This window comes from Mesorhizobium sp. P3_B5 (assembly GCF_056402815.1).
In genome coordinates this window covers 1-57098 of sequence record NZ_JBFUGR010000019.1, presented here as the reverse complement: position 1 = coordinate 57098, position 57098 = coordinate 1, and the positions used below count along the sequence as shown (strand labels likewise).

Here is a 57098-nt window from a genome sequence, read left to right as displayed (position 1 = left end):
CCGCCCACCTCTTCATCATCAATCCCCTTTCCGGCGAGCGCATGGACAGTCTGTTTTCCACCCACCCGAACACCGACAACCGCATCGCTGCCCTGCAGGCGATGGCGCGCGAAATGGCCGGCGCGCCGCAGGCAGCGCCACGCCAGGCACCGACGCCCCGCCAGGCGGACGAGCAGCAATCGGCGGGACCGTGGGGCAAGCCAGCCGAGCCGGAGCCGCCGGCTGAGCCCGCGCAGCCGAAATCCAACCCGTGGGGCCGCAATCCGACCGGACCCAAGGGTCCGTGGTCGTGAGCGGGGCCAGGCCCCGGCCCGCAATTTCAGCCGATCGTGAAACAGGCGACGCCGATGGACCGGTGGCCGGCCTCGCCGCCCGTAAGGCGGCCGCCCGGCTGCTCGCCGCCGTCATCGACGCCCGGACGCCGCTGGACGGACTGACCGACCACGAGAACGGCCACCCGCAATACAAGGCGCTCGACCTGCGCGACCGTGGCCTGGTGCGCGCCATATTGGTCACCGCGCTGCGCTACCGCATGACCATTTCAGGGCTGCTGGCGCGGCGTCTGGAAAAGTCGCTGCCGCCCAACGCCACGGCACTGTCGCACATACTGCATGTGGCGGCGGCGCAGATCCTGTTCCTCGACATTCCCGACAGCGCCGCCGTCGACCTTGCCGTGACCCACGCCAAGTCCGACCCACGCACGCAGCGTTTCTCCGGCCTCGTCAACGGTGTGCTGCGCACGCTGGCGCGAGCGAAGGAAGCCGAGCTGACGGCCGCGCTGGCCGCCACCGACGAAGCACCAAAGTGGTTTTCCGACCGGCTGATATCAGCCTATGGCGTCGACAAGACCAGGCAAATTCTCGCTGCTCACCGCGTCGAGGCGCCGGTTGACTTCTCGGTCAAATCCGATGCGGCTCTCTGGGCGGAGAAGCTCGGCGGCATCGTGCTGCCGACCGGCACCGTGCGGGTGGAAAAGCTCAGCGCGTCGGTCACCGAACTGCCCGGCTTCGCGGACGGCGCCTGGTGGGTTCAGGATGCGGCAGCCAGCTTTCCGGCCAGGCTGTTCGGCGATGTGCAGGGACTCCGAATTGCCGATCTCTGCGCCGCGCCCGGCGGCAAGACCGCGCAGCTGATTCTTGCCGGAGCCAAGGTCACGGCCGTCGACACCTCGAAGAACCGGCTGGTGCGGCTTACGCAAAACCTCGAACGCCTCGGCCTGTCGGCTGAGATCATCCAGGCCGACCTCACCAAATACGAGCCGGAGGAACTGTTCGACGCAGTCCTGCTCGACGCCCCCTGCTCCTCCACCGGTACGGTGCGGCGACACCCCGACGTGCCCTGGACCAAGACGGCGGCCGATGTCGAGAAACTCGCCGACCTGCAGCGAAAATTGCTGGCGCGCGCCGTCACCTTGGTCAAACCGGGCGGACGCATCGTCTTTTCCAATTGCTCGCTCGACCCGCATGAGGGGGAAGACCTCTATCGCAGCTTCCTCGCCCAGACGGCCGGGATCGTCGACGATCCGCTAAAACCGGGTGAGATCGCCGGCATGGATACCTTCCTGACGCCAGAGGGCACGCTGCGCACCACGCCCGCCGATCTCGACCTTGGTTCGCCTGGAGTTTCCGGTCTCGACGGCTTCTTCGCCGCCCGCATGCGACGGGTAGCCTAAGGTGCAACGCGTCGCCTAGGATGTGTCGAGATTCAGGTCAGGCCGCGCCGAGAGCGGCGGTTTTCGAGAACCTGAGCGGAGCGTACTTGAAGTACGTGAGCACTGAAGCGGAGGAAACCGGCACTCGCAGGCCGGCCTCACCTGAATATCGATACATCCTAAAGCATGTCGTCCAGGGACCAGTGGTTCCCCCACCGCGCATCGATTTCGTCATCGACGTTTTGAAAGCGGATATCGGTGGAAAGCCGGATGCGCCCGTCCAGGCTCTGGTTGGTCGTCGAGGCATGGATCATGTAGGGCGAGTGAAGAACGACATCGCCGGCCTCGAAATCCGCGATCAGCCAGCGCGCATCGAACCGCTCCGCCATTTCGGGCAGATCTTTCGACACCCAGCCGCCCTCGGCCATGTTGCGGTTGTAGGCGCTGATGCGCTCCTGGGCGTCCATGCCGGCATTGTCCCTGTTGAACCGGGCTTCCATGTCAGCGCCGATCGCATGCGACCCCTCGAGGTAAACCAGGCCGCCCATATCGACTGAAATGTCGCCCAGCGGAATCCAGGCCGTGACGATCCGGCTGGTGCCACCGCGCAGATAGACAAGATCGTAATGCGCCGGCGTCGCGACGGACGTTCCAGGCTGGGTGAAGCGCATGATCTTCCGTTTGTGCAGGTAGGACAGCCCACCCAAGAATTTGTCCATGAAGCGGGACAGAGGCGGCTGTGCGCAGAAGCCTTCATAGGCGGCCGAGCGAACCAGCGACATGAGCCGGCGGTCGGTGAGCTGGCGGTCAAAGGTGCCGGCTGCCGCTATGCCGTGCGACGGATCGAGCCCGGGTTTGAGCAGCCCGGTATCCGCCATATGTGAAAACACAAAGCCGCGAAAATCGACCACGTCGCGGCGCGGCAGCAGACCCTTCAGCCAGACATAACCCTGCGCCGCAAACAGCTTGCGGATCGTCTCGACCCCGACCGAGGGGTCGGTCGGGGTGAGATATCCCAAGCGGTTTTTCGCTGTCGACAACAACTTGCCGTTGGCGATCAGATCGACAGGAAGAACAGCGGCTTCGCGTTGTGCCCCGGCGACAAGGCTTGACATCTCGATCACCTATGGCGTGTCGTTTCGACGAAATGGTGCCATAGAACTTAACACTCTGCCCATGGACAGAAAGTAAAGCTGGACTTTTCGCTCATGCCAGAACGGGACTTCGCGCTGTACAGATCGCCGCCGGCCGCTGCCGGTGGCCTGTCGGCAACGGGCGTTGGCCGGCATCGTGTCACCCAGGCAAATCGCAGGCTGCCGGATTTCGCCGTCGTGCTCGTCGAGCAGGGGCAAGGCTGGCTTGAAACCAGGGCTGGCGGCACGCAGGCGATCGCGGCGCCGGCCTTGTTCTGGCTATTTCCCGGCAAGATACATTCCTATGGACCGGACGCGTCGGGATGGACCGAACGCTGGGCGCTCTTCGAGGGCGCCATGACGCGCGATTTCACGCGGCTGCGGCTCATCGCCGAAGAAGAACCCGTCATTGCCTTGCACGACCTTGGCGACATGCAGCGCCTGTTCGACAGGCTGCACGCCGAACTGTCGCTGGATACCGTGCTCAGCCAGGCGGAGGCCGCTGCCACCATGCACGCAATCGTTGTGCAGGCCGCCCGGCAGGCGACCCAATGGAACAACCGCAAACGAGATCCCGATTTTCGGCGCGCCCCCGATTTTCAGCATGTCGTGGACGAACTGCGCAGTTGCGCGCAGGGTCCGCTCGACCTCAACGCGTTCGCCGCGAAATTCGGCATCTCGCCGGCGACGCTGCGCCGCAAGTTTGCGCTGGCCACCGGCATGTCGCCCAAGGCATTTCAGCTGCGCATACGGCTCGACCTGGCCAAGCAATTGCTGGTCGCTTCCGATTCCCGGGTGGAATCTGTCGCGGCTGCGGTCGGTATCCACGATGCGTTTTATTTTTCCCGGCTCTTTCGCGATCGCGAGAAGTGTTCGCCCAGCGCGTTCCGTAGCCGCCACAGGCGGACGTGAGCGCGATCAGGGACTTGACCTCCGAAATGTGCTGACTTTTTTAGGGCTGGTCCGACGGCAACAGCGTGAACTCCTTCACGCCAGTGGAATTCGCCTTCGCATAAGTTCTTGAATCATATAAACTTGTGTCGGGGTATGTGACGATCAGGAGGGGTTTTGGCACTCGCTGCCGGCAGCACGACGCGTCTTTGGACGCTTGTCGCGAAGGAGTTCTGGCGCAAGGCGCGCCGGCGCCTGCGTGCCGGGCCTGTCTATCGCTGGCGTTATTCCGGCCGCACGCCGGAGCGCGTCCTCATCGCGCCGCCGGATCTGCGCCTCGCCGACCCGCAAATTGCGCTCGAGATTTATTATGGCCGCTATCCGCTGTCGGGACATCTGGTGGAGACCGGCGGCAAGTCGCCGTTCCAGATCGGGGTCTCCAATCGCGGCTGGCTGAAGACGCTGCACGGCTTTCGCTGGCTGCGCCACATGCGTGCCGCCGGCACCGAGCTCGCCGCTGCCAACGCTCGGGCGCTGGTTTCCGACTGGATCGCCATCCATGGCAGCAATATTTCCGGCGTCGCCTGGGAGCCAGGCACCACGGCCAAGCGCGTCATTGCCTGGTTGCAGCATTCCTCGGTTGTGCTGCAGGGCGCCGAGTTCCCGTTCTACCGCTCCTTCCTGAAATCGCTTGCCGTCCAGATCCGCTATCTCAGGTCGATGGCGCGCGAAATGCCGGACGGCAAGGACAGGCTGCGCGCCCGCATTGCACTGGCCTTTGCCGCTCTGTCGCTGCCGGCGCCGGCATCGGCGCTGCGCGGCGCCACCCGCAATCTCGCCGAGGAGCTAGACCGCCAGATCCTTGCCGATGGCGGCCATATCTCACGCAATCCGATGACGGTTCTCGAACTGCTCGCCGACCTTCTGCCGCTGCGCCAGACCTATGCCAACCAGGCGGAGACACCGCCGGCCGCGCTGATGGGCGCCATCGACCGCATGCTGCCGGCACTGCGCTTCTTTCGCCATCAGGATGGCAGCCTCGCCCGCTTCAACGGCATGGGCGCCACCATCCATGACCGTATCGCCACCATTCTGCGTCACGACGACACCGCCGGCGCGCCACTGCTGCACGCGCCGCATTCGGGTTATGAGCGGCTGTCCATGGGCGGCGTGACGGTGATCGCCGATACCGGCCTGCCGCCGCCGGTCGACGTGTCGAACGCAGCGCATGCCGGCTGCCTCGCCTTCGAACTATCCTCGGGCCGCCAGCACTATGTCGTGAATGCCGGCATCGACACTTATGGCGCCGCTGAATTCCGGCCGCTGGCGCGTGCCACCGCGGCGCATTCGACCGCCACCATCAACGACACCTCGTCGGGGCGCTTCAGCCATTCGCTGCGCGTCAATGACCTGCTCGGCACACCCTTGATCGGCGGCCCGCAGCATGTGCCGTGCAAACGCATCGACCAGAAGGGTATGCAGGGCTTCATCGCCCGCCACGACGGCTATGTGGCACGCTTCGGCTTCCTGCATGAACGCGAACTGAAACTGTCGTCGGACGGCAATGTGCTTGCCGGTAGGGACCGCATCCAGCGGCCCGGCAATGCTGCGATCCGCAACAACGGCCGCGATTTCGTCACCCTGCGCTTCCACATCCATCCCGACATCAACGTGCTGCAGGACGAGCATGACCGGCTGGTGCTGGCCGCCGACGGCGCCGACACCTGGGTGTTCACCTGCGCCGAAGTGGTGCCGGAGGTCGATGAGTCGATCTACTTCGCCGGTCTTGGCGGCCCACGCCGCAGCCGCCAGATCGTGCTTGCCTTCAAGGCCTCGGAGATATCAGAGGTTCACTGGCAGCTGACGCGCACGACCATCGCCGGTTACCCGGAAAACAACTGACCGCTGCTCTGCAGGCAATCAATCGGTCAGCTCAGGCCTGTTGCGGAACACCGAAGGCGTCGTAGGTGCTCAGCGAAGGTGGACCGGCAAAGGCGAAGCGGATCTTGTCCACCATCGCCGCCGCCTGGCCGCTTCGGTCATAGCGCTCGGCGTCCTCCACAGTGCTCCACACGGTGATCGCCATGAATGTGTCGCGTGCCTGATGCTGCTGCAGCAGCACGGCGCTGATGTTGCCGTCTGCGGCGCGGATGGCGGGGATCGCCTCGGTTTCGTAGATCGCCCGCAACTGCTCTGTCGTGTCCGGCAATGCCTTGAACTGGCCAATACGCACAAATGCCATGATTTTGCTCCTCCGGGATGGTCAAGCCTATATCCGAGACCAGCAAATACGAAACCTTGGAATGGCGTGCGGCGCTTGATTTCCTGATCTCATGTGCTACGGCCCGCGGACGCTTCAAATCAAGCCTCGAAAGGCCGCCAGCCCATGGCCGTCGCCGCCAAGAACATTCCCGCGCCCGATCTCGTTCCCGTCCGCCGCGCGCTACTTTCCGTTTTCGACAAGACCGGCCTGATCGACTTCGCCAGGGGATTGGCCGCGGCCGGCGTCGAACTGGTCTCGACCGGCGGCACGGCCAAGGCGATCGCCGAAGCCGGCCTGGCGGTGCGCGACGTCTCCGAGCTCACCGGCTTTCCCGAAATCATGGATGGCCGCGTCAAGACGCTGCACCCGTCAGTGCATGGCGCGCTGCTTGGCGTGCGCGACGATCCCGAGCACGCCAAAGCGATGCGCGACCACAAGATCGAGCCGATCGATCTGCTGGTTTCCAACCTCTATCCGTTCGAGGAGGTGCGCCGCTCCGGCGCCGACTATGCCTCGATCGTCGAGAACATCGACATTGGCGGTCCGGCGATGATCCGCGCCTCGGCCAAGAACCACGCCTATGTCGCCATCGTCATCGACCCCGGCGACTATGCCTCGGTGCTCAATGCACTGGAGATGAATATCGGTTCCCTCTCGCTGGATTTCCGCAAGAAGCTGGCGGCCAAGGCCTTTGCCCGCACCGCCACCTATGACGCGGCGATCTCCGGCTGGTTCGCCGAAGCGCTGGAGATCGAGCATCCGACCTGGCGCGCTTTCGGCGGCAGGCTGGACAGCGTCATGCGCTACGGCGAGAACCCGCACCAGAGCGCCGGCTTCTACATCAACGGTGACAAGCGGCCGGGTGTCGCCACAGTGCGCCAGCTGCAGGGCAAGCAGCTTTCCTACAACAACATCAACGACACCGACGCCGCCTTCGAACTGGTCGGCGAGTTCGATCCGGCGCGCTCCGCAGCCGTCGCCATCATCAAGCACGCCAACCCGTGCGGCGTCGCCGAAGGCGCGTCGCTGACGGCGGCCTATGCCAAGGCGCTGGCCTGCGACCCGGTCTCGGCCTTTGGCGGCATCGTCGCCATGAACCGCATCCTCGATGCCGAAGCGGCGGAGGAAATCGTCAAGACCTTCACCGAAGTGATCATCGCGCCGGACGCCTCCGAAGAAGCAATCCGCATCGTCGCCGCCCGGAAGAATCTGCGGCTGCTGGTCACCGGCGGACTGCCCGATCCGCGCACCGCCGGCATCACCGTGAAATCCGTCGCTGGCGGACTGCTCGTCCAGGGCCGCGACAATGCGGTGGTCGACGACCTTGAGCTAAAAGTGATGACCAGGCGCGCGCCGACGCCGGCAGAGATGGCCGATCTCAAATTTGCTTTCCGCATCGCCAAGCACGTCAAGTCGAACGCCATCGTCTACGCCAAAGATGGCGCCACCGTCGGCATCGGCGCCGGCCAGATGAGCCGCGTCGATTCCTCGCGCATCGCCGCCCGCAAGGCGCTCGACGCCGCCGAGGCCGCTGGTCTGGCCGAGCCACTGACCCAGGGCTCGGTGGTCGCCTCCGATGCTTTCTTCCCCTTCGCCGATGGACTTCTATCGGCCATTGAGGCCGGCGCCACCGCCGTCATCCAGCCGGGCGGCTCAATGCGCGACGACGACGTCATCGCCGCCGCCGACGCACACGGCATAGCGATGGTGTTTACGGGTGTGAGGCATTTCAGGCATTAGCGCTTTTTACCTCCCCCTCGTGGGGGTGAGAAGCGGTTCGCGCAGCGAACGAGAAGCCAATTGCTTGGCTTTTCGAGCTTCGAACGCCCTGAGCCTGCGAAGGGCTTGGGGCTGAACGCTGAATGACCAATCGCCTGGCCGGGTCCCCGCTGCTGCGCAGCGTCCCGGCGTTCGCCAGCCTTTCATCGTGCCACTGGCACGATGAATTCGCTTACGCGAACCGGCCACTCACCCCCACAAGGGGGAGGGTAAAACTACTCCACCGGCTGATCCGCCGGATATGGCGTCTTGATCAATATCGCAATGCCGATGCCGAGGAACAGGATGATCACCGCCATGCCGAGCCGCGCTGAGTCGGTGGCCCAGCTGATCGTTGCCAACAGGAACGGCGCCAGGAAACTGGTCGCCCGTCCGGACAGGGCATAGATGCCGAAATAGCGGCCTGATTCGGCAGCGGTCACGCTGCGCGCCATGTACGAGCGCGACGACGCCTGTACCGGTCCGAAAGCCAGCCCGATCAAAAGCCCGTAGAGGATGTAGGCCTTCTCCGCCGCTGTGCCGAACAGACCGCCCGAATCGGTGGTCGAGAGCTGTATGAGGCCAAGCAGCGTGAAACCTGGTCCGGTCGAGACGATGCCGGCAGTGGCCACCGTCAGCATCACAAGCGCGATCATCACAACCACTTTGGAGCCGAAGGCCGTGTCGACGCGGGCGGCAATCCAGCAGCCGAAAATGGCGACGACATTGAGGATGATGCCGAAAATGCCGATCTCGGTGATCGACCAGCCGAACATCGCCGCGGCAAACACGCCGCCCTGCGTCAGCAGCGCGTTGACGCCGTCCTGATAGATCATGCGGGCGACAAGGAAGCGAAAGATGCCGCCGCGCTTGCGCGCTTCGGCCAGTGTCGACTTCAGTTCAGACAGGCCCTGGCGTACGGCCGGCCGGATGGGGATGCCTTTGACGGCATCCGGGGTGAAAAAGAACATCGGCAGGATGAACAGGAAATACCAGCCGGCCGACAGTGGTCCGGTGGCGCGTGCATCTTCGCCGAGCTTCGGGTCGAGCCCGAAAATAGGATTGAGGCCTAAGATCGTCTTGCCGGTTTCCGCCGAGCCGGCCATGCAGGCAATGACAAAGATCAGCGCGACCATGCCGCCGAGATAGCCGAGGCCCCAGGCGATGTTGGAGATGCGGCCGATCTCGCTCTTCGGCACCAGGCGCGGCATCATCGAATCGTTGAACACGGTTGAGAACTCCGCCGCGACGGAGGCCAGCGAGAACAACGCCACGATCAGGAATGCATTCGAGCCAGGCGCCGCCAACCACAACAGGCAAAGACTGGTGATCTTGATCGACGCGAAAAATGCGATCCACGGCTTGCGCGGCCCGGTCTGGTCGGCGATCGAGCCAAGAATGGGCGACAAAACGGCAATGACCAGCCCGGCGGCAGCGATACCCCAGGCCCAGATTGCCTGACCCATCACCGGATCGCTGACCATGCGCGAAGCAAAATAGGGGCCGAAAATGAAGGTGGTGACGACGGTGAAGAACGGCTGTGCCGCCCAGTCGAAGAACATCCATCCCCAAATGCCGCGTCCCGACGCCCGCTGCACTGTCTCTACCGCCGCCATCCTGATTCCCCCGGCACCGCCCGTGTCGGGCGCCATGTCTGCATGTTTTTGACGACCATGCAAACCGACGAAGTTTGCTGCTGCCCCTCACCTGCCTGCCGGCATCCTCTCCCCGTATAGGGACGGGGAGAGGGTCGCCCTCATTGATGATTTCGCCAATCGCCGGCGTTGCAATGAGGGCGCCAAGGCTGGGTCTGCCCTTTCTCCCCGTCCCTATACGGGGAGAAGTGCCCGGCAGGGCAATGAGGGGCGGCGCCAGCCTTGCGAAGATGATCACATCCCCGTCAGATCGCTCATCAGCCCCGAGGCCACCGATAGCCGCGACACGGTAATGTCGCCGCCTTCGGTCAGCGCCTGCAGCCGCTCGCGGATGCGCGCCACCCTTTCGCCGCCGGCCTCCAGCCATGCCGCCACCGGATCCGTCGCCTTGGCGTGGCCGGTGAGTGCCGCCACCGCGATGCCGCGGCGAGCGGCGCCGATCGTGTCGGTGGCGCGGGAGAGCGCCAACTGGTCGTAATAGTCCGACGGCGTGATCGAGCGCGCCGCATCTTCGACGCGCGGAATGCGGAAGGCATCGCTGACCGCAAAGAAAGCCTTCGCCGCGGCAACGATATCGGCATTCGCCATCCGCGCCGTCAGCGCGATGTCGGGGATCAGTTCCGCCATATCGGCCAGCGCCAATTGCTCGGCCAGTTTTTCCGGCGCACCGCCCTTGAACAGGCCATGCCGCTTTTCTTCGATCCGCTCGCGCGAGAAGGCCGGAAGCAGCGAGCCGAGTTTCGGTTCCAGCGCCTTGCGCGCCTCCTGCAGTTCGGCGATGCGCTGGCCGAGCGGCGCGGTGCCGGCATCGTTCTTCAGATACCAGCCGCTGGTCATGAAGATAAGCCGGCTAACCGACTGGTAGAGGTCGAGCTGCACCTGGCCGTCGATCTGGTTGTCGAGCGCATCGATCTCGCGATAGAGCGCCGGCAGCGCGAAGCCGTCGCGCACCACGGCGAAGGTGCGCACCACGTCGGCGGCACTGCGGCCGGTGGCTTCCTGCAGCCGGTTGACGAAGGACGGGCCGCCGCGGTTGACCAGATCATTGGCGACGACACGCGCGATGATTTCACGGCGCAGCCGATGGCTGCGGATTTCATCGCCATACTTCTTGGCCATGCGATCGGGGAAATAGCCCATCAGGTCGCGGTCGAAATGCGGATCGTCCGGCACGTCACTGGCGACGATGTCGGAAAACAGCACGATCTTGGCATAGGCGAGCAGCACGCCGAGTTCAGCCCGGGTCAGCGGCTCGCCGCGCGCCTCGCGCTCGGCCAGGGCTGCCGGCGACGGCAGCGTCTCGACGGCACGGTCGAGCAGGCCACGTGCCTCCAGTGCCGCCATGAAGCGGCTCTGATGGGCAATGTCGGCAAGGCCCCGCCTGCGTGCGATGGAAAGCGCCAGCGTCTGTTCGTAGTTGTTGGACAGCACCAGGCCGCCGACCTCGCCGGTCATCTCAGCCAGCAATTTGTTGCGCGACGGCCGGGTCAGCGATCCTTTGCGCATGGCGGAAGCCAGCGCGATCTTGATGTTGACCTCGACGTCGGAGCAATTGACGCCGCCCGAATTGTCGATGGCGTCGGAATTGCAACGGCCGCCATTCAGCCCGAACTCGATGCGGGCGCGCTGCGTCACGCCGAGATTGGCGCCCTCGCCGATCGCCTTGGCACGCACGTCGAGCGCGGTGATACGGATCGCGTCATTGGCACGGTCGCCGACATCGCCGTTGGTTTCGGTCGATGCCCTCAGATACGTGCCGATACCGCCGAACCACAGAAGGTCGACCGGCGCCTTGAGAATGGCCTTCATGATCTCGACCGGTGTCGCGGTCGTCTTGTCAAGCCCGATGGCTGCTGCTGCCGCCGCCGGCAGCGTGATCGACTTCTGGCTGCGCGAGACGATGACGCCGCCCTCGGACAGCTTGGTCTTGTCGTAGTCCTGCCAGCTTGAGCGCGGCAGGGCGAACATGCGCTCGCGTTCGGCCATCGACGCCGCCATATCCGGGTCGGGATCGATGAAGATGTCGCGATGGTCGAAGGCGGCGATCAGCCGTGTCTGCGGCGATAGCAGCATGCCGTTGCCGAACACGTCGCCCGACATGTCGCCGACGCCGACGACGGTGAACGGCGTGGTCTGGATGTCGCGATTGATCTCGCGGAAATGCCGCTTCACCGCTTCCCAGGCGCCCTTGGCGGTGATGCCCATCTTCTTGTGGTCGTAGCCGGCCGACCCGCCGCTGGCAAAGGCATCGTCTAGCCAGAAGCCATGCTTCTCCGAGATCGCATTGGCGGTGTCGGAGAAGGTCGCCGTGCCCTTGTCGGCGGCGACGACGAAATAGGGATCGTCAGGGTCGCGGCGCACCACGCCGGCCGGCGGGATGATGCCGTCGAGGCCGATATTGTCGGTGATCGACAACAGGCTGGAGACGTAGTTCTTGTAGGCCGACGTGCCGGCTTCGAAGATCGCGTCGCGGCTGCCACCGACCGGCAGACGCTTGGGAAAGAAACCGCCCTTGGCGCCGACCGGCACGATGACGGCGTTCTTGACCTGCTGCGCCTTGACCAGGCCGAGCACCTCGGTGCGGTAATCCTGGGCACGGTCCGACCAGCGCAGGCCACCGCGCGCAACCGGGCCGAAGCGCAGATGCACGCCCTCGACCTCGGACCCGTAGACGAAGATCTCGCGCCAGGGCCGTGGCGCCGGCAAACCGTCGACTGCATGCGAATCGAGCTTGATCGCCAGCGACTGGCCCTTTTCTTTCGTTTCGGCAACGAAATGATTGGTTCGCAGCGACGCTTCGATCAGATTGAGGTAGCGGCGGATGATGGTGTCGTCGTCGATGTTGGGGACGTCCTCCAGCGCGTCCTTGATCTTGGCCTTGAGATGCTTGGCCGCCACCACGCCTTCCCCTTCGGCGGTCGGCCCCAGACGGGCAACGAACAGCGCATGTAGGCCGCGCGCGATCTCCGGGTAGCGGTTGAGCGCGGCGGCGATGAAGTCCTGGCTCTGCGGGATGCCGGCTTGCTGCAGATAGCGGCCATAGGCGCGCAGGATGGTGACCTCGCCCGACCACAGGCCGGCGGTCTGGGCAAGGCCGTTATAGCCGTCATTGTCGACATCGCCGCGCCAGACCGACAGGAACGCATCCTCGAACAGCGCGCCGCCGTCAGTGAGATCGATCGGCTTGCCGTAGCTGTTCTCCAGCTCCATGTCGTGCACGAAGACCATGCCGGAGGCTTCGTCACCGACCTCGAACGTGCGTTCGCTGATAACCCGGAAGCCGATGTTTTCCAGCACCGGCACCCGCCGCGACAGCGCTACCGGGCTGGCATGATGAAAGATCTTCAGCGCCGCCTGATGCGGCTTCTGGTCGGCATGCCGGTAATAGTCGATGGCGATCGGATTGGACGCATCGATTTTGGCGATGCGTCCGGCGTCCGCCAGCGCCACTGCCGGCGGGAAACTGTCGCGGTAGCTTTCCGAAAAGCGCGAGGCGATGGCCGTAAGCGCCGCATCGGCGCCGGTTTCGGCCGCGGTTTCGCGCAGCGCGTCTTCCCAGGTCCGCACGATGCCGCGGATCGCCGCTTCGATCGTCGCCTGTTCGATCTTCGGCGTCTTGCCGCCGGACCGGCCGATGATGAAATGCACGCGCGCCAGCCCGCCTTCCGGGAAGGCCGGGTAATAGGCCGACAACCGGCCTTCGAACACCGTCTTCAGATAGGCGCCGATCTTTTCGCGCACGACGCTGTCGTAACGGTCGCGCGGCACGAAGACGAGGATCGAGACGAAGCGGTCGAACTGGTCGGCGCGTACCAGCGCCCTGACGCGCGGCCGCTCGACCAGCCCCAGGATGGCTTCGGCGTGCTTGCGCAGGATCGGCACCGGGACCTGGAACAGCTCATCGCGCGGATAGCTCTCCAGCACATTGATCAGCGCCTTGCCGGAGTGATCGCCCGGATTGAAGCCGGACTTGGCGATGATGGTTTCGGCTTTCGACCTGAGATAGGGGATCTTCATCACCGAGCGCGTGTAGGCGGTCGAGGTGAACAGGCCGACCATGCGCAGTTCGCCCGACAGCACGCCCTTGGCGGTGTAGGTCTTGACGCCGATGTAGTCGAGATAGATGCGGCGGTGCACCGCCGACTTGGCATTGGCCTTGGTGACGATCAGCGGTTCGGGCCCATGCAGAAAGGCGCGGATTTCCGGTGTCGTCGTCACCGCTTCGGTGCCGCGTCTGAGCACCAGCACGTCGGGATCAGACAGGATGCCGAGGCCGGGCTTGTCGGCGCGCTCCAGAGTGCCGCTCTTCTCGCCGCCGGTGTATTTGAACTCGCGCATGCCGAGGAAGGTGAAATTGTCATCGCGCAGCCATTCGAGGAAGGCGATCGCCTCGGTGACGCTGGCCTTGTCGAGGGGCATCGGCGCGTAGCGGAATTCGTGGATAGCCTGGTCGAGGCGGGCCAGCATCGGCTTCCAGTCGGTGACCGCAGCGCGCACCTGGGTGAGTATCTTCTTCAACCGCTCGGCCAAAGCCTCGGCCTGGTCGGCTGAAAGGCGGCCGATATGGACGTGGATGACGCTCAGCCGGTCTTGGCTGTCGTCGCCCTTGGCGTAGCCGCCATCGCCCAGGATTTCATCGACGCCGCCCTTGCCGTGCCTGACGGTGATGACCGGGTGGGTGACCAGCAGCGGTTCGCCGGCGCTTTCGGTGATCTCGCCAAGGACGGAATCGAACAGGAACGGCATGTTGTCGTTGACGACAGTGATGACCGTCGTCGGCCGGCCCTCGCGCACGACACCGGAATCGACATCTATGGCAACGACGCAACCGCCCTTTTTGTGCCTGGCAACGGCACGGCCGGCGAGATCGGCAGCGCGTACCAGATCGGCGACGTCATAGGCGGCGATGTCTTCAGCCGGCGCCCGAGCAAGCAAGTAGTCGGCAAGCCTGCCGGGCTTTTCGCCCGCCTTTGCCGCACCTCCCTTTATCGGTTTGCTCTTTTTTGGGCTGTCTGCGGATTTCAGGCTGGCCATGACGCTAATTCCCTCCCGTCACATGCTTTTGCGACTATGGTAGCAGATGACCGGTATTTGGCGACAAAGGTTTGACGGCTTGCGAAGAAATATCGGCATTCCGCGACAGATCCGCGCCCAAAGAGGAGAAATGCCCCATGTCCGGCAGGATTTCCGCGCTTGACCTTGCACAAACGGAGCTGAGCGACGCAACAAAAGCCTATTTTGCGAAATGCGAGGAAAAGCTCGGTCTCGTCCCCAATGTGCTCAGGGCCTACGCCTTCGACGAGAAGAAGCTGCGCGCCTTCACCGACATGTACAACGACCTGATGCTGGGCAGCTCCGGCCTGTCGAAGCTGGAGCGCGAGATGATCGCGGTCGTCGTCTCCTCCATCAATCACTGCTACTACTGCCTGACCGCGCATGGCGCGGCAGTGCGCCAGCTGTCCGGCGATCCGTCGCTGGGCGAGATGATGGTGATGAATTGTCGCGCCGCCAACCTGTCCGCCAGACAGACGGCGATGCTCGAATTTGCGGTGAAGCTGACTGAAGAGCCGGCAAAGATCGTCGAGGCCGACCGGGCAGCTTTGCGCCAGGCCGGCTTTTCCGACCGCGACATCTGGGACATCGCCTCGACCGCCGCCTTCTTCAACATGTCGAACCGGGTGGCAGCGGCCATCGACATGCGGCCGAACGATGAATATCACGCCATGGCCCGATAGCGGATCGCCTCTGTCACAGCCGCGCCGTATATTAGCTGTCTCGCATCCCCGTTGCTTGTTTGCCGGTTTGGTCCGATGATCGGCACGCGGCGTGACCGCATGCCGGTTCGATGCCGCTGATCAGGGAGGAGAACATGGCGAAGTTTCTCTACATCTATCACGGCTCGGGCAAGATGCCGGCGACCGAGGCCGATCTAAAGGCGTTAACCGATACCTGGACAGGCTGGTTCGGAAAACTTGGCTCTGCCGTGGTCGACCGCGGCAATCCGGTCGGCATGTCGAAGACCGTCATGCCCGGCGGCAAGGTCGAGAACAATGGCGGCAGCAACCCGACCGGCGGCTATTCGATCATCGAAGCGAAAGACATCGACGCCGCCGCCAGCAAGGCCAAAGATTGTCCGATCCTGATGGAGCCGAACTGCAACGTCGAGATCGCGCCGATCCTCAATATGATGGGTTGACGCGCCGGTTCAGGACCGCGCCGCTATCGCCGCAGCAGCGCCGGCCATAGTGCCGGCGCTGATGCGGTTGGCAATCTTCATCGCCCGCTTGCTCTTCAACAGTTTGCGCGCCTGCGATGCGGCGAGCACCCAGGCGAGATCGATGGCGACCAGGACCACGGCCATGGTCGCCGTCAGCTCGACCCAACCGATGAGGCTGACCGAAGCGAGGTCGATGATCGTCGGCAGCAGCGCCAGATAGAACATCATGATCTTGGGGTTGCCGAGCGTAACCGCCATGCCGGCAAAGAACAGCTTTGCCGGCGAATCTTCGCGTGGCATCTCGCCTTCGCGCGCCTCGACCGGTGCCGTCCACATCTTCCAGGCGAGGTAAGCGAGATAGGCGACGCCGACCCATTTCACCACGACGAAAGCGAAATGGAAGGTCTGCGCCACCACCGCCAGCCCGAACACCGCCAGCGACAGCCAGATGCCCTCGCCGATCCACATGGCGAGCAGGAAAGGGAACACATCGCGAAAGCCCTTGGCGATCACCCGCGCTACGAGCGCAGCAATCGACGGGCCGGGCGAACCGGCGGCGACGAAAAGAGCGGCGGCGAAGATCAGGAGCGAGGTGAGGTGCATGGTGTGAGTCTCTGCGTCAGGGCTCGATCAACCACAAATACTCGACAGCTGCGGCTCTGGCAAAGGCAACTCGATACGGACCATTTGCACTGACCTACCAAGGCTTGGGTTCCTCGCCCCCGCAAAGCGGGGGAGAGAGGTGGCCGCGAAGCGGTCGGAGAGGGGGCCTGCGGCGCCGGTGAGTTTGCTCCGCATTCTTGTGAACGTCGAGCCTTCCCCCTCTCCGTCTCGGCTTCGCCGAGCCACCTCTCCCCCACTTCCGTGGGGGCGAGGAACCCAAGGCGGCAGAGTCCCTTGCCGGCCCGGCTTCACGCCGCTAGAAATGCCGCCGCGAAACAATTTTGAGCTTCACTTTGCCCCAGTAGCCGCCGGTCTCGCCAACTCCCCTGATCATACTTTGCAGGGCGCCGCATCAGCGGTGTCTGCTTTATTTTCATGTGTTCCTCAGGCGGCGGTTCGAGACCGGTTTGGCACTGCTGAACCGCTGTCGCGTGGCTCCGCCCGTGACGCCTGACTTCCGATCATAGCTAGCTCTCGCCACGCCTTGCCCGCATGGGCATCTCGACATTGCCGGTCTGAAGAACTTCCACACTGGAAGGCTTTTCGGCTTGTCTCAACATCTCGCTATCCGCTGGACAATCGCGCCCAAAACAGCACCTCAACCTCTCATCAACTGCAATCGCTGCGGCACTGTGAAGGCCTATCGCTGCAGCTGGAAATTTCGCGTCAATGCCAACGGCAAACGCATCGACGTGTGGCTGATCTACCGCTGCGTCGATTGCGACAATTCCTGGAATTTCGGCATTCTCGAACGTTGCAACCCCCGCGACATCGAGCCGGCACTGCTGCAGGCGCTGGAAAGCAACGATCCGGTGCTGGTGCGTCGCCATGCCTTCGACATTGTGGCGTTGCGAAACCGGGTTGGCCGTGTTGTGGAGTTTGCCGAAATCGCCGTGCAAAAGCAGATGCTCGGCGATGTCAGCGAAAACACAATCGCTCTCGAACTCCATCTCGGGTTGGAAATGCCGATCTCGCTGCGGCTCGACCGCCTGCTCGCCGGCGAACTCGGCCTCTCGCGTTCGAGGCTTCAGGCACTGGAGGAGACGCGGCGGCTGGTCGTAAATCCGGATGGGACCAAAGCCATGCGCAAGCCTGCCCGCGAGGGAACTATGATCCGCATCGATCTCGCTGGCGAAGTCGACCGCGAAGCCATCATCTCGGCTGCGGGTGGATGAAACGAAAAGGGAGGGAGCACATGTGCTCCCTCCCGGCAATCCTTCACGAAGAAGAAAAACTTACGCCGCGCCGGCCACTTTCGCCGACTTCTCGAAGCGCTTGCGCTCGTTCGGGTCGAGATAGAGCTTGCGCAGGCGGATGGTCTTCGGCGTCACCTCGACCAGCTCGTCGTCCTGGATCCAGGCCAAAGCCTTCTCCAGCGTCATGCGGATCGGCGGCGTCAGCTTCACCGCCTCGTCCTTGCCGGCGGCGCGGATGTTGGTCAGCTTCTTGCCCTTGAGCACGTTCACTTCGAGGTCGTTGTCGCGGCTATGGATGCCGATGATCATGCCTTGATAGACCTTGACGCCCGGATCGATGACCATCGGACCGCGGTCTTCCAGGTTCCACATGGCATAGGCCACCGCTTCGCCCTGCTCGTTGGAGATCAGCACGCCATTGGTGCGGCCGGGCAATTCGCCCTTGTAGGGCTCGTAGGCATGGAACAGCCGGTTCATGACGGCGGTGCCGCGCGTGTCGGTCAACAGTTCCGACTGGTAGCCGATCAGGCCGCGCGTCGGCGCATGGAAGACGATGCGCTGCCGGTTGCCGCCCGACGGGCGCAGCTCGACCATCTCGGCCTTGCGCTCCGACATTTTCTGCACGACGACGCCGGCATGCTCTTCGTCGACGTCGATGACGACTTCCTCGACCGGTTCCAGCATTTCGCCGTTCTCGCCAGTCTGCATCACGACACGCGGCCGCGACACGGCGATTTCAAAGCCTTCGCGGCGCATCGTCTCGATCAGCACGGCCAGCTGCAATTCGCCGCGGCCTGAGACGAAAAACGAATCCTTGTCAGGCGATTCCTCGATCTTCAGCGCGACATTGCCTTCGGCTTCGCGCAACAGGCGGTCGCGGATGACACGGCTGGTCACCTTGTCGCCCTCGGTGCCGGCGAGCGGCGAGTCGTTGACCAGGAAGGACATGGTCACGGTCGGCGGATCGATCGGCTGCGCATGCAGCGGCTCGGTCACCGCCGGGTCGCAGAACGTGTCGGCGACGGTGCCCTTCGACAGGCCGGCAATGGCGACGATGTCACCCGCCTGCGCTTCTTCGATCGGCTGGCGCTCGAGGCCGCGGAAGGCCAGGATCTTGGAGATGCGGCCGGTTTCGACCAGCGTGCCGTCATGGTGCAGCACCTTGACCGGCTGGTTGGACTTCAGCGTGCCGGATTCGATGCGGCCGGTGATGATGCGGCCAAGGAAGGGGTTGGCTTCCAGGATGGTGCCGATCATGCGGAACGGACCGGGATGCACGGTCGGCGCCGGAACATGCTTGATGACGAGGTCGAACAACGGTGCCAGGCCCTGGTCCTTGGGGCCTTCAGGGTTTTCCGAGACCCAGCCATCGCGGCCTGAACCGTAGAGAATCGGGAAATCGAGCTGGTCGTCGGTGGCGTCGAGCGCGGCAAACAGGTCGAACACTTCATTGACGACCTCGACATGGCGGGCGTCCGGACGGTCGATCTTGTTGATGACCACGATCGGCTTCAGGCCGACCTTGAGCGCCTTGCCGACGACGAACTTGGTCTGCGGCATCGGGCCTTCGGCGGCGTCGACCAGCACGATGGCCGAATCGACCATCGACAGGATGCGCTCGACCTCGCCACCGAAATCGGCGTGGCCGGGGGTGTCGACGATGTTGATGCGGGTATCCTTCCAGTCGACCGAGGTCGCCTTGGCCAGGATGGTGATGCCGCGTTCCTTTTCGAGGTCGTTGGAATCCATGGCGCGCTCGGCGACGCGCTGATTGTCGCGGAAGGAGCCGGATTGCCGGAGCAATTGATCAACCAGGGTGGTTTTTCCATGGTCGACGTGCGCGATGATCGCGATATTACGAATTTTCATTTTGTGGTCTCGGGAGCGTTGCAGGCAGCAGGCCAAAAGGCGCTGCCTCTTTCGGTTGGGCGGCTCATACAGGGTTTTTCGCAATTGCGAAAGAGGCGGCTCGTCACCAAATACTCATCAAATCTTAAACATCCGCGTGTGAAATGATTTCATTAACCAAGGCGGGAACCTTTCGCGGCCCGGGCAGTTCGACCTCTATGACCGATCCAGTCATCAAATTCCGGCAGATCCTGGCATGGGCCGCCCTCGCGGTCGTCCTTGCCGCAGGCGCCGCACAGTCGGCCGCGACGCTGAAACAGGCGCAGCCGCCGCTGGCGTCCGATACGCCGACGGCAGAGCAACTTTTTGCCGACGCCCCCGATGGCGTCGACCCGATGGTGACCGGGCCGGTCACCGCTGCCTTCAAGCAGCGGCAGGAGGCTGCCAACTGCGACAGCGCGGTCTGGCCCAACATTCCGACGGTTTGCTACCCGAACTAGCGGTTTGGCCGCTCACGCCGACCGAACTGGATCGAGCGTCACCTTGTAGAGCTCATTGTCGTCGCGATCCATCAGCCGCACCGTCAATTGCTCGCTGGCGCCGTTGATGTCGACCAGGCCGAAGAACTGCAGGCCGGCTGACGGCGGCAGGTTCTGGCCCTGCTCGGCGGTCGGCGCCTTGATGAATTTCAGCTCCGGACCAAACGTCATGTCGAAACCGTTCGGACCGAACGTGCCGGCATGGATCGGACCCGAGACGAATTCCCAGAACGGATTGAAATCCTGGAACTGCGCCTTGTCGGGGTTGTAGTAGTGCGCCGCCGTGTAGTGTACGTCGGCGGTCAGCCAGACGGTGTTGCTGATGCCGGCATTCTTGATGTAGCGCAGCAGATCGGCAATCTCGAGCTCGCGGCCCTTTGGCAGGCCGTTGTCGCCATTGCTGACCGCCTCGGCCCCAACCTTCTTGGCGCCATCGTTCCAGACGACGAGGCCGAGCGGCATGTCGGCGGCGATGATCTTCCAGGTCGCGTTGGAGTTTGCCAGTTCGCGCTTCAGCCATTTCGTCTGCTGTTCGCCCAGCATGCGCGATTCCGGCGTCATCGTATCCTGCGTGTCCGGGCCGTTGGGGCCGCGATAGGACCGCATGTCGAGGAAGAACACGTCGAGCAGCGGCCCATAGGCGATCTTGCGGTAGACGCGGCCGGGCTCGGACGGCTCGTAGCGGATCGTCGTCATCTCGTGGAAGGCGCGCGCCGCGCGCGCGGCCAGCACATGGATGGATTTTTCCGAGTAGCGGTCGTCGGCGGTCAGGTCCTTCGAATCCGACCAGTTGTTGACCACCTCATGGTCGTCCCACTGGTAGAAGGTCGGGCAGATGGCGCTCAAGCCCAGCACGTTCTTGTCCATCATGTTGTATTTCCACTGGTCGCGGTATTCGTCCAGCGTCTGCGCAACCTTGCGCTTGCCGTCGATGAGCACGACGTTCTTCCACTTGCCGCCGCCGGGCAGGTCGACCTCGTCCTTCATGACGCCGTCGGCATAGATGGTGTCGCCGGAATGCAGGAAGAAGTCGGGCGTGTGCTTGCCGATCGTGGCGTAGGTCTTCATGCCGGTCTCGTCGATGCCCCAGCCCTGTCCCGCGGTATCGCCCGACCAGGCGAACTTGATGTCGCGCTTGGAAGCCGGCGCCGTGCGGAAGCGCCCGACGATCGGCTCGGACACGACATTGATGTCGGCGAGATCGGCAGCGACCATGCGGTAAAAGATGTCCTGGTCGGAGGCGAGGTCGGTGAGCAGCCGCTTCACCGTGTAATCGCTGGCCGGCGAGGTATCGAGCGGCGCCAGGCGGGTGGCGTTGGCGAAATTCTCGGTCGACGACACTTCGAACATGACCCGCGATGGGCGATCGGTGCGCGTCCACACCATGCCGGAGGTGGCGTCGACATCGCCCGACTGGATGCCATGGGTGAAGGCCGGCCGCTGGCTGGCGCGCGAATAGTAGGGCAAAGCGAGGCCCGATGCGCCGAGCAGACCGGCCGCACTCGCTGATGTGACGAAAGCGCGGCGGGTCAACGAGATCTTGTTCATGGCTGTCTCCTGATGGCTTGAACGTCCGCCACCAGCGTCCAGCCTCAATGTTTCAGCCGCATCTCGGAAAGATGAAGTTTTGATAACAACCAACAGACAGCAACGCCCGCGAAGGCGTTTCGAGATTCAGGTCAGGCCGAGCCGAAAATGGTTGATCCCGAGAACCGGAGCGGAGCGTACTTTTCGTACGTGAGCACCGGAAGCGCAGGGATCAGCCATTTGCAGGCCGGCCTCACCTGAATATCGATACGCCTTAGGCCGCTTGCGGTTCCGGGTCGAAAGCCGGCCGGCTCGTGTTGATCAGCAGCGACAGACACGCCGCCACAATCGCGGTCATGCCGGCGATCAGGAAGGCCAGTTCGTAATTGCCCTGCAGCTCACGCATGGTGCCGCCGAAGAAGGCCGCGGAGGCCGCCCCGATCTGGTGGCCGGCGACGATCCAGCCGAACACGATCGGCCCGCTGCGGTCGCCGAACGCCTCATTGGCGAGCCTCAGCGTCGGCGGCACGGTGGCGATCCAGTCAAGACCGTAGAGCACGGCAAAGATGATCAGGCTGGTTGCCGAGAAGCCGGAATAGGGCAGATAGATCAGCGACAGGCCACGAATGCCATAGTAGACGCCGAGCAGCTTGCGTGGATCGAAACGGTCGGTGAGCCAACCCGACAGCGTCGTGCCGATCAGGTCGAAAATGCCCATCATCGACAACAGGCCGGCGGCCTGCACCTCGCCGATGCCCATATCGCCGCAGAACGCGATCAGATGCGTGCCGACCAGCCCGTTGGTGGTGAAGCCGCAGACGAAGAAGGTGGCAAACAGGTACCAGAAGACGCGGGTGCTCGCAGCACGGCGCAGCGTGTTGAGCGTATGGGCGAGGAAATTGCCTTGCGATGCCGGTGGAACCGGCGGCACGTCGTCGAGCTCGGCGCCGTAGCGCACCATGCCGATCGAGGCCGGCCGCTCCGGCACCAGCAGCCAGACCAGCGGCAGCAGGCAGGCAGTGGCGACGGAAATCGCGATGGCGACCGGCTTCCAGCCGCCCGACTGGGCAAGTGCGGCCAGCAGCGGCAGGAACACCAGCAGGCCGGTGGCGCTGGAGGCCGACATCAGCCCCATCACCAAGCCGCGATTGGTCTTGAACCAGCGGTTGACGATGGTGGCGCCAAGCACCGTGGCGACCGCGCCGGAACCGATGCCGGAAAATACGCCCCAGGTGATGAGCAGATGCCATGGCTTGGTCATCAGCAGGCTGAGCGCCGTCGATGCCGACATCACCATGAGCGAGGCAAGCAGCGTGCGGCGCAAGCCGATCCGCTCCATCAGTGCCGCGGCGAACGGCCCGGTCATACCGTAGAGGAAGATGCCGACTGCAGCGGCCAGCGAAACCACATCGCGACGCCAGCCAAAACTCTCTTCCAGCGGCAGCATCATGACGGCAGGCGCCGAACGAAGCCCCGCCGCGATCAGCAGGCAGAGGAAGATGACGCCGACCACGACGAAAGCGTAGCGCTGGCCAAAGGGACGGGATTGAGCTATCATGTTACTGACCGGTACGTTGCAGTTAAGACAAAGGTATACGTACCGATCGGTAACACGTCAATCGAGTCATGCCATGCCAACGGACAAAAATATTGAACTGACCATCAGCGACGATCATGCATCGTCTCCGCCGAAGGCTGCCAAGAAGATCCTCGACGTGGCGTACGACCTGTTTTACCGGCGCGGCATCAGGGCGATCGGCGTCGACGAAATCGTCAAGCGCGCCGGCGTCACCAAGCCCAGCCTTTACCGCAGCTTTCCGTCCAAGGATGAGCTGGCCGCTTCTTATCTCAGGCAATACGACCTCGAATTCTGGGGCCGCTTCGACGAGGCGGTGGACGCCCATCCCGGCGACCCGCGCGCGCAGATCAAGGCTTTCCTGACCCGTGTCGGCAAGCGCACGCAAAGACCCGACTATCGTGGCTGCGGCATGACCAACGCGGCGGTGGAGTATCCCGAGCACGGCCACCCGGCACGCGTGGTGAGCGAGGCCAACAAGCAGGAATTGCGCCGCCGCTTGCGCGCCATGGCGACCGCGATGGGCGCCGACGATGCCGACACGCTCGGCGACGGGCTGCTGCTTCTGATCGAAGGCGCCTATATCAGCGGCCAGCTGTTCGGGCTCGGCGGCCCGGCGCAATCGGTGGCGCGAAATGCCGACCTGCTGATTGAGGCAAGCTTGAAGAAATAGCGTTTGACGATACGCTGTGGCGAAAAGGGGTTGTCCGCCATGCGTGCTCTTCTGATTCCATTTGCCCTCGCCGGCCTCTGCCAGGCGGCACATGCCGATGGCATTTCCAGCGCCTACACTGATCTCGACTGGAAGAAGGACTGCGTCACCTATGCGCAGGCCGAGGAAGGCGACGGCGACTGGGCCGAGCTCGCCTGTGCGGGCTATCGCGGCTATCCCGTGCTGGTCGCCTATGACGATGCCCGTGAATCGCTTTTTTATGGTTTCCCGCCCGGCGGCGACATGACGACGGTCTGGGAGAGTTTTTCCGGCTTCAACTCATCCCAAGGTCGAGTGGCGCATCGAGACCAAGGGCGATGTTGCCGTGCCCTTCGCCACCATCCACCGTCGCTCGATCAGCAATCCCGAGGACGAGAACAAGCCGACCGAAGTGCTGCTCGTCGCCAAGGTCGCCCAGATCGACGCGCGCGACGGCTGTACGGTCGGCCTGGTGCTGGCCACCGGCAATCCCGCCGCCAACGACCAGGCGCGCAAGCTGGCCGACGAAAAGGCAAAGACCTTCGCCTGCGGCAAGGACAAGCACACCGTCATCGGCAACGTGCCGGCCTTTGGTAGGGTGGATAATTAGGAACGCTGAAGATTAGCGGAGGCACCCAGAACTTCGTCATCCTCGGGCTTGACCCGAGGATCCATGGCGCGACCTCAACGTCACCGCAACGGTGCAGAATTCTGTTCCGCCGTGCCCTTCGGCAAGTGTCACGGCATGGATACCAGGGTCTCCGCGACGACGCTTCGCGGCTGCTGCGCCCTAGTATGACGAAGCTAAGGGGCTTCGCCATACCCACCTAGGCAGTGCAAGGCGAAGGGTCAGCAGAGGCCAGCGTCGCCTACTTAGCCGCCTTGGCCCGCGCGATCGCGTCGACGATCATCTTCTTGGCATATTTGGAATCGTGCCAGCCTTCGATCTTGACCCATTTGCCGGGCTCGAGATCCTTGTAGTGCTCGAAGAAGTGCTGCACCTGCTGGCGGGTGATGTCAGGCAGCTGCGTGTATTCGGTGACGTTTTCGTAGCGCAGCGTCAGCTTGGGCGAAGGCACCGCGATGACCTTCTCGTCCTGGCCGGCATTGTCTTCCATCACCAGCACGCCGATCGGCCGCACATTGATGACGCAGCCCGGCACCAGCGCGCGCGTGTTGCAGACCAGAACGTCGATCGGGTCGCCGTCGCCCGACAGCGTGTGCGGCACGAAGCCGTAATTACCGGGATAGCGCATCGAGGTGTGCAGGAAGCGGTCGACGAACAGCGTGCCGGCTTCCTTGTCCATCTCGTACTTGATCGGCTCGCCGCCGATCGGCACTTCGATAATGACGTTGATGTCTTCCGGCGGATTCTTTCCGATGGCGATGGCTTCAATGCGCATGGCTTTGTCCCTCTTTTGATGGGAGATCGATAGCGGGCGCTGCCGCGCGGCGCAATGCGGCGAATGGTGCTGGGCACGATCGCAAGTCGGAAGTGGCAGGAAAGCCGGGGATTATTCCCAGACGAAGGCGACCTTCTTAAGCGCCTTCTGCTCGAAGATCTCGACCCCTTCGGCGACATCACGGCCGCCGGCGCCGGCATAGAAGTCGAGCGCGTTCTGGTTGTCTTCCAGCGCCCACACCACCATGCCTTTCAGCCCGTGGTCGGCGAGCCGCGCGCGGGCCGCCTTGAAAAGCCGGCTGCCGAGCCCGATGCCCTGATACTCAGGGCGCATATAAAGCTCGTAAATCTCGCCCTGCTGCCTGAGTTCGCGGGCGCGGTTCTTGCCGATCGTGGCGTAGCCGGCAATCTTGCCGCCAATTTCGACGACCAGCACGGTGGCGGCGCGGCGAATGGCGTTCGCCCACCAGTCGGCGCCACGGCGGTTGATCATCGATGTCAGCGTACGGTGCGGAATGATGCCGGAATAGGCGCCGTTCCAGGCCTGCTGGTGTACGTCGGCGATGGCGCCAGCGTCGCGCGGCTCGGCTTTCCTGATATCGATGCTCAGCGTATTCATGATTTGTTAACCATAAACCCGCATCGGCCATTTGCAAGAGTCCGCTAAGCCGGCTCGCGCGCTTTCGCACAGGCGATCGAGATCCAGGAAGAGCCTGTCCGAAAACGCGCTCTGCCGAGGCGGATGGGATGGTGTTCGAGAACCGAAGCGCAGCGGACTTTTTGGTCCGTGAGCATCGGAAGCGCAGAAAATCGCGTCAGGCGTCCGGCAGAGGTGCGCTTACGGGCAGGCTCTCAGATTTCGACCAGGTGATCGTCGAGCTCATTGGCGTCGGCAGCCGAAACCGGGAAATGCTCGGCCAGCACGACACCGACCGATTCGATCGCCTTGACGAAGCCGTCGGCTAGGCGATCGTCGCCGGCATGCGCGGTCAGGTCACGGATGACACCGTCCCAGACATCCTGGCCAACCATGGCATTGATGCCGCTGTCGGCAACCACTTCAGCATAGCGCTCGGCGATCGAGACGAACACCAGCACGCCGGTGCGCGCCGTGGTACGGTGGACATTGCGCGCCAGGAACTGCTTGACCGCATTGGTATGCGCCGCCTGGTATCGCAGCCGCCTCGGCACCAGATGAATGCGCAAGCCGGGCAGCGCCCACAGCAACGCAAGCACCGAGGCCAATGCAAGAAGCTCGGCGATGACGAAATGCGGCACACGGATCGACAGCCACCAGGCTTCCAGCCCGTAGCCGACTGCAAGGCTGACGATGAGCATGCCAAGCGTCGCCATGAAGGCGGCCGGGAAGAAATAGCCGTCGCTGGCATGCGCCACGACGCAGTAGATCTCGCCGTCGGTTTTTGATTCGGCGACTCTGATCGCGGTGGCGATGCGCTCATGATCTTGCGGGCTGATCGGTCGTGTTGCCATGATCTGTCTCACCAGCTCCCTGAAGAACCACCGCCGCCGGACGAGCCGCCGCCGCCTGAAAACCCGCCGCCGCTGCTCGAGCCTGACGACCAGCTGCTGCCCGAACTTCCTGATGACCAGCCACTGCCCGACGACCAGCCGCTGCCTGACGACGAACCCGATGTCCATCGGCTGCCCGAGGACGACCCGCTCCGCCCCTGGCCGTAACGAAACGTCATGCCCAGCCATTTGTACACGCCCGGCGACAGCTTGGTGCCGAAAATTGGCGGCAGGAACGCCATCGCTAACCCGCCGAAGAACATCGTCGCCCACAGGATCAGGAACACCGCGAAGATGGGATCGAGCGGCGTGCTGTCGTCGGCCGGGTTGCGCTTGCCGCGCGCCTCCAGCTCCTCCGGATTGCCTTCCAGCACCATGACCATGTCGTCGACGGCCTTGCTGATGCCGGCGGAAAAATCGCCGGCACGGAAGGCCGGCACCATATCGTTTTCGATGATCAGCTTGGTGTGCAGGTCGGTCAGCGTGCCTTCCAGCCCGTAGCCGACCTCGATGCGCATCTTGCGGTCGTTCTTGGCCACCAACAAAAGCACGCCATTGTTTTCGCCGCCCTGGCCGAGCTTCCAGAAACGGAACAGCCGGTTGGCATAGGGCTCGATCTCTTCGCCATCGAGGCTGGATATGGTCGCCACGACGATCTGGTCGGAACCCTTTTTCTCGAAATCGGCGAGCTTCTGCGTCAGCGCCGCCTCGGTCGTGGCATCGATGATGTTGGCATTGTCGACGACACGACCGGTGAGAGCAGGCAGGTCGGCGGCAAAGGCCGAAAACAGCATTGCGACCATCGCCAACAAGGCGATGCCGATGATCGCTGCGAAGCGGTCGGATACTGGCCGATTGAAGGGTCCAGCTGTCATGCCCTACCAGCTCCCCGAGGAGCCGCCGCCACCGGACGAACCCCCACCCCCCGAAAAACCACCACCGCTTGAGCCCGACGACCATCCGCCGCCGCCCGAAGACCAGCCGCCGCTGGACGATCGCTTGTGTGGCTCGAAAGTCATGCCCAGCCAGCGATAGCGGCCAGGCCCCAGCTTCTGGCCAAAAATCGGCGGCAGAATGGAGGCCGCCATGCTGCCGAAGAAGATGATCGCCCAGATGCTGATGAAGACGGCGAAGAACAGATCGTCGGTGTTGATGGGCGGCTGCTGGTTGCGCTCGCCGCGTGCCTCCAGCTCCTCCGGATTGCCTTCCAGCACCATCACCATGTCGTCGACGGCTTTGCTGATACCGCCCGAGAAATCGCCGGCGCGGAAGGCCGGCACCATGTCGTTCTCGATGATCAGCTTGGTGTGCAGGTCGGTCAGCGTACCTTCCAGCCCATAACCGACCTCGATGCGCATCTTGCGGTCGTTCGGCGCGACCAGCAGCAGGACACCGTTGTTCTCCTTTGCCTGGCCGAGTTTCCAGAAGCGAAACAGCCGGTTGGCGTAGGGTTCGATCTCCTCGCCGTCGAGACTGGGGATGGTCGCCACGACGATTTGGTCGGAGCCTTTGGTCTCGAAGTCGGCAAGCTTCTGGGTCAGCGCCGCCTTGGTGCCGGCATCGATGATGCCGGCATTGTCGACGACGCGGCCGGTTAGGGCGGGCAGATCCGCCGCGAGAGCCGCGAAGCCAATGAGCAAGACCGCCATGGCCAACAAGGCGGCGCCTGTCAGGGTGACGAAATGGCGGTGCCGCGAGGGGCTGATGATGTATGCGGTCATGTCGTCACCTGCTGCCTTCCAGCACCATGACCATATCGTCAACGGCTTTGGAAATGCCGCCGGAGAAATCGCCGGCGCGGAAGGCCGGCACCATGTCGTTTTCGATGATGCGTTTGCAGTGCGGATTGGTGAGCGTGCCTTCCAGCCCATAGCCGACCTCGATGCGCATCTTGCGATCGTTCAGCGCCACCAGCAACAGCACGCCGTTGTTCTCCTTCGCCCGGCCGAGTTTCCACAAACGGAACAGCCGGGTGGCATAGGGTTCGATCTCCTCGCCATCGAGGCTGGGGATCGTGGCGACGACGATCTGGTCGGAGCTCTTTGTCTCAAAGTCGGCGAGCTTGCGGGTGAGTGCTGCCTCGGTCACGGCATCGATGATGCCGGCATTGTCGACGACGCGACCGGTGAGGGCGGGGAGATCGGCGGCGAAGGCGGTGAGGGGAAGGAAAAGGATAAGAAGTGCAAACGCGATAACGCGAATGCGGTGCCGCCCCTCATCGGCCTGCAAAATCACGACAGATGGTCCCTGGCTATCACCCGCCCTGCTTCGTCCCGAAATCGACCTTCGGCGGCTGCATCTTGTCTTCATCGACGGTGAAGTTGGCGAACGGCTCGTTGCTGCGGAACCAGAAGGTTGCCCACAGCACCGAGGGGAAGGTCTTCAGCGTCAGATTGTAATCCTTGACCGCCAGGATGTAGTCGCGCCTTGCCACCGCGATGCGATTCTCGGTGCCTTCGAGTTGCGCCTGCAGCGCCAGGAAATTCTGGTTGGCCTTCAGGTCGGGATAGGCCTCGGACACCGCGATCAGCCGCGACAGCGCGCTCGTCAACCCCGCCTGGGCATCCTGGAACTTCTTGAGGGCTTCGGGATCCTTCAGTGTTTCCGGCGTCACCGTTATCTGCGTCGCCTTGGCGCGCGCTTCGACCACCGCGTCGAGCGTGTCCTTCTCATGCGCGGCATAGCCCTTGACCGTCTCGACCAGGTTGGGGATCAGGTCGGAGCGGCGCTGGTACTGGTTCAGCACCTCGCTCCACGCTGCCTTGGCGTTCTCCTCCGCCGTCGGGATGGTGTTGTAACCGCAGCCGGCAAGCAGCGGCAGCACGACGGCCATCATCAGGAAAGCGGGCAAGGTCCGGAAGGAAAGGCGTTGGGCAAGCATGGTGTGGTCCCTCGGTAGAAGTTGCATGCGAAGCATTAGCACAATCTGCCGCCAAGAAAATGACCCCCAAGCGGGCTGTCCCTGGCTCGTCTCATCCGCTCGCGAGCCCCTGTGATTGACCGCGCGAACACGCTAAGCTCGTGGTCAAACAGGACAGCATCATGGCGGAGCGCCACGACAATGACAGCGAATCGCGCCGCATTATCGAGCGCGTGGCGCGCGAGACCGACCCGGGCGGCACCTCGTTCATCGCACGGACCGCGAAGGGCGCACGCGATCACGTCACCGCGGCGGACGCCGATCGGTCGGACCCGATCGAGGTCTGGGGCACCCGCATTGGCAGGGTGCTCGGGCTCCTCATCGCCATCGGCCTGTTGATCTGGCTCGTGTTCTACATCACCCAGGGCAGCTAGGAATTCCATGAACACCGAAAAACCCGACGCGCCGCGCGCGGTCATCGTCATTTCCAGCCATGTCGCTCGCGGTTCGGTCGGCAACCGCGCCGCCGTCTTTGCACTAGAGACGCTCGGCTTTCCGGTATGGGCGGTGCCGACCGTCATCCTGCCCTGGCATCCCGGCCATGGCAGGGCGACGCGCATCGTGCCGCCGCTGGACCAATTCAAAGCGCTGATGGCCGACCTCGAGCGCGCGCCGTGGCTGGGCGAGGTCGGCGCCGTGCTGTCGGGCTATCTCGGCGAGGCCGGCCAGGCCGACGCCGTCGCCTCGCTGGTGTCAGCGGTCAAGGCCAGGACGCCGGACGCCATCTACATCTGCGATCCGGTGATGGGCGATTCGGGCGGGCTGTACGTGCCTGAACCGACGGCCGCCGCCTTGCGCGACCGGCTGATGCCGATCGCCGACATCGCCACGCCCAACCGCTACGAGCTGGAATGGATGGCCGGCGCGCCGCTGCCTGACCTGAAATCGGCGATGGCGGCCGCCCTGCATGCCGGGCCGTCGACCATGCTCGTCACTTCGGCGCCGGCGATGATGGCCGGCGGCACCGGCAATCTGCTGATCAACGGCAGCCACGCGCTGCTGGCCGAACATCGCCTCATCGACAAGCCGCCGAACGGGCTCGGCGACCTGACGGCGGCCGTCTATCTCGCCCGCATCCTGTCCGGGCAACCGGCGGTCAAGGCGCTGCAATCGACCACGGCGGCGGTCTACGAGATTCTGGCGCGCACGGCCAAACGCGGCGGCGACGAACTGCAGCTCGAAACCGATGCCCAGAGCCTTTCGCACCCGATGGCGATGGTACAGCTTCGCCACCTCCTGCATCCGGGGCGAGACAAGAGGGCGTGACTTTTATCGGCGTCGACGGCTGCAAGGCCGGCTGGATCGCCGTCCGCCGCGATCCGGATGCATCACCGTCGGTCGCCGTTTTTCCGAGCTTTGCTGCGATGCTCGACGCACTACCCGCCGATGCGACGGTGGCCGTCGACATGCCGATCGGCCTGCCTGATTTCTCACAAAAAGGCGGGCGCGGACCGGAGGCGCTGGTGCGGCCCTTGCTCGGCGACAGGCAATCCAGCGTCTTTTCGATTCCGTCCCGCGCGGCGCTCTATGCCGACACCAGTGACTTCACCACCATCGAGGCCTGGTATGCGGCGCACCGCCGGGCCAGCGAGGTGGCCAAGGCCACATCCGATCCACCGCGGGGCGCTTCGATCCAGGCCTTTGGTATCTTTGCCAAGATCCGCGAAATCGACTCGCTGCTGATCGCGCGCCCCGAATTGCGCCGCCGTGTCTTCGAATCGCATCCGGAAGTCGCCTTCTGCCGGCTGAACGGCGAACAGGCAATGTCCTTGCCGAAGAAGATCAAAGGCGCCGTCAATCCGGCCGGTATGGAAGAGCGCAAGGCGTTGCTCTGCCGGCATGGCTATGAAAAAGCCTTTCTTGACCAGGCGCCGCCGCGCGGTGCCGCCGCCGACGATTTTCTCGACGCGGCCGTGATGATGCTGATCGCCGGGCGCATCGCCAAGGGCGAAGCAAAGCCGTTCCCGGACCCGCCGCTCGCCGACCGTTTCGGCATTCCGGTCGCCATCTGGGCATGAGCAGCATGCGTCCAATGCGAGCCGAGCCTTGCGTCCTGCATGGCACTTGCGACCCGGCCCTTCGCAATTCGGCATTGCTCGCGGCACCGTTTTGCCGTTAGAGCCATTCTAAACTGAAAACGAGCTGCCGCCTCCAACCCGGAAAGGCTCCCGCCCCGCCCATGCCCCATCTTCCCGATCACCTTCTCGCCGGCTATCGCAATTTCATGAGCGGCCGCTATCTCACCGAGAGCGGACGCTACCGCGCGCTGGCCCGCGAAGGCCAGGCCCCGGAAACCATGATCGTTGCCTGCTGCGACTCCCGCGCGGCGCCCGAAGCGATCTTCGACGCCGGGCCGGGTGAACTGTTCGTGCTGCGCAATGTCGGCAATCTGGTGCCGCCCTATGCGCCCGACGGCCAGTTCCACTCGACCTCGGCCGCACTCGAATTCGCCGTGCAGAGCCTCAAGGTCAAGAACATCGTCGTCATGGGCCATGGCCGCTGCGGCGGCATCCGCGCCGCGCTCGACACCACCTCGGCCCCTTTGTCGCCCGGCGACTTCATCGGCAAATGGATGAGCCTGATCGCTCCGGCGGCCGAAACCGTGTCCTCCAGCACCTTGATGACCGCGACCGAGCGCCAGACCGCGCTGGAGCGCATTTCGATCCGCTATTCGATCGCCAATCTCCGGACCTTTCCTTGCGTCTCCATCCTCGAGGGTAAGGGGCGTCTGTCCCTGCACGGCGCCTGGTTCGACATCTCGACCGGTGAGCTTTGGGTGATGAACAAGGAGACCGGTGACTTCGAGCGGCCGGAACTCTCATAGGAGGCGGCCCATGACGCGGAATTGCCGGTCGATCGCGTTCGCCATTGCCGCGCTGCTGTTTTCGATCGTCTGCGCCCGCGCCGATGAAGGCGCGATCATCGACCGCTGGTATTCGGCGCTGCTGGTCGCCGACCGCACCGAATTGTCGGACCTGCTTGCCGATGACGTCCAGATCAAGCTCGACGACCTCGGTGTCGTCCAGAACAAACAGGAATTCATCGCTTCCATCGACGACTGGCAAACCGCCGTCACCGGAGCGGCGATCCGGCACCGGATCGAGAAAACCGAGGCCGGCGTCACCTCGGTGATCGCCTGCTATGATTTCCCCAGCAATGACATGCTAATGCAGGAGACCTTCGCCATATCAGGCAACCGCATCACCGCCAGCTCGCAAGCCGCGCTCGCCGAAAGCTGCGAAGGCTACTGACGAAAACCTGACTGGTTGCGGTGTTGCGCGCAGCGAACCAGCGCCCTACATCGGTGATATCCCGCCTCGCCCCCTTACTGCCAATCAGCGAAAGATACCCATGCCGTCCACAAAAGCAGTCGACCTCGCCGCTCATCCACTGACCGCATGGCAAGGGCCGCTCGGCCTGCCCGATTTCTCCCGCATCGGCGACGATGATTTTGCGCCCGTCTTCGACGCCGCGCTGAAGGCGCATGAGGCCGAGATCGAAGCGATATCGGCCAACGCCGAGACGCCGACCATCGACAACACGCTGGCCGCGCTGGAGCTTGGCGGCGAGGCGCTCGACCGTGTCTCGTCGATCTTCTGGTGCCGGGCCGGCGCCCACACCAATGAAGCGATCCAGGCGCTGGAGCGAGACATCTCGCCAAAGATGTCCAGGCATTTCTCGGCGATCTCGATGAACGAAAGGCTGTTTGCCCGCATCAACGATCTCTACCAGCGGCGCGATTCCCTGAAGCTCGATGCCGAAACACTGCGGGTGCTGGAAAAGACCTGGAAAGGCTTTGTCCGTTCCGGCGCCAAGCTCGACGCCGACGGCAAGAAGCGGCTGGCGACTATCAGCGAAGAGCTGTCCTCGCTCGGCACGACCTTCGGCCAGAACGTGCTCGCCGACGAGCGCGACTGGGCGCTTTTCCTAGACGAGGCCGATCTTGCCGGCCTGCCGGATTTTGTGAAGAGCTCGATGGCCGAGGCTGCCGAGATGCGCGGCCAGAAGGGCCGTTACGCCGTCACTTTGTCGCGCTCGATCTATGAGCCGTTCTCGACCTTCTCCGAACGCCGCGACCTGCGCGAGATCGCCTTCCGCGCTTTCACCATGCGCGGCCAGAATGGCGGCGTCACCGACAACACCGCTGTGGTGCGCGACATGCTGAGGCTGCGCGCCGAGAAGGCAAAGCTGCTCGGTTACGCGTCCTTCGCTGCCCTGAAGCTCGACGACACGATGGCCAAGACGCCTAAGGCGGTACACGCGCTGCTCGATCCGGTCTGGGAAAAGGCGTTGGAAAAGGCTGCCGCCGACCAGACCGAACTGCAGAGGCTGGCGCTTGCTGCCGGCAGCAACGAACAATTCGCCGCCTGGGACTGGCGCTTCTATCAGGAGAAACTGCGCGCCGAGAAATTCGCCTTCGACGAGGCGGAGCTGAAACCCTATTTGCAGCTCGAGCGCATCATCGACGCCTGCTTCGATGTGGCGACCAAATTGTTCGGCATCACCTTTGAGGAGAAGAAAGGCATTGCCGCCTGGCATCCAGACGCGCGCGTGTTCGTGGTGAAAAATGCCGATGGCAGCGAGCGCGGCCTGTTCCTCGCCGACTATTTCGCCCGACCCTCAAAACGCTCGGGCGCCTGGATGAGCGCGCTGCAATCCGGCTATCATCTCGGCCACGGTTCGAAGCCGGTGATCTACAACATCATGAATTTCGCCAAGCCGCCGCTGGGCGAGCCGGCGCTGTTGTCAGTCGACGAAGCCAAGACCCTGTTCCATGAATTCGGCCACGCGCTGCACGGCATGCTGACCGACGTCACCTGGCCGTCGGTCGCCGGCACCTCGGTCAGCCGCGACTTCGTCGAACTGCCCTCGCAGCTCTACGAGCATTGGCTGACCGTGCCGGCGGTGCTGGAAAAGCACGCGCTGCACGTCAACACCGGCAAGCCGATGCCAAAAGCGCTACTCGACAAGATGCTGGCCGCGCGCACTTTCGGCGCCGGCTTCGCCACCGTCGAATTCACCGCCTCGGCGCTGATCGACATGGCCTATCACGCGCGGCCTAACGGCCCGGAAGAGCCGCTTCGTTTCGAAGCCGAAACGCTCGACAAGCTCGATATGCCCGACACCATCGCCATGCGCCATCGAACCCCGCATTTCGGCCACGTCTTTTCCGGTGACGGCTATTCGGCCGGCTACTATTCCTACATGTGGTCGGAAGTGCTCGATGCCGACGCCTTCGCCGCGTTCGAGGAGACCGGGGACCCCTTCAACCCGGCGCTGGCCGAGCGGCTGCGCAAGAACATCTACGCCGCCGGTGGTTCGAAGGATCCGGAAGAGCTCTACACGGCGTTCCGCGGCAAGATGCCGTCGCCGGAAGCGATGATGGTGAAGCGCGGGCTGGTGTAGCGCCGCGTAATCTCCCCGCTCGAGGGGGAGATGGCCGCGAAGCGGCCAGAGGGCGTCGGTCCGACCGGGCGCGACCTGCCGCGGCAGAAGAAGGGTTGGCACTCCACGCGAGGCGACCCCCTCTGTCGCCTTCGGCGACATCTCTCCCTCAAGGGGGGAGATTTGCTGCGTCACACCTTCCAAGGATCCGCTACCCGCGGCCAGATCGGCCGCGTCAGCTTCGTATAATTGGTCACCGCAGGATCGCTCGGATACGAACTCGGCGCCGAGACATAGATGATCTCGGAAGCGATCGGCGCGAAGCCGGCGTAGAAGTGATTGGTCGACTTCACCAGCAGGATGTCCTTGGCCAGCGGATCGACGCCGATGTTGGAAAAAATGTCCGGCTCGAAGGTCTGCGTGCGGTTGGTGTTGAGGATGATGTCGACCTCGGTGCCTTCGATGCGCACCAGCGCCGTCGGCCCGAGCGTCACGCGGCTCGGCCCAAAGCTCTGCCAGCCCTCTGCAACGGTCATCACCACCCGCACGCGGGCGTCGATCGGTTCGCCCGCCAGCGGTCCGGCCTTGCCGCCAAAGCGCAAATCGATGACGGCGCCCTCGCCGGCGGCCTGACAGAAGGTCACGGCGATCGGATCCCAGATCGTCGCCACGCCGATATTGTTCAGGCCACGTTCCAGCATGGCGCGCAGCACGACGGTGCCGTCGCCAGCCACGCCGCCGCCTGGATTGTCCCAGATGTCGGCGATGACCACCGGCCTGGCCGGATTTTGCAGACGCACGGCCAGCGCGCGCTCGATGCCGTCACTGGTGTTCAGCATGGTCATCGCCGTCTCTTTGCGCATGGCGTAAAGCTCGCGCCCCAGTCTTTCCGCCAGCGCGTCGCCCTTGGCCTTGTCATTGTCGGTGACGACCAGGATGCGCGTGCCGACTTCCGCGACGTCGGCGGCCATGAAGCCATGGATGACCGAGACCGACAGCACGCCATCCTTGCCGTGCAAGGCTTTGATGCGGTCGACGAAGGAGCGCATTGGCTCGCGGCTGGTCGGCAGCACCTGGATCATGCGGCAGTCGAAGGTCGAGATGACGGGCTTGATCTCACCGCGCGCAGCGGCCAGGCCAAGCTCGACGACATGCTCGCCGCGTTCGTAGAAATCGGTGTGCGGGAATTCGAGGAAATAGGCGAGGATATTTGAGGCGGCGACGCGCTTCGGCGTCAAATGGCTGTGCGGGTCGAGTTCGGCCGCGATCACCACATCCGGGCCGACCATGGTGCGGACGCGTTCGAGCAAATCGCCTTCGCAATCGTCATAGCCTTGCGCCACCATGGCGCCATGCAGGCCGAGGATGACCGCATCGACCGGCAATGCCGCCTGCAACTGGCCAAGGATTTCGTCGCGCAGCGCCTCAAAAGTCTGCCGCTGCACCAGGCCGCCCGGCTCGGCCCAGGTGGCGGTGCCCTCGATGACGGTGAGCCCTCCTTGTGCCGCGCGCTTGCGCAAGGCGACGATCGGCGAGGAGCACAAGGTCGGCGTTTCCGGATGCTTGCCAGGCCCGGCATAGAAGGCCATGTCGAACGAGGCCCGGTCGGTCGGCACCGGCGAAAATGTGTTGGTTTCCGTCGCCAGCGACGCGGTGAAGATGCGCATGAAAGCTCCGTAGTGAAGAACGGTTATTTGACGGCCCCAAGCGCCAGTCCCCTGACGAGATAGCGCTGCAGCCAGATGAACAAGATCGCCACCGGCAAGGTCGCCAGCAGCGTCGCGGCCATGACATGGTGCCACTCGATCGTGTAGCGGCCGGCAACGAGCGAAAACACCTGGATCGGCAGCGTGTAGCTCTCCTGGCTGCGCAGCATGGTGAGCGCGACGACGAACTCGTTCCAGGCATTGATGAAGGTGAAGATGGCGGTGACCGCGATCGCCGGCAGGCAGAGCGGCAGGAACACTTTGCGCAAGGTCAGCCAGCGGCCGGCGCCTTCCATCCAGGCGGCTTCCTCGAGATCGCGCGGGATGGTGTCGAAATAGCTCTGCAGCATCCACACGGTGAAGGCGACGTTGAAGGCCATGTAGATGACGCCGAGCGCGGTGGTGCTCTCGATCAACCCCCAGGCGGCCATCAGCCGGAACAGGCCGAGCACCAGCACGATCGGCGAGATCATCTGCGAGACCAGCAGGAACTGGCGGAAGGCGCCATAGCCGGCAAAGCGAAAGCGCGACATGGCATAGGCAGCCGGCACCGAGATCAGGATGGCGCCGACAGTGGCGATGACCGAGACATAGAGCGAATTGGCGAGCGCCTGGCCAAAGCCCGTGGCTACCCACATGTCGGAAAAGTTCGACCAGTGGAATTCGCTCGGCCACCAGGTCGGCGACAGCACTTCCTGCCTCGGCTTGACGGCGGTCAGGAACATCACGGCGAAGGGAAAGATCGTCACCACGATCAGCGGCGCCAGCAGCAACCAGGCAATGATCGAACGCTTCAGCTTGCCGTTCTTCATGTGCGCTGCTCCCGCATCGCCAGCCTGACATAGATCATGGTGAAGACCAGCAATATGGCGAACATCAGCAACGACACCGCCGAGGCCTCTCCGAGCTTGCCGATGCGAAAAGCCAGTTTGTAGAGGTGGGTGACCAGGATGTCGGTCGAGTTGGCCGGGCCGCCTTGCGTCATCACCCAGATGATCGGGAAGGAATTGAAGACGTAGATGGTGTTGAGCACGATGGCGATGTTGATGAACGGCTTCAGCAGCGGAAAGGTGATCTCGCGAAACTGCTGCCATGGCGTCGCCCCTTCAAGGGCCGCCGCCTCGTAGAGATCGTCCGATATCGACGACAGGCCGCCGAGAAAGATCGTCGTTGTGAACGGCACCGTCACCAATATGCCGATCAGCACCTGCATCGGAAAAGCCGTCTCGGCGCGCGCCAGCCATTGGATATTCTCACGGATCAGGCCGAGCCCGATAAGCGCCGAGTTCAGCATACCGCTCTCGCCGTTCAGCGCCCAGCGCCAGACCACCGCCGTCATCGTCAGCGACACCGCCCAGGGCAGCATGATGATGACGCGGGCCAGCCCCCGGCCATAGAAATCGGTGTTGAGGATCATCGCCACCGGGATGGACACCAGCTGCGCGCCGCCGACGACCAGAACGGTCCACAGGCCGGTGCGCCAAAGTGCTGCCAGAAAATCGGGATCGGCGAGGAAGGCGGAGTAGTTGGCAAAGTTGTTGAAATCGCGCAGCTGGCCGAAGCGGCTGACATCGTGGGTCGAGATCTGGATCAGGTCCCAGACCGGCCAGAAGATGACGATCGCCGCCAGCAACAGGCTGGGCAAGGTCAGGAGATAGGGCAAGAAGCGATTTTGCATCGGCCGGCTTGTACCGTGTTGGATGTGATGCTGGCGTGCCAGCTCGGATCAATCTTGCATATCGGTCTAGAGCAGCGCTTCAGGATTTGGATTTCCTGTGGAGGGCCTTTCCTCTCCCCCGTCGATCGGGGGAGAGGTGTCGAGCGAAGCTCGACCCGACCCTTGGAGGCGATGCTTGCGCTAAGTTCCTATGCCGTTCACAGCGGTTGCCGGGTGTTTCCCCCACTCCGTCTCGGCTTCGCCGAGCCACCTCTCCCCCCGCCGGAGGGAGAGGAAAGGAGGTGGCGCGCCCCGATTGAGGGCGGAGCGCGCCGGGCGTCGGGAGAAAACGCCCTATTTCTTCAGCACGGCGTTGGCCTTATCAGCCGCTTCCTTCAAGCCTGCCTCGGGATCGCCGCCAAGATAGATCTTCTGCATGGCATCCGACGTGATCTGCGCGATCTCTTCCCAACCCGGGATGACCGGTGCGAAGCGGGCATCGGGCAGCAGCGCGGTGAACGCCGCCAGATCGGCATTGTTGACGTAGTAGTCCATCTTGGCCTCTTCCTTGTTCACCGGCAGGAAGCCTTCGCCTTGCGTGAACTTGGCGCGCTGCTCCTTGGTGAACAGGAAGTCGAGCAGTTTCCAGGCCTCGTCCTTGTTCTTCGAATTCTTGAACATGATGATGGAATCGGTGACGCCATAGGTGCCGCGCGCGCCGCTCGGCCCGGCGGGAATGGCGGCCACGCCGTATTTCAGGTTCGGCGCCTCGTCCTTGATCTGGTTGGACAGGAAGGGCGCCGTGATCATCATGCCGACCTTGCCCTGCTTGAACAGGTTCTGCACGTCCTCACGGTTGTTGGAGGTGACGCCGGGCTCGGTCAGGCCTTCATCGATCATCGACTTGTAGAGCTTGGCCGCTTCGAGTGCGCCGGGCGTGCTCAACCCGGACGTGCCGTCCTTGTTGAGGATCTCGGTGCCCTGCGACCACATCGCATAGTAGTAATAGACGTCGGTCTCGATCTCCTTGCCCTGCAGGCCGAAGCCGAACGTGCCGGAGCCGAGCGCCTTGATCTTGCGGGCGTCTTCCTGCAGCTCGGTCCAGGTCGCCGGCGGCTGGGCGATACCGGCTTTCTCGAACAGTTCCTTGTTGTAGTACATGGCCCGCGCCGACGCCGCGATCGGCAAGCCATAGGTCTTGCCCTGCATGATCGAGGGCGACAGAAAGGTGTCGATGAAGCGGTCCTTGAAGTCCGGCTTGATGTAGCCGTCGAGCGGCTCGGCAACATCCTGCTGGACGAAATCGATCAGCCAGCGCGTGCCGATGATCGACAGATCCGCATTGGTGCCGGCGGTGATGTCGGTGGTCAGCTTCTGCAGCAGCACATCCCACGGCACCACTTCGAACTTGACCGTGATGCCCGGGTTGGCCGCCTCGAATTCCTTCTTGACGCTTTCGAAATAGGGGCCCGTTTTGGCGCTATATTCGGCGACGGTGACGCGCACTTCGCCGGCATCTGCCTGCGCCGCCAGCGCCAGCATGCTCATTCCGGCCAGTAGGCCGGCAGTCCAGTTTGCAAGCTTCATCTCATCTCTCTCCCATTTGATTTGCGCATAGCGCTCTGCGCCATTCGGCGGCACAAGCTTTATGTGACTTTCCTACATTATCCATCATTTGTCGGTTCGCAAGCGGATTATTCTGTTGCTTAATTACATTTCTTAAAATAGCGTTTTGCCGATTGGCCCATGCATGTCGCCCAAAAAATACGCTACGATTTTGGGACAGCGACATGCTTTCACAAAGACCTGGGAGGGCAGCGCACGGTGGTTTCGAGAGCCGAATTCGAAGGCAAGACGGTCGTGGTGACTGGCGCGGGCGGTGGCCTCGGCTCGGCGATCGTGACGCTGATGGCCGAGCGCGGCGCGCGGATCGTCGGCTGCGACCAGTCGAGCGAGGCGTTGGCCAGCCCGCACATTGCCTCGCGCCACGTCTTCAACCTTCTCGACCAGGCTACGATAGCGGCGGCGATAGCGGCGATCCTGGACAAGGATGGCGTCCCCGACATCCTGATCAACAATGCCGGTTGGACGCGCGCCGAGACGCTGCCGGCGCTGACCGCAGCCAAGATTGAGCATGAGCTGGACCTGAACCTGACCGGGGTGATGACTTTCGCCGATCCGTTGGTCAAGGCGATGGCCAAGAACGGCGCGGGCAGCGTCGTCTTCATCTCCTCGGTCAACGCCATCGCCCATTTCGGCAACCCCGCCTATGCCGCGGCCAAGGCCGGCATCAACGCCTATGCAAAATCGATTGCTGTGGAACTCGGCCGCAGCGGCCTGCGCGCCAATGTCGTCTGCCCCGGTTCGATCCGCACCGCAGCCTGGGACCACCGCCTGGCCAAGGACCCCGAGATCCTCGGCAAGCTGCAACGGCTCTACCCGCTTGGCCGCATCGTCAACGCTTCCGAGGTCGCCGAAGCGGTGGCCTTCCTTGCATCCGAGCGCGCATCGGGCATAACAGGCGTGGTGATGCCGGTGGATGCCGGACTGACCGCCGGCTGCCTGCCATTCATCGACGACATATTGGGGGCGTGAGCATGACCGATGTCCAGTTTCGTGGCCTGTCGAAATCCTTCGGGCAGCACAAGATCCTTGAAGACATCAACCTCGACATCGACAGCGGCGAGTTCGTCGTGCTGGTCGGCCCCTCGGGCTGCGGCAAGTCGACCTTGCTGCGCATGCTGGCCGGGCTGGAAACGATCACCGCCGGCGATCTGCTAATCGGCGGCGTGCGCGCCAATGAGTTGCCGCCACAGCAGCGCAACATCGCCATGGTCTTCCAGTCCTATGCGCTGTTTCCGCATCTGAAGGCGGCGGACAATATCGGCTTCGGTCCAAAAATCCGCGGCGAGACCCGCACGGCTATCGACGAAAAGGTCAAGAAGGCGTCCGGCGTCCTCAACCTCTTTTCCTATCTCGACCGCTATCCCAGGGAGCTGTCCGGCGGCCAGCGCCAGCGCGTCGCCATGGGCCGCGCCATCGTGCGTGAACCCTCGGTGTTCCTGTTTGACGAGCCGCTATCCAACCTCGACGCGCAATTGCGCGTGCAGATGCGCACCGAGATCAAGGCGCTGCACCAGCGGCTGAAATCGACCATCGTCTATGTCACCCATGACCAGATCGAAGCCATGACCATGGCCGACCGCATCGTGGTGATGGACCGCGGCCGCATTCAGCAGGTCGGCGCGCCGCTGGAGCTCTATGACAGGCCGGCCAACAAATTTGTCGCCTCTTTCATCGGCTCGCCCTCGATGAGCTTTGTTTCCGGAGCGCTCAAGGCGACGGCCACCAAGAACTGGTTCGAGACATCGGGCGGCGGGCGCCTGGCGCTTGCCGGCAAGGCGGTGTCGGATGGCGCTACGGTAGAGGCCGGTATCCGCCCCGAACATTTCGTCATCGGCGGCGAAAGCGACGCGATGGCGATCAATGTCGACGTCGTCGAGCCGACCGGCGCCGAAACCCATGTCTATGGCTCGATCGGCAGCGACACCGTGCGGGCCGTGTTCCGTGACCGATTGCAGATCAGGCCGGGCGACAAATTGCCGGTCTCGGTCGATCCCGGCAATATCCACCTGTTCGACACCGCGACGGGCCTGCCCCTGTGAAAACGCGCGAATGAAAACACCGGCCGACATCATCACGCGCCTGCAATTGATGGCGCAGGACGGCACCAAGTCGGACCGCCGGCTGGCCAGCCTCGTGCTCTCCGATCTCGATTTCGCCTCCAAGGCGGCGATCTCGGAAATCGCCGCCCGCGTCGGCGTCAGCGAGCCGACGGTCACCCGCTTCTGCCGCAATCTCGGCTGCGAAGGCCTGCGCGATTTCAAATTCTACCTGGCCCAGGCCATCGCCATTGGCGGCCAGTATCTGTCGCCGGAACCGCTGAACCGCGATGTCCGCGAACAGCGCATCGCTTCGGCCATCACCGAAGCAGCGATAGCAGCCATCCAGCGCGCCAGCGAAAACCTCGACATGAAGGTGCTGGTCGGCGTTGCCGCGCGCATCGCCACCTCTGGCAACATCCTGTGCATCGGCTCCGGCGGCATTTCCTCGATGATGGCGACCGAGATGCAGAACCGGCTGTTCCGGCTTGGTCTGTCGGCGCTGGCGCAGGTCGACGGGCAATTGCAGCGCATGTATGCCGCGGTGGCGACGCCCGAGACCACGCTGGTCGCCTTTTCAGTGTCGGGTTATGCGCGCTCGGTCATCGAAGCCGTGCAGGTCGCCCAGCAATATGGCGCCACCACCGTCGCCATCACCGCACCCGACTCCGCCCTCGCCAAGGTCGCCGAAACGGTGATCCATCTGCAGGCGCTCGAGGACGGCAACATCTACAAGCCGACCTCGTCACGCTACGCGCTTTTGGCGATCGTCGACATGATCGCCACCTCGGTCGCCGAAACGCGCGGGCCAAAAGTCCTGGAGAGCCTGCGCCGCATTAAGCAGAGCGTGAACACGCTGAAAGTCGACGATCCCCGCCTGCCGCTGGGGGATTGAGCCTCCGGCCGAGGCGTCAGGATTGGTCACCGAGTGCCTCGATACTCTTCGCCAACGCCACTGGCTCGCCAAGCACACGCAATGTCTTCAGGCGGGAAGTCCCGCCGGCGACGACCGAGACCGCCGATGCCGGCACACCCAGCGCCTTGGCGATCAGCTTCTTGAGTGCATGATTGGCGGCGCCGTTTTCCGGCACGGCGCGGACGCGGGCTTTCAGATGGCTCCGCCCGTCAGAAGCCGTCTCGACACCTTCCAGCCGGTCCATCGCCGCCTTCGGCGTCAGCCGGACGAACAGGTCGATGCCACTATGGCCAGTTCTGAAAAAGCCGGTCGGTTCCACGGATCAGTAGAACAGCGACCTTACCGTGCTGTTCAGGAACCGTTCCAGAAAGAAGATGATCAGCAGAACGATGATCGGCGAGATGTCGACGCCGCCGAGGTCCGGAAGCAAACGGCGGATGGGACGAAACACCGGCTCGGTCAGCCGGTACAGTACGCTGCCTATGTTGTTGACGACCTGGTTGCGCGAATTGACGACGTTGAAGGCGTACAGCCATGAGAAGATCGCCGCGGCGATGATCACCCACCAGTAAAGTTCGAGCGCGTAGATCAGCGTATCGATAAGCGCGTCCATTCAAAGCTCCATTGATTGCGCGACATGTAGCCATTGCATGCCAAACCGGCAAGAGCGGGCTTGCGCCGCGTGCCAAAGCGGCTGGGCTTGCCCCCGGTCATTTCGGCAAAACGCCGCCTTGACAGAAAACCGCCGCGCCCGATAAATGCGCCATCCGCTGGACGGGGCTGTAGCTCAGCTGGGAGAGCGCGTCGTTCGCAATGACGAGGTCAGGAGTTCGATCCTCCTCAGCTCCACCAGCGGAATTTAGAAGGCATATCTCCCAGTGAAATCAATAGGATAGCCGAAGCGGCCTCTTTTGTTTGGCCCACGCGTTTGGCCCACGTTTCGCGACATCTCCTTTACCATCGTCGCCGGTTTATGCCCTTCGCCTTTGTTCCAATCAATCCCGAACGACCGAGCACCACCCATTTGTGGACATTCGGGAAATAGCTTATGTTCGTCCCTATCACCACCAAACGGGCTACCTGACGCATGACGATCGGTGCATCGGTCTTCCTAATAATTTGGGATGTTTTTTGCATTGCGTATGTAGCGAGTGCCTGTTTACGTGGCAGAGTTTGGTCGACGCATCTCAAATCTTCGTCGCCAATTACTCGCTCAGAATATCCAAGAACCTTCTGGGGATATGTGGGCGGTTTCGGCCTGCAAGCGCTGCTTCTATCATTGCTTTTGATCGCAGGGTTTCTTCGCCTTTGACCGCTTTCCACCCATCTCGGCCGTTTGCGGCAACCAGCTAATTGCGTTTTTACCCCCAGACGGTCGCGAGGAAACCTCAGCGCCGCCCAGCGCGGCCTCTACGGGGTGGGCTCAACGAACCTGACAGGCAACGCTGCGGCGATCTCCTCAGCCATCCCCGGCAAGAGCCTTTCGAGAGCCTGACGGGTCCGACAATAGGACCGAGGTCGCCACGAGGGCTGCCCGCCGCGCATCCCTGACTTGTACTGAATGATCCATTGGATTTGGTTGCGACACTCGATGATCCGGGTCGCCTTGGCCTCGCTGAAGTCCCACCTCAGGACCACGCGGGAATGGTCGTTTGCTTCCTCCCTCACGGCCACCCGTTTCCGCCCCCCTCACACCACCCTTACATAACTCGTCATCCCCGATTTCTGGTGCTCGATGATGTGGCAGTGCAGCAGCCAGTCGCCTTGATTGTCGGCGACGAAGCCGAGCTGAACCTTCTCATTGGGCTGGATGAGATAGGTGTCGGAAATGACCGGCTGAACCGGACGCGTCGAGGACGACAGCACCTTGAAGCTCATGCCGTGCAGATGCATCGGGTGCGATTGCGGCGTCAGGTTTTCCATGTCGATGACATAGCTTTTGCCGAGCTTCAGTTCAGCCAACGGCGCGGTCGGGTCCGGCGTGTCGCCCGGCCACGGCACTTTGTTGATGGCCCAGAAACTGTAGCCAAGTGAACCGCAAATGCCGTCGCTCGGGACGTTTTCAGCCGTGGCGCTGAGCGCCAGCGAAATATACTCTGCGCTGCCGAGATCGACCTCCTCCACCGGATTGGCCTCCAGCGGCGCGAGATCGCGAAGGTCCCGTTTGAGCGATGCTCCGACCGCGCGCAAGGTCGCCAGCACCTTGGGCTTGGTGCCCCTGACGTCCCGCAAGCTGACGATTGCCCCCTCGTCGTCGGGCATGCGGATGGCCAGTTCCATGCGCTGGCCGGGTCCCAGCAGCAAGGCATCGGGCGCAAAGCGCTGCGGCACCGGATTGCCGTCGAGCGCAATCACCGTCGCCTCGGCGCCTTCGACGATAAAGGCATAGATGCGCGTCACGTCGGTGATGGCGACCCTCAGCCGCACCAGCCCTCCCGCCGGCGCGTCATAGGACGGCTGGTCGAGCCAGTTGGCGGTGCGCACCGTGCCATAGGTGCCGGTTCTCGCCGCGTCGCGCGGCCGGAACGGATCGATGAACTGGCCGTCGTCGCCAAGGCGCCAGTCGCGCAGATTGATCACCTCCTCGGCATCGAATTTCGGATCGCCGGGGTTCTCCACCACGATGACGCCGGTCAGGCCGTGGCCCATCTGGATCAACGTGTTGCAATGCGGGTGATACCAGAAGGTGCCGGCGTCGGGCGGCGTGAAGGCGTAGTCGAAATGGTCGCCGGTGTAGACATAGGGCTGTACCAGAAAGGGAACGCCATCCATCTTGTTGGGAACGCGAATGCCGTGCCAGTGGATCGTCGTCGGATCGTCGATACCGTTGACCAGCCGTGCCGCGAAGGGCTCGCCCTTTTTCATCCGGAGCACCGGCGGCATGCCTGATACACCATAGGTCAGCACATCCCTGGTTGGGCCGATATCCATCAGCATCGCCTGGGTCCTCGCTGTCTTCAGCACCACCGACTCCGGCGCTGCCCAGCTGCCGAATTTGCCCATGGCGGAAAGCCCGACCCCACTGACGCCGGCAATTGCGGCGGTCTTTAGAAGTTTGCGACGTGTGAACACCGTCATGCTGCACTCCAACCGAAAGACGACTGCCCTGAGAGGACTACCATGGCTTAAATCATGGGCGAGGAAGCCGTCAGCTCTTCGTGATGCCCAGAAACTCAACGCCGCGTCTTGGCCCGGGCAGGCGGCGAGCACAAGAGCGGACAGCGCTCACTTTCTTTCTGTCTCGAGCCCGGTCACCAGCACATCGACAAAATTCAGCAACTCGCTTTCGAGATCGGTGGGCGCCAGGCCGATGAAGCGGTCCTCGAGCGAAATGGCGACGATGCCGTGCACTGCCGAGAACAGCGTGCGCGCGCGGGCCAGCAATTCCGGTGGTTCCGCCGCTGGACGTAGCGCAGCCAGCGGCTCGACCAGATGCTGGATGAGCACGGCGTGTTCGGCCAGATGCCATTCGGGCACCGGCACGCCGGGCGCCATGCGATGCTCGAACAGGGCCGCCCACAGCATGCGGTTGTCGCGCGCAAAACTGAGATATGCCCTGGCCAACACCCTCAGCTTTGCCCTTGGCTCAACCACGCCGGTCACCTCTTGCTGCAGGGCCGCGCCCAGTCGCGCCAGGGTTATGGAATTGACGTGCAGGATGAGCTCGTCCAGATCGGCGAAGGCGGTGTATAGCGCGCCGAGCGCGCAGCCGGCGTCGGCCGTGATGTCGCGCGCCCGCAGCCCGCCGAGGCCTGACGATTGAATATGCGCTTGCGCCGCCGTGATCAGCCTGCCCTTGAGATCCTCGCGCCTGGCGTCCCGTTTTGCCGTCATTAACCTTCTCTATCTGAAACTTTTGAACAGTGTTCATTTTTCTCTTGAACGCCGTTCACGATGTGTTACGTTGCATTCGTGAACATTGTTCATAGAGGAGAAACCGAAAATGTTGAAACAGTTTTTTGCGCTGATGCGCGGCCACAGCCACGAAGCCGCGGAAGCGCTGGTCGATCGCAATGCGCTGGTGATCTTGCGCCAGCAGATCCGCGATTGCGCCGACGCCATCGCCGCCGCCCGTCGGGCAGTCGCCATTGCCATCGCCCAGAACGAGCAGGAGATCGTGCAATTCAAGAAGCTGGTTGCCCGCATCGAGGACCTGGAGAAGCGCACGATCGCCGCGATCGAGCAGGGCCAGAACGAACTGGCCCGCGAGGCGGCCGAAACGATCGCCTTGCTGGAGGCCGAACGCGATGCCTCCAGCGAGGCGCAGAAAAGCTTCGGCACCGAGATCGAGCGCCTGAAGCGGATTGTTCGCGCCTCCGAAATGCGGCTGCGCGAATTGCAGCGCGGCCAGCGCATCGTTGCCGCGGTCGACACCACCCAGCGCCTTCGTGAAACCGCGCCCGGCTCCAGTCTGTCGGCGCTGAAGGATGCCGAAGAGACGCTTCTGCGCCTGCGTACGCGGCAAAAGCAGATTGATGCCACGGCTGCCGCCATGGCCGAGATGGAGCAGTCGGGCGATCCGGCCGCGGTGAGCGAAAAACTGGCCGCCGCGGGCTGCGGCGCGCCGCTGAGAAGCAGCGCCGACGCCGTGCTCGAACGCCTGGCCAGCAGGATTGCCAAGCCGGCTTGATTGTATCCGGCCTGAAACAGACCGACGCCGACCCAACCTAACCCCGAAACGAAAGGATCATACCGATGACCCCCAACACCTACGTATCAAAGGATTCAAGCGCCTGGAAAACCTTCACCATGGCCAGTTTCGCCGTTGCCGCCTCGATGATGGCAGGTGGCATCTACTTCATGGAGGCAAGCTTTGCCGCCAAGGGGTTTTACGCAATGGCCGCCATCATGCTCGTGCATACCTCCATCACCATCACCAAGACGCTGCGTGACGCGGAAGAATCAAACCGCTTCATCAACCGGCTGGAAGACGCCAAGACCGAGAAGCTGCTGATGGATGTCAGCCGCAGTAACGAAGTGTAACCGGGTTCCCGCTAGAACAAGACCCAAACCACGCAAGACCGCTGATCGATCCCTAAGGGTTGCACCGGTCTTGCCCAATGGAAGTCGCCGCTATGGAAATCGCCCCGATCAATCGTCCGACAGCTCATCTGATGACATCCAGGCGCTTTGCGCCGCTCTTCTGGACGCAGTTCCTGTCCGCCTTCAATGACAATTTCCTCAAGAACACGCTGGTGTTCCTTATTCTGTTCACGCTGGCGGCGGACCAGGCGGCGTCTCTGGTCACCCTGGCCGGGGCCGTCTTCATGGCCCCCTTCCTGCTCCTGTCGGCGCTCGGCGGCGAGATCGCCGATCGCTTCGACAAGGCCCTCATAGCCAAGCGTCTGAAATTCGCCGAGATCGCCGCCGCGGGAGTCTCCGTCGTCGGCATCGCGCTGTCGTCTATTCCCGTGCTGATGGTAGCGCTGCTGATGTTCGGCATCATCTCGGCGCTGTTCGGGCCGATCAAATACGGCATCCTGCCCGATCACCTCGAGCGCAAGGAACTGCCCAAGGCCAACGCCTGGATCGAGTCCGCCACGTTTGCCGCGATCCTCGGCGGCACCATTGCCGGTGGCGTCGTTTCCGCCGATGGCATCGGCGTCACGGTCTTCGGACCGATCATGATGGCGCTCGCCGTCGGCTGCTGGCTCGTCAGCCGCTATATTCCGTCCACCGGCTCGGCGGCGCCCGACCTCGTCATCGACAGGAACATCTTCCGCTCGACCTGGCGTCAGGTCTCAGAATTGCGCACCGACATGCGCATCTGGCGCGCCGGCCTGATGACCTCGTGGTTCTGGCTGATCGGCGCCATTGTGCTGTCCATCCTGCCGACGCTGATCAAGGATTCGCTCGGCGGCAACGAGATGGCGGTCACCGTCTATCTCGCCGTTTTCGCCGTCTCGATCGCCATTGGCTCGGCCATTGCCGCCTGGATGTCGCAGGGCCGCATCGTGCTCTTGCCCGCACCGGTCGGCACGGCGCTGCTGGCGCTGTTTGGCCTGCATCTGGCCTGGACCATCTGGAGCATGACGCCTTCGCCCCAGGCAGAAACCCTCAGCGCATTCTTCGCCGGCCCGAACACGATCCGGGTCGCCATCGACCTCGCCGGCATGGCCATTGCAGCCGCCTTCCTGGTGGTGCCGACCTTCGCCGCCGTGCAGGCCTGGTCGCCTGAAGCGCGCCGCGCTCGCGTCGTCGCCGCGGTCAGCATCGTCAATGCCGGTTTTATGACCGTAGGCGGCATCATTGTCGCCGTGATCCAGACGAAAGTCTCCACCGGCGGCATCCTGTTCGGCCTCGCCGCGGCCAACGCGATTGCCGCCTGGCTGATGCTGAAATTCCTGCCGACCAACCCCTTCCGCGACTTCGTCTCCATCCTGTTCCGCGCCTTCCTCCGCCTGGAGGTCGAGGGCATGGACAACCTCAAGGCAGCCGGTAAGGCGCCGATCCTGGCGCTCAACCATGTCAGCTTCCTCGATGGTCCGCTGGCGCTGACTCTGACCGATGAGGAGCCGGTCTTCGCGATCGACTACACCATCGCCCAGGCCTGGTGGATGAAGCCGTTCATGAAACTTGCCCGCGCTTTGCCGCTCAACCCGGCCAAGCCGATGTCGACGCGCACGCTGATCAAGATCGTGCAGGGCGGCGATCCACTGGTCATTTTCCCGGAGGGACGCATCACCGTCACCGGCGGCCTGATGAAGGTCTATGACGGCGCCGCCATGGTCGCCGACAAGACCGGCTCGATGGTTGTGCCGGTGCGCATCGACGGGCTGGAGAAGAGCTATTTTTCGCGGCTGTCGGCGCAGCATGTGCGCCACCGCCTGTTTCCGAAGGTCAAGGTGACCATTCTGGAACCGGTCAAGCTCGAGGTTGCGCCGGAGCTGAAAGGCCGCAAGCGCCGCGCCGCGGCGGGCTCCGCCCTCTACCAGGTCATGTCGGATCTCGTCTTCCGCACCCAGGACATCGACAAGACCGTGCTGGAAAAGATCATCCAGACCGCGAACGAGCGCGGCATGAAGCAGCTCGCCGTGCAGGATCCCGTCACCGGTTCGCTGAGCTACGGCAAGCTGCTGACGGCTGCCGCCGTGCTTGGCGAGAAATTCGAGCACCTCTATGCCGGCCAACAGACGCTCGGCATCATGCTGCCCAACGCCAACGGCTCCTGCGCGACGCTGCTCGGCGTCATGTCTTCCGGCAAGGTCCCGGCGATGATCAACTTCACCGCCGGCGCCGCCAACATCCTCTCCGCCTGCAAGGCCGCCGAGGTCCGGACTGTGCTTACGTCCCGCGCGTTCATCGAACAGGCAAAACTTGGTGCGGTGGTCGAGGAGCTTGGCCGCTCGGTCGACATCGTCTGGCTCGATGATTTGCGCGCCACCATCGGCCTCAAGGACAAGCTGCTCGGCCTGCTGCGCAAGAGCACGCCGCGCGTTGCCCGCAAGCCCGACGACGCGGCTGTGATCCTGTTCACCTCGGGTTCGGAAGGTACGCCGAAGGGTGTGGTGCTGACCCATCGCAACATCCTGGCCAACGCCGCCCAGGCGGCGTCGCGCATCGACTTCCATTCGGGCGACAAGGTGTTCAACGTGCTGCCGATCTTCCACTCCTTCGGCATGACGGCGGGCACCGTGCTGCCGCTGATCTCGGGCGTGCCGGTCTATTTCTACCCCTCGCCGCTGCACTATCGCCTCGTGCCGGAACTGATCTACGGCTCGAACGCGACGATCATCTTCGGCACCGACACGTTCCTCTCAGGCTATGCGCGCACCGCGCACCCCTACGACTTCCGCTCGATACGCTATTGCTTTGCCGGCGCAGAACCGGTCAAGGCAGCGACGCGCATGACCTATATGGAGAAGTTCGGCGTGCGCATCCTCGAGGGCTATGGTGTCACTGAAACAGCGCCGGTGATCTCGATCAACACGCCGATGTACAACCGCTCCGGCACCGTCGGCAAAATCATGCCCGGCATGGAATATCGCCTCGACCCGGTCCCCGGCGTCGACGATGGCGGCCGGCTGTTCGTGCGCGGCCCCAATGTCATGGCCGGCTATCTCAGGGCCGAGAAGCCGGGCGTGATCGAGGCGCTGGAAGACGGCTGGCATGATACCGGCGACGTCGTGTCCATCGACGAAGGCGGCTTCATCACCATTCGCGGCCGCGCCAAGCGCTTCGCCAAGATCGGCGGCGAGATGATCTCGCTGGCTGCCGTGGAGGCGCTGGCAGGCGAATTGTGGAAGGGCTTGCTATCGGCCGTTGCCACGGTGCCGGATGCGCGTAAGGGCGAAAAGCTGATCCTCATCACCGAGGCATCAGGCGCCACGAGGGCCGAGTTCCTGGCTTTTGCCAAGGCCAACGGCGCCATGGACCTGATGGTGCCGGCCGAAGTGCGCGTCGTTGCGAAAGTGCCCGTGCTCGGCTCCGGCAAGCTCGATTTCGCCGGCGTGACCAAGATGGTGCGCGCAGAAGAAGACATGAAGACCAAGGCGGCTTGATCTAGGCGTAATGAACGGGCTGGCGCAGAACGCCGGCCCGTCTTCTCGTCAAATCATCGCCTCGCGTTGCGCGATCAGCATCGCCATGCGCTGGACGGCGCGCAGTTCCATTTCCACGCCCGGCGATGACGCCAGCGCCGGCATGTTGAGCGCGACCACGGTCAACGGATTGAGCGTCGCCAGCAGCACATGGGTTGCCTCATACTTCTCGAACAGCCAGGCCAGCTGCTCACGGATATCCTGGTCGACAAGCGATTGCGGCTGCACATCGGCGATGGAGCGCACAGGGGCCAATTCCAGAGCCCGGGTCAAAACGTTCAGATCGAAATCGCCAAGCTCGGCTGCCGGCAGGATCAAGGCGCCGTCGACAAGGCTATGGTTCTGCAGACCGCGCAGGAAGCGCGCCGAATCCGTCAAATCGCCCTCGGCCATGTGCCGCAGCAGCGAGTCGCGGCGTTTTTCGGCGGCCAGGCTGACGCTGTCATTGTAGATGACGGCGAGCAGCGTTGCGGACAGCACGATCACCACCCCCTGCATGCTTCCCCGCCAGCCGATGTGATCGATGCCGCCGAGCGCCAGTCCGGCAAAGATAGAACTCAGCGCGATGACGGCGAAAGCCGCGATCGTATCGCGATGGCCAGGGCTCGGCCGTCCCAAGCCGATCGTCAGCCAGCACAGGAAAAGGATGGCGATGCCGCCAAGCCGCACCGGCACTTCGAACAGACCGGGTCGATAGTCGGTGATCATGAACGGAATGATCAGCAGCAGCGAAAGCGCCATGCGCTCGACCGTGCGGTTTTCGGCAGCCGACAGGCTGGCGCGATCGCGCATCACCGCCAGCCAGCCAATGGCAAAAAAGCCGCCGAACTGGAAAAACAGAAGTGCCGCCATCCGCCACGGCTCGGCGAAGCGTTCCGGGATCATCGCCAGCAGCAGGAAGGCTACCGCACCGCCGGCAGCGAGCAACTTGAGGGCAAAGGGCGCGTGCCGGCGCAACAGACCCTCGGTCAGCAGCAGGGCTGCCAGCGGCAACAGGCCTGCGGCCACGATGGTGACGAGCCGGAAGATGCCAAAGCCGGTGATCCAGTCGAGGATCCGGCAGGCCAGCAGCACGGCCAACACCCGCAGGCCGAACAGAAAACGCCGTGACAGCGGATCGCCGGTGTCCCGCCCACCGACGACCCCTATGACGATCAGCAGTCCGGCCAGGGCAGCCAGCGAGGTGATGGTGTCGGCGACAAATGTGTTGTCAAAAGTCATGCGTCGTTTTCCGTCAGCGTACGGATGAACCGGCGCCCCATGAAAGCCGCTAGCGTATCCATGGTCTCAACACATCCCATTGCCGGCCAGAGTCGGCCCAGTGGACCACGGGCAGGATGAGCCGCTGCAGCGTGGCGGCCGTACCCGCAACCGCCAGGGCTGCAAGCGAGCCGCGCGGAACGGCATCGGCGAGATAAATTCGCGCGGCCTGAAAATTCATCTGCCCGATCTGCAGCACATCGTCGCCGCGCTGATAGTCGAGCTGGTTCCGGCAGAAGTCGTTGTAGGTCTCGACCCGGTGCTTGGCCGTGTCCTCGAACGACTTTTTCAGCTCGTCCGATCCACCGGTATAGGCATTGGTGATGACAAAGCGCTCTTCGTCGAAACCGGCGTCGGCACCGACACCGAAGACATGACGGTGGCGGGCCATGATCTGCCGCGCCAAAAGGACATGGGTCAGCGAGCGCCGCGCGCCGGAATGGGGATCGGGAAACACATTGGCAAAGGCCTCCGCCACCATGCCGACCACGGCAGGGACCTGCGTCACGTTGGAGATCCAGACCGGTCGGAACTGGTTGCGCAGGAACATCAGGAAACAGGTCAATCCGTAAAGAATCCAGCTCAGGCCGCGATTGCGCTCCTCCGGATCGACCATCACCAGTCCCAGATGCAAGACCTCATAGGGCTTGCCGGCCAGCAAGATGTCCATCGGCGCCAGGGCGTTGAAGGCGATCGGCCGGCCGTCGCCGCGCCTGTAGACGATGGTGATGATGGCGTGTTCCAACCGGCTGCGGTCGCCGGAAAAAACACCGTAGGTCAGGCTGCCGTCCTTCAGCGTTTTCGCGGCGACCAGTCGCAAATCCTGCGTCAGTTGCCCCAGCTCGGCCGGTTGCATCCAGCGTCCGGGCCGCTCGACGACACGCGTGTCGTAGTCGTCGGACGCGCGCATGCGCACATCCATGAACCGACCCGGCAGCATCTGCAGAACCGCACCCAGCAAGATGTATCATCCCCGTGGACCGAACGCGCATGATGACGGCATCCACCTAAGGCGCGGTAAACCCCCGGAATGGCAAGAGTTGGTCGGTCTCGCCAAGGGGATGGACGGCGGCGACATCGCTCGCCACGATGGCCCTATCAGGAACGAGGTAAGCGGCAGATGATCAAGGCGACCCCTTTCGATTTTCCCTATGACGGCAAGCTGGTGCCCGAAAACACCGCGCTCATCGTCATCGACCTGCAGGAAGATTTCCTGTCGACGACGGGCTACTTCGCCAAACAGGGGTACGACCCCACACCGTTGCGGGCGATCTTGCCTGTGGTGAGCCGGCTGATCGCGGCGGCCCGTGCCGCCGGCCTCAGGATCATCCACACCAGGCAAGGCTATCGGGGCGATATGGCAGACATGACGCCCTACGAAAAATGGCGCCGCAAGCGGGCTGGCCTCGAAGGTACCGAAATCCTGCTGCGCTCTGGCCCGGGCTTCCAGATTGTCTCAGAGATCGACGTTGCGGCGGAAGACATCATCGTCGACAAGACCTGCAACGGCGCCTTCACCTACACCGACCTGGAGCTGGTCCTGCACGCGCAAGGCATCACGCATCTGCTGTTCTCGGGATGCACGACCGATGTCTGCGTCCACACTACCTTGCGCGAGGCCTGCGACCGCAATTTCCAGTGCCTGACCATCGCGGACGCCTGCGCCAGCGGCGACCGCAAGGCGCACGAGGCGGCGCTGCACATGGTTACGGTGGAAGACGGTGTCTTCGGTGCGCTGACCGATTCAAGCACCGTGATCGCCGCCTTGTCGCAACTAAGCGGCAAGGCGGGCCGGAAGGACTGAGGACGGTCGCCTCAGCCTGCCGTATGCGCATCCGGCGTTGCACGATGTGCGAACGCCCCGGGCTGGCCAACTTCCGCCTCGCGACGCGCCAGCGAATTGCGCAACAGCGCGATCGTTTCGCGCCCCGCCGCCGCGATCTCGCGCGGCCTGTCGACGCCGACGATCATGAACTCGTGGATGCCGAGGGCCGCGTAGGGCAGCAGCGACAGCGCGATCTGTGCCGGTGGCCCGAAGACGTCGACCGCCTTGTGGCCGGTGGCGTTGCCTTCCGAACGAATTCGCACGGGCAGCGCAAAACGCACCTTGCCGGCGCGGCCGTGTTCGGCGGCAGCACTGCGCACGCGCTCCATCAGCTGGCGGATCTCGTCGAGCGAGCCTGGCGTCAGTTCGAAGACATCGGCATGCCGGCCGGCGACCTTGAGCGCCGTTCCGGACTGGCCGCCCATGCGGATGGTGACGTCGGCGCCATGCGGCCCCTTGCGCGGCACGTAGCCGCCCTTGACGCTGTAGAAGGCGCCTTCATGGTCGAACGGCCGGTCGTTTGACCACAGCCGCTTCAGCAGCACCAGATACTCGTCGATGCGCTGCCAGACTACCGTATGGCCGGCCGGACGTGTCTCGGCATCGTCGTCGCTTAATGGCTCGCTCAGCATCCGCAGCGACAGCCGCCCGCCGCTTTTGGCGTCCAGCGCCGCCAACTGCCGCGCCGCCACCGTCGGCTCGACCACGCCGGCCCAATGCGTGAGCACCACTTCCAGCGAAGAGGTACGGTCCAGTGCCTGGGCGGCAATGTCCATATTGGTGAGCAGTCCGGCCTGGTCGTCGACGACGATCTTCTGGAAGCCGGCATCCTCGATCAGCGACAGTTTGGTCGCGGTCTCCAGAAAATCGTAGAAAAAGGGCACGGCCGAACCGGCGGGCTGCGTTCTACCGGGAACATGCGTGAACTCGATCGGCATCGCCATCTCCTCCATCACGTTGCAATCAGCAGGCGCGCCAAAGCGCACCGCGATTAGGGGTTCATTCAACTCCGGTTGCCTGAAAGCGGTAGGCCGCTACCCCCAGCGACTCAGGGAATAAGACCCAGCACCACTGCCCCGGTGAACACAAACGCGAGGGCAAAGACGAGATAGGCAAAGGCGCCGGCATAGGCCGGACGAAAAGTCTGGGCATTGGCCAACCTCGGGCCGCTGCGATCAGTCTGGGCGTTCTGGATATAGGACATACCGACCTCCGTCTCGGCGGTTAATCTATAAAATCAGTAGACTTTGTCGATTGCTATTTTTTGGCAATTGTTGGAACGATTTTCTCCAATCGGACGAGAAATTGGGCGTCGTTTGCTGAGCGGTGCTTCCGGGCGATCGACCGGCTCCGAGCGGCGTCATGCCCGGTCCGCATGAATGGCCCTATGTCCTCGTCCCTCTGCACCACCTTGATGCATTGGCCGGCAGGGACATGAGGGATAGCATCGCTGCCCAGATGCAAAATCACGAGATCGGACAAGCGGAGCTGAAAATGAGCGGAAGACTGGCCGGCAAGGTCGCCATCGTTTCGGGCGGCGCGACGGGAATGGGCGGCGCGGCCTCGGAACTGTTCGCCGCCGAAGGTGCCAAGGTGGCGATCGTCGACCGCAACGGCGAAGCGGCCGCCGCCACCGCCGCTGCGATCCGCGCGCGCGGCCATATCGCCGAGCATTTCGTCGCCGACGTCTCCGACGAAGCCCAGGTACAGGCGGCGGTAAAAGGCGCGGCTGAGAAATTCGGCCCGGTCACCGTCCTGTTCAACCATGCCGGCACCATCGTCATCAAGCCGTTTCTGGAGACGACGGTTCAGGAATGGGACTGGCTGCATGCCGTCAATGTGCGCTCGATGTTCCTGATGACGCGCACCGTGCTGCCCGGCATGATATCGGCCGGCGGCGGTTCGATCGTCTGCACCTCGTCGATCTCGGCGGTGGCGGCGACGCCGATGGAGGTGCTGTACGACACCACCAAGGGCGCCTGCCACATGTTCGCCCGGGCCATCGCGGTGGAATTCCGCGACCGCAACATCCGCTGCAACGCGGTCTGCCCCGGCTTCATCCGCACGCCGCACGGCCTGCGCGAGGTCGCCGATCTCGGCAAACTCGGCGTCGACGTCTCCGACGCGGCGATGGCCGCCCAGCAAGGCCGCATCGGCGAGCCGGAAGAGGTGGCCAAAGCCGCCTTGTTCCTGGCCAGCGACGAGTCCAGCTTCGTCAACGGCGCGCATCTGTTCGTGGATAATGGCTTTACCGCGATGTGAAGCTTTCCAGGCTTGGCGCCCTTCCTCTCCCCCGTCGATCGGGGGAGAGGTGTCAAGCGAAGCTTGACGGAGTGGGGGTCGACCCCGGCGCGGTGCGGGAAGATTCTTGCGCCCTTTCAATATCCGTTGGCGACGGTTGCCCGGTGGTTCCCCCACTCCGTCGCTGCTTCGCCCGAGCCACCTTGTATCTGCACGAGAGAGATTTCGTGGGATTGAAGCGGTTGAGCCAAGGTCCGGGCGGCCGCCCGGACCTTGGCTTGGTGAAGTCGCCCGTACCACCTGAGGTTACAGCCGCGGGAGAGCTTGGGATCTTCGCCTTCGTCACGCACGACCGAACAGTCGCTTGGTTCCAACCGTACGCACAAGGCAGGTTACCGTGAACAAGATCATTTGTGGAGTTGATGTTTCTAAGGATTGGCTGGACG

The 57098-nt window shown here is 63.4% G+C and carries 50 protein-coding genes, 1 tRNA gene and 2 pseudogenes (1 of these 53 running past the window's edge); 26 read left to right on the top strand and 27 right to left on the bottom strand.

All coding sequences use genetic code 11. From position 1 onward, the window contains the following. Both htpX and AC1DVW_RS27685 read left to right on the top strand, forming a co-directional pair. Positions 1–293 carry the 3' end of a zinc metalloprotease HtpX gene (htpX, locus tag AC1DVW_RS27690; RefSeq protein ID WP_477327336.1) on the top strand. Its footprint begins 727 nt before the window's first position, so only the last 293 of its 1020 coding nucleotides appear in the window; its start codon lies off the left edge, out of view; the stop codon is at positions 291–293. Then, entirely contained in the window at positions 284–1672 is a 1389-nt protein-coding gene (locus AC1DVW_RS27685) for an RsmB/NOP family class I SAM-dependent RNA methyltransferase (protein ID WP_477327334.1), read from the top strand. The genes htpX and AC1DVW_RS27685 overlap by 10 nt, the downstream gene beginning before the upstream one ends. A 158-nt stretch (positions 1673–1830) precedes the next feature. On the opposite strand, the gene AC1DVW_RS27680 is transcribed toward AC1DVW_RS27685, so the two are convergent. Then, positions 1831–2766 (bottom strand): phytanoyl-CoA dioxygenase family protein, encoded by a 936-nt coding sequence (locus AC1DVW_RS27680; protein WP_477327332.1) that lies wholly within the window; start codon positions 2764–2766, stop codon positions 1831–1833. A gap of 93 nt (positions 2767–2859) precedes the next feature. Here AC1DVW_RS27680 and AC1DVW_RS27675 point away from each other — a divergent pair, with 93 nt between their 5' ends. Together AC1DVW_RS27675 and AC1DVW_RS27670 are read left to right on the top strand one after the other, a co-directional pair. Then, positions 2860–3696 carry a helix-turn-helix transcriptional regulator gene (locus tag AC1DVW_RS27675; protein ID WP_477327330.1) on the top strand — a complete coding sequence of 279 codons (837 nt, stop codon included), beginning with the start codon at positions 2860–2862 and terminating at the stop codon, positions 3694–3696. A gap of 156 nt (positions 3697–3852) precedes the next feature. Then, positions 3853–5577: a heparinase II/III family protein gene (locus AC1DVW_RS27670; RefSeq protein WP_477245922.1), complete on the top strand. Its 1725-nt coding sequence runs from the start codon at positions 3853–3855 to the stop codon at positions 5575–5577. 31 nt (positions 5578–5608) lie between these two features. Here AC1DVW_RS27670 and AC1DVW_RS27665 read toward each other — a convergent pair whose 3' ends face one another. Next, complete coding sequence (locus tag AC1DVW_RS27665) at positions 5609–5917, bottom strand: putative quinol monooxygenase (protein WP_477327328.1); 309 nt, start codon at positions 5915–5917, stop codon at positions 5609–5611. A 144-nt stretch (positions 5918–6061) separates the two neighbouring features. Here AC1DVW_RS27665 and purH point away from each other — a divergent pair, with 144 nt between their 5' ends. Further along, positions 6062–7678 (top strand): bifunctional phosphoribosylaminoimidazolecarboxamide formyltransferase/IMP cyclohydrolase, encoded by a 1617-nt coding sequence (gene purH / locus AC1DVW_RS27660; protein ID WP_477327326.1) that lies wholly within the window; start codon positions 6062–6064, stop codon positions 7676–7678. A gap of 254 nt (positions 7679–7932) precedes the next feature. Here purH and AC1DVW_RS27655 read toward each other — a convergent pair whose 3' ends face one another. Together AC1DVW_RS27655 and AC1DVW_RS27650 are read right to left on the bottom strand one after the other, a co-directional pair. Continuing rightward, the gene (locus AC1DVW_RS27655) at positions 7933–9312 is read right to left on the bottom strand and encodes an MFS transporter (protein WP_477245920.1); all 1380 of its coding nucleotides are present in this window, start codon (positions 9310–9312) and stop codon (positions 7933–7935) included. A 273-nt stretch (positions 9313–9585) separates the two neighbouring features. Then, a complete protein-coding gene (locus AC1DVW_RS27650; RefSeq protein ID WP_477327324.1) occupies positions 9586–14385 on the bottom strand; it encodes an NAD-glutamate dehydrogenase in 4800 nt (1599 codons plus the stop codon). Between the two features lie 137 nt (positions 14386–14522). Here AC1DVW_RS27650 and AC1DVW_RS27645 point away from each other — a divergent pair, with 137 nt between their 5' ends. Next, positions 14523–15086, top strand: coding sequence for a peroxidase-related enzyme (locus AC1DVW_RS27645; RefSeq protein WP_477327322.1), 564 nt, complete (start codon positions 14523–14525; stop codon positions 15084–15086). 134 nt (positions 15087–15220) lie between these two features. Beyond that, positions 15221–15547, top strand: coding sequence for a hypothetical protein (locus AC1DVW_RS27640; protein WP_477327320.1), 327 nt, complete (start codon positions 15221–15223; stop codon positions 15545–15547). A gap of 9 nt (positions 15548–15556) precedes the next feature. Here the strand turns inward: AC1DVW_RS27640 and AC1DVW_RS27635 are convergent, their stop codons facing one another. Then, entirely contained in the window at positions 15557–16171 is a 615-nt protein-coding gene (locus AC1DVW_RS27635; RefSeq protein ID WP_477245915.1) for a LysE family translocator, read from the bottom strand. Positions 16172–16779: 608 nt separating this feature from the next. Between AC1DVW_RS27635 and AC1DVW_RS27630 the strand changes: the two genes are divergently transcribed. Further along, complete coding sequence (locus AC1DVW_RS27630; protein WP_477327318.1) at positions 16780–17406, top strand: DUF1062 domain-containing protein; 627 nt, start codon at positions 16780–16782, stop codon at positions 17404–17406. 60 nt (positions 17407–17466) lie between these two features. On the opposite strand, the gene typA is transcribed toward AC1DVW_RS27630, so the two are convergent. Beyond that, positions 17467–19296 carry a translational GTPase TypA gene (gene typA, locus AC1DVW_RS27625; RefSeq protein ID WP_477327316.1) on the bottom strand — a complete coding sequence of 610 codons (1830 nt, stop codon included), beginning with the start codon at positions 19294–19296 and terminating at the stop codon, positions 17467–17469. A gap of 197 nt (positions 19297–19493) precedes the next feature. Between typA and AC1DVW_RS27620 the strand changes: the two genes are divergently transcribed. Further along, positions 19494–19775 (top strand): hypothetical protein, encoded by a 282-nt coding sequence (locus AC1DVW_RS27620; RefSeq protein ID WP_477327314.1) that lies wholly within the window; start codon positions 19494–19496, stop codon positions 19773–19775. Positions 19776–19787: 12 nt separating this feature from the next. Here AC1DVW_RS27620 and AC1DVW_RS27615 read toward each other — a convergent pair whose 3' ends face one another. Further along, positions 19788–21362, bottom strand: coding sequence for an alkaline phosphatase D family protein (locus AC1DVW_RS27615; RefSeq protein WP_477327312.1), 1575 nt, complete (start codon positions 21360–21362; stop codon positions 19788–19790). Between the two features lie 253 nt (positions 21363–21615). After that, a complete protein-coding gene (locus AC1DVW_RS27610) occupies positions 21616–22899 on the bottom strand; it encodes an MFS transporter (protein WP_477327310.1) in 1284 nt (427 codons plus the stop codon). 73 nt (positions 22900–22972) lie between these two features. Here AC1DVW_RS27610 and AC1DVW_RS27605 point away from each other — a divergent pair, with 73 nt between their 5' ends. Both AC1DVW_RS27605 and AC1DVW_RS27600 read left to right on the top strand, forming a co-directional pair. Then, complete coding sequence (locus tag AC1DVW_RS27605; protein WP_477327308.1) at positions 22973–23590, top strand: TetR/AcrR family transcriptional regulator; 618 nt, start codon at positions 22973–22975, stop codon at positions 23588–23590. 39 nt (positions 23591–23629) lie between these two features. Next, positions 23630–24218: pseudogene (locus AC1DVW_RS27600) on the top strand (hypothetical protein). A 259-nt stretch (positions 24219–24477) separates the two neighbouring features. Here AC1DVW_RS27600 and ppa read toward each other — a convergent pair. The 7 genes and pseudogenes from ppa to AC1DVW_RS27565 form a co-directional block, all read right to left on the bottom strand. Next, on the bottom strand, positions 24478–25011 hold the full coding sequence (gene ppa, locus AC1DVW_RS27595; protein WP_027031765.1) for an inorganic diphosphatase: 534 nt from the start codon (positions 25009–25011) through the stop codon (positions 24478–24480). Between the two features lie 111 nt (positions 25012–25122). Next, positions 25123–25629 (bottom strand): N-acetyltransferase family protein, encoded by a 507-nt coding sequence (locus AC1DVW_RS27590; RefSeq protein ID WP_477270479.1) that lies wholly within the window; start codon positions 25627–25629, stop codon positions 25123–25125. 233 nt (positions 25630–25862) lie between these two features. After that, complete coding sequence (locus AC1DVW_RS27585) at positions 25863–26501, bottom strand: TPM domain-containing protein (protein ID WP_477327306.1); 639 nt, start codon at positions 26499–26501, stop codon at positions 25863–25865. Between the two features lie 8 nt (positions 26502–26509). Then, on the bottom strand, positions 26510–27415 hold the full coding sequence (locus AC1DVW_RS27580) for a TPM domain-containing protein (protein WP_477327304.1): 906 nt from the start codon (positions 27413–27415) through the stop codon (positions 26510–26512). A 3-nt stretch (positions 27416–27418) separates the two neighbouring features. Beyond that, complete coding sequence (locus tag AC1DVW_RS27575; RefSeq protein ID WP_477327344.1) at positions 27419–28189, bottom strand: TPM domain-containing protein; 771 nt, start codon at positions 28187–28189, stop codon at positions 27419–27421. An 82-nt stretch (positions 28190–28271) separates the two neighbouring features. Then, positions 28272–28850 (bottom strand): annotated as a pseudogene (locus AC1DVW_RS27570) (TPM domain-containing protein); the annotation flags it as partial. Next, positions 28795–29421 carry a LemA family protein gene (locus AC1DVW_RS27565; protein ID WP_477248822.1) on the bottom strand — a complete coding sequence of 209 codons (627 nt, stop codon included), beginning with the start codon at positions 29419–29421 and terminating at the stop codon, positions 28795–28797. The gene AC1DVW_RS27565 and the pseudogene AC1DVW_RS27570, both read right to left, overlap by 56 nt. Before the next feature lie 161 nt (positions 29422–29582). On the opposite strand from AC1DVW_RS27565, the gene AC1DVW_RS27560 reads away from it, so the two are divergent. From AC1DVW_RS27560 to AC1DVW_RS27535, 6 genes are all read left to right on the top strand, one after another. Further along, positions 29583–29834, top strand: coding sequence for a hypothetical protein (locus tag AC1DVW_RS27560; protein WP_477270473.1), 252 nt, complete (start codon positions 29583–29585; stop codon positions 29832–29834). 7 nt (positions 29835–29841) lie between these two features. After that, a complete protein-coding gene (gene pdxY, locus AC1DVW_RS27555) occupies positions 29842–30726 on the top strand; it encodes a pyridoxal kinase PdxY (RefSeq protein WP_477327302.1) in 885 nt (294 codons plus the stop codon). Then, a complete protein-coding gene (locus tag AC1DVW_RS27550) occupies positions 30723–31478 on the top strand; it encodes a DUF429 domain-containing protein (RefSeq protein ID WP_477327300.1) in 756 nt (251 codons plus the stop codon). The genes pdxY and AC1DVW_RS27550 overlap by 4 nt, the downstream gene beginning before the upstream one ends. 161 nt (positions 31479–31639) lie before the next feature. Next, the gene (locus AC1DVW_RS27545) at positions 31640–32284 is read left to right on the top strand and encodes a carbonic anhydrase (RefSeq protein ID WP_477327298.1); all 645 of its coding nucleotides are present in this window, start codon (positions 31640–31642) and stop codon (positions 32282–32284) included. A 10-nt stretch (positions 32285–32294) separates the two neighbouring features. Continuing rightward, positions 32295–32711: a nuclear transport factor 2 family protein gene (locus AC1DVW_RS27540; RefSeq protein WP_477327296.1), complete on the top strand. Its 417-nt coding sequence runs from the start codon at positions 32295–32297 to the stop codon at positions 32709–32711. A gap of 100 nt (positions 32712–32811) precedes the next feature. After that, positions 32812–34866, top strand: coding sequence for a M3 family metallopeptidase (locus AC1DVW_RS27535; RefSeq protein ID WP_477327294.1), 2055 nt, complete (start codon positions 32812–32814; stop codon positions 34864–34866). Between the two features lie 170 nt (positions 34867–35036). Here AC1DVW_RS27535 and AC1DVW_RS27530 read toward each other — a convergent pair whose 3' ends face one another. The 4 genes from AC1DVW_RS27530 to AC1DVW_RS27515 all read right to left on the bottom strand — a co-directional run bounded on the left by AC1DVW_RS27530 (position 35037) and on the right by AC1DVW_RS27515 (position 39795). After that, positions 35037–36512, bottom strand: coding sequence for a M81 family metallopeptidase (locus AC1DVW_RS27530; protein WP_477327292.1), 1476 nt, complete (start codon positions 36510–36512; stop codon positions 35037–35039). 23 nt (positions 36513–36535) lie between these two features. After that, complete coding sequence (locus AC1DVW_RS27525; protein ID WP_477327290.1) at positions 36536–37363, bottom strand: carbohydrate ABC transporter permease; 828 nt, start codon at positions 37361–37363, stop codon at positions 36536–36538. Beyond that, a complete protein-coding gene (locus AC1DVW_RS27520) occupies positions 37360–38229 on the bottom strand; it encodes a carbohydrate ABC transporter permease (protein WP_477327288.1) in 870 nt (289 codons plus the stop codon). Before AC1DVW_RS27520 ends, AC1DVW_RS27525 begins: the two co-directional genes overlap by 4 nt. 333 nt (positions 38230–38562) lie before the next feature. Further along, positions 38563–39795: an ABC transporter substrate-binding protein gene (locus AC1DVW_RS27515; RefSeq protein ID WP_477327286.1), complete on the bottom strand. Its 1233-nt coding sequence runs from the start codon at positions 39793–39795 to the stop codon at positions 38563–38565. 237 nt (positions 39796–40032) lie between these two features. On the opposite strand from AC1DVW_RS27515, the gene AC1DVW_RS27510 reads away from it, so the two are divergent. The 3 genes from AC1DVW_RS27510 to AC1DVW_RS27500 are packed head-to-tail and all read left to right on the top strand — an operon-like array spanning position 40033 to position 42765. Further along, a complete protein-coding gene (locus tag AC1DVW_RS27510; protein ID WP_477327284.1) occupies positions 40033–40803 on the top strand; it encodes an SDR family NAD(P)-dependent oxidoreductase in 771 nt (256 codons plus the stop codon). 2 nt (positions 40804–40805) lie between these two features. Continuing rightward, positions 40806–41873, top strand: coding sequence for an ABC transporter ATP-binding protein (locus tag AC1DVW_RS27505; protein ID WP_477327282.1), 1068 nt, complete (start codon positions 40806–40808; stop codon positions 41871–41873). 10 nt (positions 41874–41883) lie between these two features. Then, entirely contained in the window at positions 41884–42765 is an 882-nt protein-coding gene (locus tag AC1DVW_RS27500; protein ID WP_477327280.1) for a MurR/RpiR family transcriptional regulator, read from the top strand. Positions 42766–42781: 16 nt separating this feature from the next. Here AC1DVW_RS27500 and AC1DVW_RS27495 read toward each other — a convergent pair whose 3' ends face one another. Beyond that, positions 42782–43105 (bottom strand): DUF167 family protein, encoded by a 324-nt coding sequence (locus tag AC1DVW_RS27495; protein WP_477327278.1) that lies wholly within the window; start codon positions 43103–43105, stop codon positions 42782–42784. A 3-nt stretch (positions 43106–43108) separates the two neighbouring features. Continuing rightward, positions 43109–43399 (bottom strand): YggT family protein, encoded by a 291-nt coding sequence (locus tag AC1DVW_RS27490; RefSeq protein WP_477327276.1) that lies wholly within the window; start codon positions 43397–43399, stop codon positions 43109–43111. A 163-nt stretch (positions 43400–43562) separates the two neighbouring features. Between AC1DVW_RS27490 and AC1DVW_RS27485 the strand changes: the two genes are divergently transcribed. Continuing rightward, positions 43563–43638 (top strand) — tRNA-Ala (locus AC1DVW_RS27485). A gap of 837 nt (positions 43639–44475) precedes the next feature. Here the strand turns inward: AC1DVW_RS27485 and AC1DVW_RS27480 are convergent. Both AC1DVW_RS27480 and AC1DVW_RS27475 read right to left on the bottom strand, forming a co-directional pair. Then, complete coding sequence (locus AC1DVW_RS27480; RefSeq protein WP_477327274.1) at positions 44476–45864, bottom strand: multicopper oxidase family protein; 1389 nt, start codon at positions 45862–45864, stop codon at positions 44476–44478. 147 nt (positions 45865–46011) lie between these two features. Next, positions 46012–46620, bottom strand: coding sequence for a TetR/AcrR family transcriptional regulator (locus AC1DVW_RS27475; protein ID WP_477327272.1), 609 nt, complete (start codon positions 46618–46620; stop codon positions 46012–46014). Between the two features lie 109 nt (positions 46621–46729). Here AC1DVW_RS27475 and AC1DVW_RS27470 point away from each other — a divergent pair, with 109 nt between their 5' ends. The 3 genes from AC1DVW_RS27470 (at position 46730) to AC1DVW_RS27460 (ending at position 51287) form a co-directional block, all read left to right on the top strand. Then, positions 46730–47416: a PspA/IM30 family protein gene (locus AC1DVW_RS27470; RefSeq protein WP_477327270.1), complete on the top strand. Its 687-nt coding sequence runs from the start codon at positions 46730–46732 to the stop codon at positions 47414–47416. Between the two features lie 65 nt (positions 47417–47481). Further along, on the top strand, positions 47482–47769 hold the full coding sequence (locus tag AC1DVW_RS27465; RefSeq protein ID WP_477327268.1) for a YiaA/YiaB family inner membrane protein: 288 nt from the start codon (positions 47482–47484) through the stop codon (positions 47767–47769). Between the two features lie 131 nt (positions 47770–47900). Beyond that, positions 47901–51287, top strand: coding sequence for an acyl-[ACP]--phospholipid O-acyltransferase (locus tag AC1DVW_RS27460; RefSeq protein ID WP_477327266.1), 3387 nt, complete (start codon positions 47901–47903; stop codon positions 51285–51287). 48 nt (positions 51288–51335) lie between these two features. On the opposite strand, the gene AC1DVW_RS27455 is transcribed toward AC1DVW_RS27460, so the two are convergent. Further along, a complete protein-coding gene (locus AC1DVW_RS27455) occupies positions 51336–52547 on the bottom strand; it encodes a hypothetical protein (RefSeq protein ID WP_477327264.1) in 1212 nt (403 codons plus the stop codon). A gap of 49 nt (positions 52548–52596) precedes the next feature. After that, positions 52597–53547, bottom strand: a complete 951-nt coding sequence (locus tag AC1DVW_RS27450; RefSeq protein WP_477327262.1) for a GNAT family protein — start codon at positions 53545–53547, stop codon at positions 52597–52599. A gap of 159 nt (positions 53548–53706) precedes the next feature. Between AC1DVW_RS27450 and AC1DVW_RS27445 the strand changes: the two genes are divergently transcribed. Next, a complete protein-coding gene (locus tag AC1DVW_RS27445) occupies positions 53707–54390 on the top strand; it encodes a cysteine hydrolase family protein (protein ID WP_477327260.1) in 684 nt (227 codons plus the stop codon). An 11-nt stretch (positions 54391–54401) separates the two neighbouring features. Here the strand turns inward: AC1DVW_RS27445 and AC1DVW_RS27440 are convergent, their stop codons facing one another. Continuing rightward, positions 54402–55349: an LLM class flavin-dependent oxidoreductase gene (locus AC1DVW_RS27440; protein WP_477327342.1), complete on the bottom strand. Its 948-nt coding sequence runs from the start codon at positions 55347–55349 to the stop codon at positions 54402–54404. Between the two features lie 110 nt (positions 55350–55459). Then, a complete protein-coding gene (locus AC1DVW_RS27435; protein WP_477327258.1) occupies positions 55460–55615 on the bottom strand; it encodes a hypothetical protein in 156 nt (51 codons plus the stop codon). A gap of 290 nt (positions 55616–55905) precedes the next feature. Here AC1DVW_RS27435 and AC1DVW_RS27430 point away from each other — a divergent pair, with 290 nt between their 5' ends. Then, entirely contained in the window at positions 55906–56673 is a 768-nt protein-coding gene (locus AC1DVW_RS27430; RefSeq protein ID WP_477327256.1) for an SDR family NAD(P)-dependent oxidoreductase, read from the top strand. Positions 56674–57098 lie beyond the last annotated feature (425 nt).

Coding starts and splice junctions, on each gene's coding strand:
- AC1DVW_RS27445 (WP_477327260.1), top strand. CDS start 53,707: ATGATCAAGGCGACCCCTTTCGATTTTCCCTATGACGGCAAGCTGGTG.
- AC1DVW_RS27435 (WP_477327258.1), bottom strand. CDS start 55,615: ATGTCCTATATCCAGAACGCCCAGACTGATCGCAGCGGCCCGAGGTTG.
- AC1DVW_RS27470 (WP_477327270.1), top strand. CDS start 46,730: ATGTTGAAACAGTTTTTTGCGCTGATGCGCGGCCACAGCCACGAAGCC.
- AC1DVW_RS27580 (WP_477327304.1), bottom strand. CDS start 27,415: ATGACAGCTGGACCCTTCAATCGGCCAGTATCCGACCGCTTCGCAGCG.
- AC1DVW_RS27460 (WP_477327266.1), top strand. CDS start 47,901: ATGACATCCAGGCGCTTTGCGCCGCTCTTCTGGACGCAGTTCCTGTCC.
- AC1DVW_RS27610 (WP_477327310.1), bottom strand. CDS start 22,899: ATGATAGCTCAATCCCGTCCCTTTGGCCAGCGCTACGCTTTCGTCGTG.
- AC1DVW_RS27635 (WP_477245915.1), bottom strand. CDS start 16,171: ATGCACCTCACCTCGCTCCTGATCTTCGCCGCCGCTCTTTTCGTCGCC.
- AC1DVW_RS27675 (WP_477327330.1), top strand. CDS start 2,860: ATGCCAGAACGGGACTTCGCGCTGTACAGATCGCCGCCGGCCGCTGCC.
- typA (WP_477327316.1), bottom strand. CDS start 19,296: ATGAAAATTCGTAATATCGCGATCATCGCGCACGTCGACCATGGAAAA.
- ppa (WP_027031765.1), bottom strand. CDS start 25,011: ATGCGCATTGAAGCCATCGCCATCGGAAAGAATCCGCCGGAAGACATC.
- AC1DVW_RS27585 (WP_477327306.1), bottom strand. CDS start 26,501: ATGGCAACACGACCGATCAGCCCGCAAGATCATGAGCGCATCGCCACC.
- AC1DVW_RS27640 (WP_477327320.1), top strand. CDS start 15,221: ATGGCGAAGTTTCTCTACATCTATCACGGCTCGGGCAAGATGCCGGCG.
- AC1DVW_RS27575 (WP_477327344.1), bottom strand. CDS start 28,189: ATGGCGGTCTTGCTCATTGGCTTCGCGGCTCTCGCGGCGGATCTGCCC.
- AC1DVW_RS27560 (WP_477270473.1), top strand. CDS start 29,583: ATGGCGGAGCGCCACGACAATGACAGCGAATCGCGCCGCATTATCGAG.
- AC1DVW_RS27515 (WP_477327286.1), bottom strand. CDS start 39,795: ATGAAGCTTGCAAACTGGACTGCCGGCCTACTGGCCGGAATGAGCATG.
- AC1DVW_RS27590 (WP_477270479.1), bottom strand. CDS start 25,629: ATGAATACGCTGAGCATCGATATCAGGAAAGCCGAGCCGCGCGACGCT.
- AC1DVW_RS27680 (WP_477327332.1), bottom strand. CDS start 2,766: ATGTCAAGCCTTGTCGCCGGGGCACAACGCGAAGCCGCTGTTCTTCCT.
- AC1DVW_RS27545 (WP_477327298.1), top strand. CDS start 31,640: ATGCCCCATCTTCCCGATCACCTTCTCGCCGGCTATCGCAATTTCATG.
- AC1DVW_RS27650 (WP_477327324.1), bottom strand. CDS start 14,385: ATGGCCAGCCTGAAATCCGCAGACAGCCCAAAAAAGAGCAAACCGATA.
- AC1DVW_RS27605 (WP_477327308.1), top strand. CDS start 22,973: ATGCCAACGGACAAAAATATTGAACTGACCATCAGCGACGATCATGCA.
- pdxY (WP_477327302.1), top strand. CDS start 29,842: ATGAACACCGAAAAACCCGACGCGCCGCGCGCGGTCATCGTCATTTCC.
- AC1DVW_RS27475 (WP_477327272.1), bottom strand. CDS start 46,620: ATGACGGCAAAACGGGACGCCAGGCGCGAGGATCTCAAGGGCAGGCTG.
- AC1DVW_RS27500 (WP_477327280.1), top strand. CDS start 41,884: ATGAAAACACCGGCCGACATCATCACGCGCCTGCAATTGATGGCGCAG.
- AC1DVW_RS27615 (WP_477327312.1), bottom strand. CDS start 21,362: ATGAACAAGATCTCGTTGACCCGCCGCGCTTTCGTCACATCAGCGAGT.
- AC1DVW_RS27480 (WP_477327274.1), bottom strand. CDS start 45,864: ATGACGGTGTTCACACGTCGCAAACTTCTAAAGACCGCCGCAATTGCC.
- AC1DVW_RS27440 (WP_477327342.1), bottom strand. CDS start 55,349: ATGCCGATCGAGTTCACGCATGTTCCCGGTAGAACGCAGCCCGCCGGT.
- AC1DVW_RS27665 (WP_477327328.1), bottom strand. CDS start 5,917: ATGGCATTTGTGCGTATTGGCCAGTTCAAGGCATTGCCGGACACGACA.
- AC1DVW_RS27645 (WP_477327322.1), top strand. CDS start 14,523: ATGTCCGGCAGGATTTCCGCGCTTGACCTTGCACAAACGGAGCTGAGC.
- AC1DVW_RS27620 (WP_477327314.1), top strand. CDS start 19,494: ATGACCGATCCAGTCATCAAATTCCGGCAGATCCTGGCATGGGCCGCC.
- AC1DVW_RS27455 (WP_477327264.1), bottom strand. CDS start 52,547: ATGACTTTTGACAACACATTTGTCGCCGACACCATCACCTCGCTGGCT.
- AC1DVW_RS27530 (WP_477327292.1), bottom strand. CDS start 36,512: ATGCGCATCTTCACCGCGTCGCTGGCGACGGAAACCAACACATTTTCG.
- AC1DVW_RS27520 (WP_477327288.1), bottom strand. CDS start 38,229: ATGCAAAATCGCTTCTTGCCCTATCTCCTGACCTTGCCCAGCCTGTTG.
- AC1DVW_RS27430 (WP_477327256.1), top strand. CDS start 55,906: ATGAGCGGAAGACTGGCCGGCAAGGTCGCCATCGTTTCGGGCGGCGCG.
- AC1DVW_RS27465 (WP_477327268.1), top strand. CDS start 47,482: ATGACCCCCAACACCTACGTATCAAAGGATTCAAGCGCCTGGAAAACC.
- AC1DVW_RS27655 (WP_477245920.1), bottom strand. CDS start 9,312: ATGGCGGCGGTAGAGACAGTGCAGCGGGCGTCGGGACGCGGCATTTGG.
- AC1DVW_RS27540 (WP_477327296.1), top strand. CDS start 32,295: ATGACGCGGAATTGCCGGTCGATCGCGTTCGCCATTGCCGCGCTGCTG.
- AC1DVW_RS27490 (WP_477327276.1), bottom strand. CDS start 43,399: ATGGACGCGCTTATCGATACGCTGATCTACGCGCTCGAACTTTACTGG.
- AC1DVW_RS27525 (WP_477327290.1), bottom strand. CDS start 37,363: ATGAAGAACGGCAAGCTGAAGCGTTCGATCATTGCCTGGTTGCTGCTG.
- AC1DVW_RS27535 (WP_477327294.1), top strand. CDS start 32,812: ATGCCGTCCACAAAAGCAGTCGACCTCGCCGCTCATCCACTGACCGCA.
- purH (WP_477327326.1), top strand. CDS start 6,062: ATGGCCGTCGCCGCCAAGAACATTCCCGCGCCCGATCTCGTTCCCGTC.
- AC1DVW_RS27505 (WP_477327282.1), top strand. CDS start 40,806: ATGACCGATGTCCAGTTTCGTGGCCTGTCGAAATCCTTCGGGCAGCAC.
- AC1DVW_RS27565 (WP_477248822.1), bottom strand. CDS start 29,421: ATGCTTGCCCAACGCCTTTCCTTCCGGACCTTGCCCGCTTTCCTGATG.